The 56435-nt window shown below is 74.2% G+C and carries 51 protein-coding genes (1 of these 51 only partly in view); 25 read left to right on the plus strand and 26 right to left on the minus strand.

The features are described 5' to 3' along the window. Positions 1-58: 58 nt before the first annotated feature. The 3 genes from BJP59_RS01845 to BJP59_RS01855 form a co-directional block, all read right to left on the minus strand. Entirely contained in the window at positions 59-1399 is a 1341-nt protein-coding gene (locus BJP59_RS01845) for an ABC transporter substrate-binding protein (RefSeq protein WP_021481965.1), read from the minus strand. An 84-nt stretch (positions 1400-1483) separates the two neighbouring features. Further along, positions 1484-2440, minus strand: a complete 957-nt coding sequence (locus BJP59_RS01850; RefSeq protein WP_194522068.1) for a carbohydrate ABC transporter permease — start codon at positions 2438-2440, stop codon at positions 1484-1486. A 2-nt stretch (positions 2441-2442) separates the two neighbouring features. Then, positions 2443-3381, minus strand: coding sequence for a carbohydrate ABC transporter permease (locus BJP59_RS01855; RefSeq protein ID WP_031315702.1), 939 nt, complete (start codon positions 3379-3381; stop codon positions 2443-2445). Between the two features lie 174 nt (positions 3382-3555). Between BJP59_RS01855 and BJP59_RS01860 the strand changes: the two genes are divergently transcribed. Beyond that, the gene (locus tag BJP59_RS01860; protein WP_228485227.1) at positions 3556-4623 is read left to right on the plus strand and encodes a LacI family DNA-binding transcriptional regulator; all 1068 of its coding nucleotides are present in this window, start codon (positions 3556-3558) and stop codon (positions 4621-4623) included. Between the two features lie 99 nt (positions 4624-4722). Here the strand turns inward: BJP59_RS01860 and BJP59_RS01865 are convergent, their stop codons facing one another. Continuing rightward, positions 4723-5952, minus strand: a complete 1230-nt coding sequence (locus BJP59_RS01865) for an ROK family transcriptional regulator (RefSeq protein WP_194522069.1) — start codon at positions 5950-5952, stop codon at positions 4723-4725. A gap of 101 nt (positions 5953-6053) precedes the next feature. On the opposite strand from BJP59_RS01865, the gene xylA reads away from it, so the two are divergent. Together xylA and BJP59_RS01875 are read left to right on the plus strand one after the other, a co-directional pair. After that, entirely contained in the window at positions 6054-7244 is a 1191-nt protein-coding gene (xylA, locus tag BJP59_RS01870; RefSeq protein ID WP_186325206.1) for a xylose isomerase, read from the plus strand. A 1-nt stretch (position 7245) separates the two neighbouring features. Then, on the plus strand, positions 7246-8841 hold the full coding sequence (locus tag BJP59_RS01875; RefSeq protein ID WP_228485228.1) for a xylulokinase: 1596 nt from the start codon (positions 7246-7248) through the stop codon (positions 8839-8841). An 84-nt stretch (positions 8842-8925) separates the two neighbouring features. Here the strand turns inward: BJP59_RS01875 and BJP59_RS01880 are convergent, their stop codons facing one another. After that, complete coding sequence (locus tag BJP59_RS01880; protein WP_021483154.1) at positions 8926-9258, minus strand: hypothetical protein; 333 nt, start codon at positions 9256-9258, stop codon at positions 8926-8928. 121 nt (positions 9259-9379) lie between these two features. After that, on the minus strand, positions 9380-9841 hold the full coding sequence (locus tag BJP59_RS01885) for a tRNA (cytidine(34)-2'-O)-methyltransferase (protein ID WP_031316674.1): 462 nt from the start codon (positions 9839-9841) through the stop codon (positions 9380-9382). Between the two features lie 331 nt (positions 9842-10172). Here BJP59_RS01885 and BJP59_RS01890 point away from each other — a divergent pair, with 331 nt between their 5' ends. Then, positions 10173-10559, plus strand: a complete 387-nt coding sequence (locus tag BJP59_RS01890; RefSeq protein ID WP_021483152.1) for a YybH family protein — start codon at positions 10173-10175, stop codon at positions 10557-10559. A 16-nt stretch (positions 10560-10575) separates the two neighbouring features. Here BJP59_RS01890 and BJP59_RS01895 read toward each other — a convergent pair whose 3' ends face one another. Beyond that, positions 10576-11487 (minus strand): LysR family transcriptional regulator, encoded by a 912-nt coding sequence (locus tag BJP59_RS01895; RefSeq protein ID WP_162290333.1) that lies wholly within the window; start codon positions 11485-11487, stop codon positions 10576-10578. Between the two features lie 82 nt (positions 11488-11569). Between BJP59_RS01895 and BJP59_RS01900 the strand changes: the two genes are divergently transcribed. Next, entirely contained in the window at positions 11570-12568 is a 999-nt protein-coding gene (locus BJP59_RS01900; protein ID WP_228485229.1) for a DMT family transporter, read from the plus strand. Between the two features lie 79 nt (positions 12569-12647). Here BJP59_RS01900 and BJP59_RS01905 read toward each other — a convergent pair whose 3' ends face one another. From BJP59_RS01905 to BJP59_RS01960, 12 genes are all read right to left on the minus strand, one after another. After that, positions 12648-13712 (minus strand): hydroxyacid dehydrogenase, encoded by a 1065-nt coding sequence (locus BJP59_RS01905; RefSeq protein WP_194522070.1) that lies wholly within the window; start codon positions 13710-13712, stop codon positions 12648-12650. Continuing rightward, positions 13709-14896, minus strand: coding sequence for a dihydrodipicolinate synthase family protein (locus tag BJP59_RS01910; RefSeq protein WP_228485230.1), 1188 nt, complete (start codon positions 14894-14896; stop codon positions 13709-13711). Before BJP59_RS01910 ends, BJP59_RS01905 begins: the two co-directional genes overlap by 4 nt. Then, complete coding sequence (locus BJP59_RS01915) at positions 14896-15954, minus strand: NAD-dependent epimerase/dehydratase family protein (protein ID WP_228485231.1); 1059 nt, start codon at positions 15952-15954, stop codon at positions 14896-14898. Before BJP59_RS01915 ends, BJP59_RS01910 begins: the two co-directional genes overlap by 1 nt. Positions 15955-15962: 8 nt before the next feature. Continuing rightward, positions 15963-16883 (minus strand): carbohydrate ABC transporter permease, encoded by a 921-nt coding sequence (locus BJP59_RS01920; protein WP_228485232.1) that lies wholly within the window; start codon positions 16881-16883, stop codon positions 15963-15965. After that, on the minus strand, positions 16880-17836 hold the full coding sequence (locus tag BJP59_RS01925; protein WP_081895826.1) for a carbohydrate ABC transporter permease: 957 nt from the start codon (positions 17834-17836) through the stop codon (positions 16880-16882). The genes BJP59_RS01920 and BJP59_RS01925 overlap by 4 nt, the downstream gene beginning before the upstream one ends. A 73-nt stretch (positions 17837-17909) precedes the next feature. After that, positions 17910-19184: an ABC transporter substrate-binding protein gene (locus BJP59_RS01930; RefSeq protein WP_194522072.1), complete on the minus strand. Its 1275-nt coding sequence runs from the start codon at positions 19182-19184 to the stop codon at positions 17910-17912. Positions 19185-19287: 103 nt separating this feature from the next. After that, complete coding sequence (locus tag BJP59_RS01935) at positions 19288-20706, minus strand: Gfo/Idh/MocA family protein (protein WP_194522073.1); 1419 nt, start codon at positions 20704-20706, stop codon at positions 19288-19290. A 411-nt stretch (positions 20707-21117) separates the two neighbouring features. Then, positions 21118-23337 (minus strand): peptidase C14, encoded by a 2220-nt coding sequence (locus BJP59_RS01940; RefSeq protein ID WP_194522074.1) that lies wholly within the window; start codon positions 23335-23337, stop codon positions 21118-21120. A gap of 86 nt (positions 23338-23423) precedes the next feature. After that, positions 23424-25691 carry a peptidase C14 gene (locus BJP59_RS01945; RefSeq protein ID WP_228485233.1) on the minus strand — a complete coding sequence of 756 codons (2268 nt, stop codon included), beginning with the start codon at positions 25689-25691 and terminating at the stop codon, positions 23424-23426. A 407-nt stretch (positions 25692-26098) separates the two neighbouring features. Further along, positions 26099-27163, minus strand: a complete 1065-nt coding sequence (locus BJP59_RS01950) for a GNAT family N-acetyltransferase (RefSeq protein WP_194522075.1) — start codon at positions 27161-27163, stop codon at positions 26099-26101. Between the two features lie 164 nt (positions 27164-27327). Further along, positions 27328-27930, minus strand: a complete 603-nt coding sequence (locus tag BJP59_RS01955; RefSeq protein WP_194522076.1) for a HEAT repeat domain-containing protein — start codon at positions 27928-27930, stop codon at positions 27328-27330. A 61-nt stretch (positions 27931-27991) separates the two neighbouring features. Continuing rightward, positions 27992-28681 carry a GntR family transcriptional regulator gene (locus BJP59_RS01960; RefSeq protein ID WP_168945415.1) on the minus strand — a complete coding sequence of 230 codons (690 nt, stop codon included), beginning with the start codon at positions 28679-28681 and terminating at the stop codon, positions 27992-27994. Positions 28682-28828: 147 nt separating this feature from the next. On the opposite strand from BJP59_RS01960, the gene BJP59_RS01965 reads away from it, so the two are divergent. From BJP59_RS01965 to BJP59_RS01980, 4 genes are read left to right on the plus strand one after another with little or no spacing between them, the layout of a single operon-like run. Then, on the plus strand, positions 28829-30457 hold the full coding sequence (locus BJP59_RS01965; RefSeq protein WP_194522077.1) for a hypothetical protein: 1629 nt from the start codon (positions 28829-28831) through the stop codon (positions 30455-30457). Then, entirely contained in the window at positions 30454-31251 is a 798-nt protein-coding gene (locus tag BJP59_RS01970; protein WP_085388495.1) for an SDR family NAD(P)-dependent oxidoreductase, read from the plus strand. Before BJP59_RS01965 ends, BJP59_RS01970 begins: the two co-directional genes overlap by 4 nt. Then, a complete protein-coding gene (locus BJP59_RS01975; RefSeq protein ID WP_228485234.1) occupies positions 31248-32561 on the plus strand; it encodes an enolase C-terminal domain-like protein in 1314 nt (437 codons plus the stop codon). The genes BJP59_RS01970 and BJP59_RS01975 overlap by 4 nt, the downstream gene beginning before the upstream one ends. Next, the gene (locus tag BJP59_RS01980; protein ID WP_194522078.1) at positions 32558-33397 is read left to right on the plus strand and encodes an SDR family NAD(P)-dependent oxidoreductase; all 840 of its coding nucleotides are present in this window, start codon (positions 32558-32560) and stop codon (positions 33395-33397) included. Before BJP59_RS01975 ends, BJP59_RS01980 begins: the two co-directional genes overlap by 4 nt. A gap of 187 nt (positions 33398-33584) precedes the next feature. On the opposite strand, the gene BJP59_RS01985 is transcribed toward BJP59_RS01980, so the two are convergent. Together BJP59_RS01985 and BJP59_RS01990 are read right to left on the minus strand one after the other, a co-directional pair. Continuing rightward, complete coding sequence (locus tag BJP59_RS01985) at positions 33585-33917, minus strand: nuclear transport factor 2 family protein (RefSeq protein ID WP_021482951.1); 333 nt, start codon at positions 33915-33917, stop codon at positions 33585-33587. 49 nt (positions 33918-33966) lie between these two features. Continuing rightward, complete coding sequence (locus tag BJP59_RS01990) at positions 33967-34779, minus strand: SDR family NAD(P)-dependent oxidoreductase (protein WP_194522079.1); 813 nt, start codon at positions 34777-34779, stop codon at positions 33967-33969. A gap of 70 nt (positions 34780-34849) precedes the next feature. Here BJP59_RS01990 and BJP59_RS01995 point away from each other — a divergent pair, with 70 nt between their 5' ends. After that, entirely contained in the window at positions 34850-35854 is a 1005-nt protein-coding gene (locus tag BJP59_RS01995; RefSeq protein ID WP_194522080.1) for a C-terminal binding protein, read from the plus strand. Between the two features lie 38 nt (positions 35855-35892). Further along, positions 35893-36747: a fumarylacetoacetate hydrolase family protein gene (locus BJP59_RS02000; protein WP_194522081.1), complete on the plus strand. Its 855-nt coding sequence runs from the start codon at positions 35893-35895 to the stop codon at positions 36745-36747. Positions 36748-36762: 15 nt separating this feature from the next. Here the strand turns inward: BJP59_RS02000 and BJP59_RS02005 are convergent, their stop codons facing one another. Next, entirely contained in the window at positions 36763-37635 is an 873-nt protein-coding gene (locus BJP59_RS02005; protein WP_336244592.1) for an SMP-30/gluconolactonase/LRE family protein, read from the minus strand. A 208-nt stretch (positions 37636-37843) separates the two neighbouring features. Between BJP59_RS02005 and trpS the strand changes: the two genes are divergently transcribed. Continuing rightward, entirely contained in the window at positions 37844-38977 is a 1134-nt protein-coding gene (gene trpS, locus BJP59_RS02010) for a tryptophan--tRNA ligase (RefSeq protein WP_194522082.1), read from the plus strand. 4 nt (positions 38978-38981) lie between these two features. On the opposite strand, the gene BJP59_RS02015 is transcribed toward trpS, so the two are convergent. From BJP59_RS02015 to BJP59_RS02025, 3 genes are all read right to left on the minus strand, one after another. Further along, the gene (locus BJP59_RS02015; protein ID WP_194522083.1) at positions 38982-39653 is read right to left on the minus strand and encodes a hypothetical protein; all 672 of its coding nucleotides are present in this window, start codon (positions 39651-39653) and stop codon (positions 38982-38984) included. Further along, positions 39650-40294 carry a PRC-barrel domain-containing protein gene (locus BJP59_RS02020; RefSeq protein ID WP_194522084.1) on the minus strand — a complete coding sequence of 215 codons (645 nt, stop codon included), beginning with the start codon at positions 40292-40294 and terminating at the stop codon, positions 39650-39652. The genes BJP59_RS02015 and BJP59_RS02020 overlap by 4 nt, the downstream gene beginning before the upstream one ends. A gap of 126 nt (positions 40295-40420) precedes the next feature. Next, complete coding sequence (locus BJP59_RS02025) at positions 40421-42361, minus strand: phosphoenolpyruvate carboxykinase (GTP) (protein WP_194522085.1); 1941 nt, start codon at positions 42359-42361, stop codon at positions 40421-40423. Between the two features lie 116 nt (positions 42362-42477). Between BJP59_RS02025 and BJP59_RS02030 the strand changes: the two genes are divergently transcribed. After that, complete coding sequence (locus tag BJP59_RS02030) at positions 42478-43974, plus strand: XRE family transcriptional regulator (protein ID WP_194522086.1); 1497 nt, start codon at positions 42478-42480, stop codon at positions 43972-43974. Positions 43975-43996: 22 nt separating this feature from the next. On the opposite strand, the gene BJP59_RS02035 is transcribed toward BJP59_RS02030, so the two are convergent. Next, positions 43997-45067: a hypothetical protein gene (locus BJP59_RS02035; RefSeq protein ID WP_194522087.1), complete on the minus strand. Its 1071-nt coding sequence runs from the start codon at positions 45065-45067 to the stop codon at positions 43997-43999. 171 nt (positions 45068-45238) lie between these two features. On the opposite strand from BJP59_RS02035, the gene BJP59_RS02040 reads away from it, so the two are divergent. The 12 genes from BJP59_RS02040 to BJP59_RS02095 all read left to right on the plus strand — a co-directional run. Beyond that, positions 45239-46495 carry a hypothetical protein gene (locus tag BJP59_RS02040; protein ID WP_194522088.1) on the plus strand — a complete coding sequence of 419 codons (1257 nt, stop codon included), beginning with the start codon at positions 45239-45241 and terminating at the stop codon, positions 46493-46495. Between the two features lie 52 nt (positions 46496-46547). After that, positions 46548-46763: a hypothetical protein gene (locus BJP59_RS02045; protein ID WP_043653789.1), complete on the plus strand. Its 216-nt coding sequence runs from the start codon at positions 46548-46550 to the stop codon at positions 46761-46763. A gap of 181 nt (positions 46764-46944) precedes the next feature. Beyond that, positions 46945-49284: a chemotaxis protein CheW gene (locus BJP59_RS02050; RefSeq protein WP_228485388.1), complete on the plus strand. Its 2340-nt coding sequence runs from the start codon at positions 46945-46947 to the stop codon at positions 49282-49284. Then, on the plus strand, positions 49281-49694 hold the full coding sequence (locus tag BJP59_RS02055) for a chemotaxis protein CheW (protein ID WP_076403319.1): 414 nt from the start codon (positions 49281-49283) through the stop codon (positions 49692-49694). The genes BJP59_RS02050 and BJP59_RS02055 overlap by 4 nt, the downstream gene beginning before the upstream one ends. Before the next feature lie 55 nt (positions 49695-49749). Continuing rightward, positions 49750-51366 carry a methyl-accepting chemotaxis protein gene (locus BJP59_RS02060; protein ID WP_194522090.1) on the plus strand — a complete coding sequence of 539 codons (1617 nt, stop codon included), beginning with the start codon at positions 49750-49752 and terminating at the stop codon, positions 51364-51366. A 64-nt stretch (positions 51367-51430) separates the two neighbouring features. Beyond that, positions 51431-53038, plus strand: a complete 1608-nt coding sequence (locus tag BJP59_RS02065) for a methyl-accepting chemotaxis protein (RefSeq protein WP_194522091.1) — start codon at positions 51431-51433, stop codon at positions 53036-53038. 64 nt (positions 53039-53102) lie between these two features. Next, entirely contained in the window at positions 53103-54155 is a 1053-nt protein-coding gene (locus tag BJP59_RS02070) for a protein-glutamate methylesterase/protein-glutamine glutaminase (protein WP_163188833.1), read from the plus strand. Beyond that, a complete protein-coding gene (locus BJP59_RS02075; RefSeq protein ID WP_043658116.1) occupies positions 54152-54964 on the plus strand; it encodes a CheR family methyltransferase in 813 nt (270 codons plus the stop codon). The genes BJP59_RS02070 and BJP59_RS02075 overlap by 4 nt, the downstream gene beginning before the upstream one ends. Then, positions 54961-55344 (plus strand): response regulator, encoded by a 384-nt coding sequence (locus tag BJP59_RS02080; RefSeq protein WP_021482437.1) that lies wholly within the window; start codon positions 54961-54963, stop codon positions 55342-55344. Before BJP59_RS02075 ends, BJP59_RS02080 begins: the two co-directional genes overlap by 4 nt. After that, positions 55341-55811, plus strand: a complete 471-nt coding sequence (locus BJP59_RS02085) for a chemotaxis protein CheX (protein WP_043658113.1) — start codon at positions 55341-55343, stop codon at positions 55809-55811. Before BJP59_RS02080 ends, BJP59_RS02085 begins: the two co-directional genes overlap by 4 nt. Next, a complete protein-coding gene (locus tag BJP59_RS02090; RefSeq protein ID WP_021482435.1) occupies positions 55808-56170 on the plus strand; it encodes a response regulator in 363 nt (120 codons plus the stop codon). Before BJP59_RS02085 ends, BJP59_RS02090 begins: the two co-directional genes overlap by 4 nt. Positions 56171-56201: 31 nt before the next feature. Then, on the plus strand, positions 56202-56435 hold the start of the coding sequence (locus BJP59_RS02095; RefSeq protein WP_021482434.1) for a hypothetical protein. Its footprint extends 255 nt past the window's final position; 234 of the gene's 489 nt are visible here — the first part of the coding sequence; it begins with the start codon at positions 56202-56204; its stop codon lies off the right edge, out of view.

The raw sequence follows: 56435 nt of genomic DNA on the forward strand, positions 1-56435 counted from the left end.
GACCACGCGGCCGACGGGGCAGGGCCGGGCGCCCTGGCGGGCGGCCGGCGGGGCCGGGTCACTCGGTGACGGTGAACCCCTGCTCGGTGCCGTACTTCGCGGACGCGTCCTGCCAGGCCTTCAGGCCGTCGGCGAGGGTCGTGCCCGAGACGTAGGCCTGGCCCACGGTGTCGTTGAAGATCGAGTTCGCGTAGACCTGGAACGGCAGGTACGACCAGCCCTCGACGACGTCGGACGCCGACTGCGCGAGGACCTCGTTGATCTTCTGGCCGCCGAAGTACTCGGACTCGAAGCCCTGGAACTCGTCGGACTCCAGCTCGGCCGTCGTGGCCGGGAACGCGCCGCCGTCCACGCGCGTCTGCACGCCGTCGCCCGCGTTCGCGTACTCGAGGAACCCGTAGGCGAGCGCCTGGTTCGAGCTCGCGGCCGGGACGGACAGCGCGGAGCCGCCGTTCTCGGCGCTCGCGGACGCGCCCTCCTCCCACTGGGGGAGCGGGGCGACGCGCCACTTGCCCGCGCCGTCGGGCACGCCCGACTCGAGGTTCGCGGGCATCCACGCGCCGATCGCGAGCGTCGCGATCGTGCCGTTGCCGAGGCCCTGGTACCACTCGTCGCTCCACGAGCTGACGGGCGCGAGGAGGTCCTCGTCGATGAGCGTCTGCCAGGTCTGCGCGAACTGCGTGCTGCCCTCGTCCGCGAGGTCGATCGTCACGTCCGTGCCGTCGACCTGGAACGGCTGGCCGCCGGCCTGCCAGATGAGCGACGTCGTGAACCCGGCGTCGCCCGTGTCGTTGGTGATGTACACGTTCGGGTCGGCCGCGTGCAGGGCGCGCGCCGCCTCGACGAAGCCGTCCCACGTCGTCGGCACCTCGATGCCGTGCTGCGTGAAGACCTCCTCGTTGTAGAAGAGGGCCATGGGGCCGGAGTCCATGGGCAGGCCGTAGATGCCCTCGCCCTGCTGGACGGCGTTCCACGGCCCGGGGGTGAAGGTCCCGTCGAGCTCGTCGGCGCCGAACGACGACAGGTCGGCGACGGCGTCCGACAGCGCGAACTGCGGGAGCGCGTAGTACTCGACCTGCGCGACGTCAGGCACGCCCTTGCCGGCGGCGATCGCGTTCTGGAGGGCGGTGTACTGGTCGTTGCCGGTGCCCGCGTTGACGAGCTCGACGTCGACGTTCGGGTACTCGGCCTCGAAGTCGCTGACGACCTGCTCGAGCGTGGGCTCCCAGGCCCACACCGTGAGGCTGCCGCCCTCCTCGAGGGCCGCGGCGACGTCGTCGGCCGAGCCGGCGTCCCCGCCGGAGTCGTTGCCGCCGCCCGAGCTGCAGGCGGCCAGGGCCAGCGCGACGACGCCGGTGGCGGCGACAGCGCGCAGGGCGCGGGTGGTGCGGATGGACATGAGGGTTCCTCTCACTTCGTCGTCAGACGGATCGGGCGGGGTGGGTGCGGGGGTGGTGGGCCGGCCCGTGCGGCGGCGCGGGCGTCACTCCTTGACGGAACCGGCCGCGAGGCCGGACTGCCAGTAGCGCTGGAGCAGGAGGAAGGCCGCGACGAGCGGCAGGATCGTGAGGAGCGAGCCGGTGATCACGAGGTCGAAGATCGCCTCGCCGCCGGCGGTCGCGGCCTGCGCGTTCCACGCGTTGAGGCCGAGCGTCAGCGGGTACCAGTCGGGGTCCTTGAGCATGATCAGCGGCAGGAAGTAGTTGTTCCACGTCGCGACCATCGTGAAGAGCAGGACCGTGACGATCCCGGGCGCGAGCAGCGGCAGCGACACCTGGAAGAACGTGCGCCCCTCGCTCGACCCGTCCACGCGCGCGGCCTCGAGCAGCTCGGTCGGGATCGACTCGGCGGCGAACACCCACATGAGGTAGAGGCCGAACGGCGAGATGAGCGACGGGATGATGACGGCCCACGGGGTGTTCGTCAGCCCCATCTGGCTGAACATGAGGAACGTCGGGACGGCCAGGGCCGTGCCCGGCACCGCGACCGCGCCGATGACCGTCGCGAACACGCCGCGCTTGCCGGGGAAGTCGAACTTCGCGAGCGCGTAGCCGCCGAGCACCGCGAGGAACGTCGCGCCGCCGGCCCCGACCACCACGTACAGCAGCGTGTTCGCGAACCAGCGACCGAAGATGCCGCCGTCGTAGGCGAGCGTCCGGGCGATGTTGTCGAAGAGCGCGAAGTCGCCGCTGAACCACAGGCCGAACGAGGAGAACAGGCTCGACTGCGTCTTGGACGCGTTGACGACGAGCCAGAACAGCGGCACGAGCGCGTAGAGCAGGACGATCCCCGTGAGGACCGTCAGCAGGGCGCTGCGGCGCGGGCGCGTGACGCCGTGCGGGGCGCGCGAGCGCAGGCGCACGGGCTTGCGCGTCGTGGCGCTCGTCGTCGTGCGGGACGCGGCGGGGACCGCCGGGGTCGAGGGGGTCGTGGCGGTCATCGTCAGGCCTCCTTGCGCATGCCGCGCAGCTGGACGACGTAGGCCACGATCATCGTGAGGACGCCCATGATGATGGCGACGGTCGCCGAGTAGTTGTACTGCTGGCCGGAGAACGACAGCGAGTACGCGTACAGGTTCGGGGTGAAGTACGTCGTGATCGCGTTCGGCGCGAGGCTCTGCAGGATGCTCGGCTCGTTGAAGAGCTGGAACGAGCCGATGATCGAGAAGATCGTCGCGATGACGAGCGAGCCCCGGATCGCGGGGATCTTGATCGCCCGGACGACCTGCCACTGGGACGCGCCGTCGAGCTCGGCGGCCTCGTAGAGCGAGGTCGGCACGACGCGCAGCGCCGAGTAGAAGATGAGCATGTTGTAGCCCACGAACTCCCAGGTCACGATGTTGCCGATCGACAGCAGCACCCAGTCGGGGGAGAGCGGGTTGGGGATCGTCGTGCCGAGCGCGTCGTTGATGTTCGCGACGAGGCCGAAGCGCGTCCCGTACATGAAGCCCCACATGAGCGTCGCGACGACGGCCGGGACGGCGTAGGGGAGGAAGATCGAGATCCGGAAGAAGTTCCGCCCGTACAGGCGCCCGGAGTCGATCGCGAGCGCGACGAGCAGCGCGATGCCGAGCATGATCGGGACCTGGACCACGAGGAACAGCCCGACGCGAGACACGCCCGACCAGAACTGCGGGTCCGAGAACGCGCGGGCGTAGTTCTCGAACCCGACGAACTGCGTGCCGCCCACCATCTGGGTGCGGAACAGGCTGAGGTAGATCGAGTACGCGATCGGTGCGAGGAACACGAGCGCGAAGACCGCCATGAACGGCCCCACGAAGCCCCAGCCGGTCCACGAGCGCCGTCGGCGCCGTGCCGGGAGGGACGAAGGAGCGCCGACCGGTGGCCGGAGCGCTGCCACGGGTGGGGACGTCGTCGTCATGCTGTGGTCCTCGTCATCGGGGGACGGCGACGTCCGTCGTCGCCGTTGTTTGCGTAAACATGAGCATGGCACGAGGTTCGGTGTTTGCGCAAACATCGCCTACTGTGGGTCCTGACCGGCCACGACACCGGTCCGGCACGGGTACTGTGCCGACACCACGAGGACGAGGACGCCATGACCGACGGGCTCGACGACGAGACCCCCGCCCTGACGCGCACCGGGGGGGCTGCCGTCCGCACGGCACGGCGCGTCTCGATGGCCGACGTCGCGCGCGTCGCCGGGGTCTCCGCGCAGACCGTCTCCCGCGTCTCCAACGGGCACCCGGGCGTCGTCGAGAGCACGCGCTCGCGCGTCCTCGAGGCGATGACCGAGCTCGGCTACCGGCCCAACAGCGCGGCCCGCGCGCTGAAGAGCGGGTCGTTCCGCACGATCGGCGTCATCCTCTTCTCGCTCGCGACCACGGGCAACGTCCGCACGCTCGAGGCCATCGCGACCTCGGCCGCCGCCGAGGGCTACGCCATCACGGTCATCCCCGTCGCGGCGCCCACCCAGGACGGCGTCCACGGCGCCTTCACGCGCCTCGGCGAGCTCGCGGTCGACGCGATCATCCTGCTCATGGAGGTGCACCTCCTCGACGTCGCGCAGGTCAGCCTGCCGCCCGGCGTCCAGGTCGTCGTCGCCGACTCCGACGCGGGCGAGAGCTACGCCGTCGTCGACACGGACCAGGCCGACGGCACCCGCCAGGCCGTGCGGCACCTGCTCGACCTCGGGCACCGGACCGTGCACCACCTCGCGGGGCCCGCGCTCTCGTTCGCGGCCGAGCGCCGCACCTCCGCCTGGCGGGCGACCCTGGAAGAGGCGGGCCGCGAGGTCCCGCCGATCGAGCGGGGCGACTGGTCGCCGTCGTCCGGGTACGAGGCCGGGCTGCGCCTCGCGCGCCGCGACGACCTCACCGCCGTGTTCGTCGCCAACGACCAGATGGCCCTCGGGCTCGTCCGGGCCCTGCACGACTCCGGCCGACGGGTCCCGCAGGACGTGAGCGTCGTCGGGTTCGACGACCTGCCCGAGTCCAGCGAGTTCCTGCCCCCGCTCACGACCGTCCACCAGGACTTCGCCGAGGTCGGGCGCCGGCTCGTCGCGCAGGTGCTCCGGCAGGTCCGCGAGGGCGTCCACGAGACCGGCACCCGCCTCGTCCCGACCCGCCTCGTCGAGCGAGCGAGCACCGCCCCGCCCCCGAGCTAGACCCCGGGTTCGTGCCCGCCCGGCCGAGCAGGTGGTCCGGGCTCGTCCTGGTCGCGGGACGCGCGCGAACCACCTGCTCGGCCCGCCAGGATCACCTGGTCAGTCGTCGGCGACCCAGGCGCTCGGGTCCTCGACGACCCCGCGCAGCACCTCGCGCGCGCCGCCCGTGAGCGCGGCGTGGTCGCCGACGGGCGCGGGCAGCAGCACGACGTCGGTCCAGGGGGCGGCGAGGACGCGGGCCCGGAGCTCGGCCTCGGCGGCGGGGCGCAGGTAGGGCAGGAGCGCGGGGTAGATGCCGCCGAGCAGGACGGTGTCGATGTCGACGAGGTTGACGTAGTCGGCGAGGGCGCTGCCGAGCGCGGTCCCGGCGCGCTCGACCGCGGCGAGCGCGTCCGGCTCGCCGGCGTCGAGGGCGGCGACGAGCGCCCCGGTGGGCGCGTCGACGGGGAGGCCCGCGCCGCGCAGGAGCGCGTCCTTGCCCGCGTACTGCTCCAGGCAGCCCGTCGCTCCGCAGCGGCACCGGGGGCCGTGCGGGTCGACGACGACGTGCCCGACCTCGCCCGTCCAGCCGTGGCGGCCGTGGAACAGGCGGCGGTCGACGACGATCGCGGACCCGATGCCCACGTCGCCCGACACGTAGAGATACGTCGAGGGCGCGGGCCCGGTCGCGTCGTCGGGCACGACGCCGTGGCTCGCCTGGGCGAGCGCGGCGAGCTTGGCCTCGTTCCCGATCTCGACGGCGACGTCGGGGCTGAGCCCGAGGAGGCGGACGGGGTCGAGGTGGGACCAGCCGAGGTTGGGTGCGACCTCGAGCCGGCCGGCGCGCGGGTCGACGAGGCCGGGCAGGGCGAGGCGCGCGCCCGCGACCGTCATGCCGTCGGCGCGGACCTGGGCGAGGAGGTCGTGCGCGATGCGGCCGAGGCGGGCGAGCACCTCGGTGGGGTCGCTGTCGTGGAGGTCGTCGGGGTCGACCTGCTCGGCGACGACGGCGCCGGTGAGGTCGAGCACGCGCCCGCCGAGGTAGTCGACGTTCACCTCGAGCCCGAGGCCCACGAGGGTGCGCGGCGCGGGGGCGAGCGGCACGGCGGGCCGCCCGGCGCGCTGCGGGGTGGCGGGCGGCAGCTCGGCCACGATCCCGGCGGCGACGAGGCGGTCGACGAGTGTCGAGACGGTGGCGCGCGTGAGCCCGCTCGCGCCGGCGATGTCGGCGCGCGAGCACGGGTGCGACGCCTCGAACACGGCCCGCGCGACCAGCGCGAGGTTGTGCTCGCGCAGCGTGGCCTGGCGGGCTGCTGGGGGACCCGTCCGGGTCGCGACGCTGCGGTTCACGGTCTTGACCTTACCGACCCGGACGGATAAGTTCAGCCGTACGACATAAATAGGCCGGGGTCGACCGACGTCGCTCCGGCCCTCTCGACGAGGAGACCACCGTGGCCGACGAGACCACCCGACACGACGCAGACATCAACTTCTCCTTCGGTCTGTGGACCGTGGGCTGGACCGCGCAGGACCAGTTCGGCAGCGCGAGCCGCCCGGCGCTCGACCCGGCCGAGTCGGTGCGTCGTCTGGCCGACCTCGGCGCGTGGGGCTTCACGTTCCACGACGACGACGTCGTCCCCTTCGGCGCGGACGACGCCGAGCGCACCAAGCGCCTCGACGCGGTGCGCCAGGCCGCGGAGGACACGGGCCTCGTCATCGAGATGGTGACGACCAACCTGTTCAGCCACCCCGTCTTCAAGGACGGCGGCCTCACGTCGAACGACCGCGGCGTGCGCCGCTACGCGCTGCGCAAGGTGCTGCGCAACGTCGACCTCACCGCCGAGCTCGGCGCCAAGACGTTCGTCATGTGGGGCGGCCGCGAGGGCACCGAGTACGACGGCGCCAAGGACCTGCACTCCGCGCACGAGCGCTACGCCGAGGGCCTCGACCTCACCGCGGCGTACATCAAGGAGAAGGGCTACGACCTCAAGATCGCGCTCGAGCCGAAGCCGAACGAGCCCCGCGGCGACATCTTCCTGCCGACCATCGGCCACGCGCTCGGCCTCATCGCGAAGCTCGACAACGGCGACATCGTGGGCCTCAACCCGGAGACGGGCCACGAGCAGATGGCGGGCCTCAACTACACGCACGGCCTCGCGCAGGCGCTGTGGGCGGGCAAGCTCTTCCACATCGACCTCAACGGCCAGCGCTCGATCAAGTTCGACCAGGACCTCGTGTTCGGCCACGGCGACCTGCTCTCCGCGTTCTTCACGGTCGACCTGCTCGAGAACGGCTTCCCGAACGGCGGCCCCACGTACACGGGCCCGCGTCACTTCGACTACAAGCCGTCGCGCACCGAGAACGAGGTCGGCGTGTGGGACTCCGCGCGCGCCAACATGGAGACCTACCGCCTGCTCGCGCGCAAGGCCGCGGCGTACCGCGCCGACAGCCGCGTCCAGGAGGCGTTCGCGCACTCGGGCGTGTTCGAGCTCGGCCAGCCCACGCTGGGCGAGGGCGAGTCCGTGGCCGACCTGCTCGCGGACCGCAGCGCGTACGAGGAGTTCGACGTCGACGCCGCGGCGAACCGCGACTTCGGCTTCGTGCGCCTCAACCAGCTCGCGCTCGAGCACCTCATCGGCTGAGGTGGCCACCGACGCCAGGACGTCCGACGCCGGCGGCGAGCGCGTGCTCGTCGCCGGCGTCGACACGTCCACGCAGTCCTGCAAGGTCGTCGTGCGCGACGCCGCGACGGGCGCCCTCGTGCGCACCGGGTCGGCCAAGCACCCCGACGGTACCGAGGTCCACCCCGACGCGTGGTGGGAGGCGTTCCGCGAGGCCGCGTCCGCGGCGGGCGGGCTCGACGACGTCGCGGCGCTCGCCGTCGGCGGCCAGCAGCACGGTCTCGTCGCGCTCGACGCGGACGGGAACGTCGTGCGCGACGCGCTCCTGTGGAACGACACGCGCTCGGCGCCCGCGGCGCGCGACCTGATCCGGGAGCTCGGCGAGGCCCGCCTCGCCGAGGGCGTCCCCGACGCCCACGACCGGGTCGAGTCCGCGACCGAGGCGGGCGCCCAGGCGTGGGCCGACGCGATCGGGTCCGTGCCGGTCGCGTCGCTCACGGTGACGAAGCTGCGCTGGCTGCGCGACGCCGAGCCGGAGAACGCGGCGCGCGTCGCCGCCGTCGCGCTGCCGCACGACTGGCTCACGTGGCGCATCGCGGGGTACGGCCCCGCGGGCGACGAGTCCGCGCCGCTCGGGCCGGACCTCGACGCGCTCGTCACCGACGCGTCCGACGCGTCAGGCACGGGCTACTACGACGCGACGAGGGACGACGGCCCCGACGGCCGGGGTGCGTACCGCCTCGACCTGCTGGAGCTCGCGCTCGGACGGACCGACGTCGTGCTGCCGCGCGTCGTCGGGCCGTCGGCGACGGCGGGCGTCGCGCACCCCTCGGTCGCCGGGAGCGCGGTCGAGGGCGGCACGCTGCTCGGCCCCGGCGCGGGCGACAACGCCGGTGCGGCGCTCGGCCTCGGCATGGTCGCGGGCGACGTCGCGGTGTCGATCGGGACGTCGGGCGTCGTGTCGGCCGTGACCGACGACCGCACGGCGGACGGCTCCGGCCTCGTCAACGGGTTCTCCGACGCGACGGGCCGGTACCTGCTGCTCGCGGTGACGCTCAACGCGAGCCGGGTGCTCGACGCCGCGCGCGCGGTGCTCGGCGTCGACCACGCGGGGCTGTCGCGGCTCGCGCTCCAGGCGCCTCCCGGCGCGGACGGGCTCGTGCTCGTGCCGTACCTGGAGGGCGAGCGCATGCCGAACCGCCCTGACGCGTCCGGCACGCTGCACGGGATCCGGCTCGGCACGTCGACGCCGGAGCACCTCGCGCGCGCGTACGTCGAGGGCATGCTGTGCGGCCTCGCGGACGGGCTCGACGCGCTGCGGGCGCTCGGCGTCCGGGTCGAGCGCGTGCAGCTCATCGGCGGCGGCGCGCAGTCCGAGGCGGTCCGGCGCATCGCGCCGCAGGTCCTCGGCCTGCCCGTCACGGTCCCCGAGCCCGGCGAGTACGTGGCCGACGGCGCCGCGCGCCAGGCGGCGTGGGTCCTCGCCGCGCACGAGGCGGGCGGCTCTGGTGCGGACGTCGCCCCGCCCACGTGGGCCGCGTCGTCGGCCACGGTGGTCGAGGCCGACCCGGTCCCGGCCATCCGCGAGCAGTACGCGGCGGTCCGCGACCTCGTCTGACACGACCTCGCGACAGCAGGGAAGGGCCCGGCCCCCCGTGAGGGGTCGGGCCCTTCGTGCGCCCACGACGGTGGGCAGGAGCGGTCAGAGCACGCGGACGACAGGGCCCGTCACGCCAGCCTTGCGGCCCACCGCGGCGGCGCCGGTCACGCCCCAGACCGGTCCGGCGATCTCCACCGACGCGACCGACGTCGTCGAGACCGACCGGTTGAGGTTCGTCCCGTACGCGTTGCCGTAGACCTCGAGCAGCACCCAGTCGCACGTGCCCGCGCTCACGGTGAAGACGTTTCCGGTCCGGGTCACGTCGAACGTGCACACGCCGCCGTCGTAGGGGGCCGCGCTCGCCGAGGGGGCGATCGCGACGGCAGCGGCAACGAGGGCGGAGACGGCCAGGGCGCGCAGTCGGAGAGTTCGCATGGAGCTCCTTTGCTCAGGTGTGGGGGGCCGCGATCGGCCCGGCCACAGTTCACCGTGGCGCTGCACTGTCAGCAACTCGAGCAGTACGTAAATTTGACCCTCGCCAGGTACGTGCTTTCCCTTATGTGCCGCCCGCGAAGCCCGTCTGGCGCCACGCCTCGTAGACGGCGATCGACGCCGCGTTGGTGAGGTTGAGCGACCGGCGACCGGGCAGCATGGGGATCTTCAGCTGGTCCGTGATCCGGTCGTGGGCCAGCGCGTCGTCGGGCAGGCCCGTCGGCTCGGGGCCGAACAGCAGGACGTCGTCGGGCCGGTACGTCACGTCGGTGAACGACGTCGTCGCGCGGGTCGTGAACGCGAACACCCGGCCCGGGAGGGTCGCGAGCGCGGCGTCGAGGTCCGCGTGCACCTCGACGCTCGCGAGGTCGTGGTAGTCCAGCCCCGCGCGGCGCAGCTTGGGCTCGTCCAGGTCGAAGCCCAGCGGCTCGACCAGGTGCAGACGCGCCCCGGTCACGGCGGCGAGGCGGATCGCGTTGCCCGTGTTCCCCGGGATGCGCGGCTCGAAGAACACCACGTGCGGCAGGGTCGACGGCGGTCGGGCGGCCGGGTCGGCGACGTGCGGCCGCCAGTCGGTGCGGGGGTCGGGGGTCTCGCTCACGCCCCCGATTCTCGCAGCGCTGCGAGGGAGGTGCGCCCCCGCGGCACGGGGCGCGCCCTGCCGAGGTAGCGGGCTGGCCTTGCGGAGGTAGAGGCGTGGTAGCCAGCCAGGGCGGGACCTGGGCTCTCCCTCGGGGGACCGGGGCTCTACCTCGCGGACCTCGGCTCTACCTCGGTAGCGTCGACGGGTCGACGACGACCACCGTGGAGGTTCTCGTGCACCAGACCATCCCTGTTCGCCCCGCGGCGGGCCACCGATGACCGGCGAGCGCGGCCGCGAGGAGGTCATGGCCTGGGTCGCCGCGTACGAGGAGGCGTGGCGCGCGAGCGACGCCGACGCCGTGGAGCGGCTCTTCACCCCGGACGCGACGTACCTGCGCTCGCCCTACGACGACGAGCCCCTGCACGGCCACGACGCGATCCGGGGGTTCTGGCGCGTGGACGAGGACGCGCGCTTCACGGTGACGGCGGAGCCCGTCGCGGTGGACGGCCCGGACGCCGTCGTGCGCCTCGAGGTCCGCTACCTCGCCCCGCGCGAGCAGGAGTACCGCGACCTGTGGGTCCTGCGGTTCGCCCCCGACGGCCGCGTCGAGCACTTCGAGGAGTGGGCCTACTGGCCCGGCCGCTCCTACAGCGCCGGGTGACGGGCGGCGTCGGCGCTCAGCGCGCGGCCGGTTCGGCGGCGCCCGCGCGCGCCACCGCGCGCAGCTCGTCGAGCACCGCCCGGGCGGGCGGGGTCGAGGCGGCGGCGTCGCGCACGACGGCGTAGACCGACCGGACGGGCGCGGGCCGCACGACCGGGACGGCGACGAGGCCGGGCGGCAGGTGCACCGCGCCGAGCCGCGGCAGCACCGTGATGCCGATGCCCGCGCCGACGAACGCGACCGCCGTCGGGTAGTCGTGGGCCTCGACGTGGAACGGCGGGCTGAACCCCGCCGCGGTGCACGCCTCGACGAGGTTGCGGCGGCACCACCCGCGGGCGAAGTCGTTGTCGACCCAGCGCTCCGTCGCGAGCGCGGCGATCTCCACCTCGGGCTGCCCGGCGAGCGGGTGGTCGGCGGGGAGGACGGCGACGTAGGGGTCGTCCAGCAGGTGGTGCGCCCGGAACCCGGTGCCGGGGACGAAGGCGGGCGACGCGACGGCGACCTGCACGTCGGCGCGGGCGTCGGGATCGTCGGGGATCGCCTCGCCGAGGGCGAGGTCGAGCCGGACCCCGGGGAACTCGGTCGTGAGCCGTCGGACGACACGCGGCAGCCACGCGGAGCCGGCGGAGGCGAAGTACATGAGAGACAGGGTCCCGGTCCGCCCGGCGCGCAGGTCCGCGACGACGGCCTCGACCTCGCCGAGCCGGGCGAGCACGCGGTCGGCCTGCGCGGCGAGCTCGAGCCCGGCGGCCGTCGGCCGGACGCCCCGCCCGGCGCGCTCGAGGAGCGCGAGCCCGGTCTCGCGCTGGAGCGCGGCCACGTGCTGGCTCACCGCCGACGGCGTGTACCCGAGGTTGGCGGCGGCGGCCTGGACCGAGCCGCTCGCGACGACGGAGCGGAAGATCCGGAGACGATGCACGTCCAGCATCCCCTCACGCTACAGCCGTACTGCATCGAACGGTAGGAACACGTGCTGGTGCTGAACGGTGCGGCGGGGCGACGATCGACCCGTGACCGCACCCGAGACCTCGACGACGACACCCGTCGGCTCCGCCCGGCCCGGCCTGCCCTCCGCCCGCGGACCGGCCCGTCGCGCCGGGCTGCCCGTCGTCCTCGCGGTGGCCGTGACCGTCGTGCTGTGGGCGTCGGCGTTCATCGGCGTGCGCGCCGCCGGGCACGACTACGCGCCCGGGTCGCTCGCCCTGGGCCGCCAGCTCGCGGGCAGCCTCGGGCTCACCGCCGTCGTCGCCGTGCGGTGGCTCCGCAGCGGGCACCGGCCCGTGCTGCCCCGCGGCCGCGTGCTCGCGGGCGTCCTCGCGTGGGGCGTGGGCTGGTTCAGCCTCTACAACCTCGCGCTCAACGCGGCCGAGCAGCACCTCGACGCCGGCACGACGGCGCTCCTCGTCAACGTCGCGCCCGTCCTCGTCGCGGTGCTCGCCGGCGTCCTGCTCGGCGAGGGCTTCCCGCGGCGCCTGCTCGTCGGCATGGCCTCGGCGTTCGCCGGGGTCGCGATCATCGCGGCCGCGACCTCCTCGGGCGAGCGCGACGTCGTCGGCGTGGCGCTCGGGCTCACCGCCGCCGTCCTCTACGCCGCGGGTGCGACGTCGCAGAAGCGCCTCCTCGCGCACCTCGACGCCCTGACGATGACGTGGGTCGGGTGCCTCGCGGGCACGGTCGCGCTCCTGCCGTTCGCCCCGGCGCTCGCGGCCGACGCCGCCGCGGCGCCGCCGTCGTCGACGTGGGCGGTCGTGCTGCTCGGGCTCGGCCCGACGGCCGTCGCGTTCACGACGTGGGGCTACGCGCTCTCGCGGCTCAGCGCGGGCCGGGCCGCGGCGACGACGTATCTCGTCCCGCCGCTCGTGGTGGTGCTCTCCTGGCTCGTGCTCGCGGAGGTCCCGGCGCCGGTCACCTTCGCGGGCGGCGCGCTGTGCCTCGCCGGGGTCGCGGTCGCGACGCTCCCGCGGCGGCGGGTCGCCCCGGTGCCCCCGGTGCCGGCCGCGCGAGCCTGACCCGGTCCGGCCGTACGACCCGGCCCCGACGTAACCAGCCCGCCCGGTGCAACACGCCCCGACCCGGCCCGCCGCGGGCTCAGCCCATGCGGTCGAGGTCGGCCTCGCGCACCTCGTGGACGAGCGGCTCGCCCGCGCGGAAGCGCTCGAGCTCGTCGACGACGATCGCGCCCTGCGCGAGCCGGCCCTGCACGGTCGCGGCGGCGTGGTGCGGCGTGAGGAGCACGTTCCGCAGGCGGCGCAGCGGGTGGTCCTCGGGCAGCGGCTCGGCGTCGTACACGTCGAGCGCGGCGCTGATCCGGCCGCTCGCCAGCTCGCGGACGAGGGCGTCCTCGTCCGTGAGCCACGACCGTGCGGTGTTGACGAGCCCGGCGTGGTCGCGCAGGAGCGCGAGCTCGCGCGCGCCGAGCAGGTGGTGGGTCTCGGGCAGCACGGGCGCGTGCAGCATCGTGACGCGGCTCGTCGCGAGCAGCTCGTCGAGCCCGACGAGGGTCGCCCCGAGCGCGGCGGCGTCGGCGGGGGAGAGGGTCGGGTCGGCGACCACGACCTCCGCGCCGAGCGCGCGGAGCATCGCGATCGCCGCGCGCCCGGTGCGCGACGCTCCGACGACGCCGACGCGCGTGCCCGCGATCTCGTACCGCGGGGGTGCGGCCTCGGCGTCGGCCCACGGGACGCCGTCGTGCAGAGCGTTGTGGAACGCGGGGACCTGGTGGAGCAGCGCGAGCGCGAACGTCACCGAGACCTCGGCCACCGGGCGTGCCATCGCCTGGCCCGCCTGCGTCACGCGGACCCCGCGCTCCCACAGCGCGGGCGTGACGAACGGCTTGACGGAGGCGCCCGTGTGCGCGACGAGCCGCAGGCCGGGGAGCCGGTCCAGGAGGTCCGCGTCCAGGGGCGGCGTGCCCCAGGAGACGACGAGCGCGTCGACGCGCTCGCGCGCCGCGGGGCTCAGCCGGTCGAGCGCGGCGCCGAGCGTGCGCGGGTCGTCGACGACGTCGAACGGTCCCGCGCCCGCCAGGCGCTCCCAGACGTCGGGGGCGAACAGCTCGGTGCGCAGCCACGGCGCGACCGCGACGACCGCGCGGGCGGCCCCGGCACCCGGGCCGGGCCCCGGGGCGGTCCCCGGGTCGGGCGCGCCGGTCACCGCAGCCAGTCCTCGAGGTGCTCCGCGACCAGCGTGTCGTCCGCGGCCGCGAGCCACGGGTACGACGCCGTCACCCGCGTCAGCTCGTCGGCCTGCCCGGGGGAGAGGGTCTCCTCCGGGTCGAGGCACCAGATGCCGTCGAGCAGGCCCTGGCGGCGCAGCACCTCGTGCACGCCCGCGATGACGCCCGCGAAGTCGTGCGCCGCGTCGAAGACGGCCGCGTTCGCGTCGGTGAGGCCGGCCGCGCGCGCGGTGAGGGTCGCGAGGGCGGCGGCGTCGGGCACGGTGGCCCCGCCGTCGGGGCCGATGCCGTGCGCGGCGTGCGCGAGGGCCAGCGTCTCGACCGCGCCCCGGGTCCAGACCGCCCACTGCCCGAGCAGGCCGCCCACGAACCGCGCCGTGAAGGTCGAGGTGCGGCCCTCGGCGTCGGTCACCGGGACGTCGAGGCGCTGCGTGAGGTCGGCGACGATCGCGTCGTCGTTGCCCGTGTACAGCGCGATCTCGTCGCCGCGACCCGAGGCGGCGACGCCGCGCAGCACGTCGAGCGTCCGGTAGCGGTGGAACGGCGCGGCCTTGATCGCGACGACCGCCTCGATCGACGCGTACTCGCGCCAGAAGCCGACGGACAGGCGCGGGCCGCCGATCGCCTCCTGGAGGTAGAACCCGATGACGGGCAGCACCTCGCCGACGGCGCGGGCGCGGTCGAGCAGCACGCGCTCGACCTCCTCGCGCGAGCCGGCGAGACCGGGCACGCGCGGCGCGAGCAGCACCGCGTCGTAGCCGAGCGATGCCGCGAGCTCCGCCTCCGCGACGGCCTGCCGCACGTCGCCGGCAGCGCCGGCGACCTGGACGAGCGGGCGGGGCCCGGTGTGCAGCGAGCCCGCGGGCGCGTCGCCCGCGACCGTCGCGCGCGACACCTCGGCCGCGAGCTCGAGCACGGGCCGCAGGAGCCCGTGCTCGCGGATCTCGAACTGCGTCGTGTGGACGCCGACGGCCACGCCGCCCGCGCCCGCCGCGTGGTAGTACCGCGTGAGCGCGCGCTGGCGGCGCTCGTCGAGGCGGCGGTCCGCGTCGAGCGCGAGGGGCTGGGCCGGGATGACCGTGCCCGCCCGCAGGAGCGCGGCGACGTCGTCGGCGAGGCGCGGGGTGGCGGGCGCCGCGGCGGGGGTGGTGGGGGCCGTCATCAGAACGCCCCGTCGCGCACGGCGAACTTCGTCGGCTTGCCGCTCGTCGGCAGGCCGGCCGCGAGCCACTGCGCCTGCCAGTCCACGAGGGTGCGCAGCGGCACCTGCGGGTAGCCGAACAGCTCGTGGCAGCGCGTCGCGTCGTTGAGCAGCGCCGTCGGGGCGGGCTCGCCCGTGAACGACACCTCGCGGTCGAGGCCGCGGCCGAGGAGCTCCGCGAGGCGCTGCACCGACGCCGTCTCCGGGCCGGTGAGGTTGATCGCCGTCGCGGGCGACGACGCGAGCGCGAGCGAGCGCAGCGCGACCTCGTTCGCGTACCCCTGCCACACGACGTTGACGTGCCCGGTGGTGAGGTCGACGGGCTCGCCCGCGAGGATCGGCGACGCGACGTCGAACAGGACGCCGTAGCGCAGGTCGACGGCGTAGTTGAGGCGGATCGTCGCGACCTTGGTGCCGCGCGAGAGCGCGGCGTGCTGGAGCACGCGCTCGCGGCCGAGGCAGCTCATCGCGTACTCGCCGACCGGCCCCACGGGGTGCTCCTCGTTGCACCCGCCCGACTCGACGGGCACGAGCGGGTAGACGTTCCCGGTGGAGAACGCCGCGATGGTCGAGTCGGCGTAGCGGCGCGCGACGTCGTGCACGAGGGCCGCGTTCGCGGCCCACGCGAGCGACGGCGCGGACGACGTGCCGAACTTGGCGCCCACCATGTAGACGACGTCGGCGCCGTCGGGCAGGGCCGCGAGGTCCGCGTCCGGCGCGAGCAGGTCGGCCGCGACGACGTTCACCCCGGCGTCGCGCAGGCGGTCGGCTTGCTCGGGGTCGGACCACCGCGAGACGGCGTGCACGGCGTCGCCCGTGCGCCCGGCCGCGTCGAGCGCCCGGCGGGCGAGGACGGTGAGGCTCGGGCCCATCTTGCCGCCCGCGCCGAGGATGACGAGGTCGCCCGAGCGGGCGGCCAGGTCCTCCACGAGGGCGGGCGACGGCGTCGTGAGCAGCTCCTCGAGCTCCGCGACGGACGTCGGGGCCTTGAGGGCGGTGGTGCTGGTCTGCGTGGTCATGTGGTGAGTCATCCCTTGATGCCGGACGAGGTGACGCCCTCGACGAAGAAGCGCTGGGCCACGAGGTACGAGGCGAAGATCGGAACGAACGAGATGGTGGCGCCTGCGAGCACCATGTTGAGCGGCACGTCCTGCTGCTGGAGCGAGGCGATGCCGACGGTCAGCGTCCAGTGGTCGGTGCCCTGGCCGATGATGAGCGGCCACAGGAAGTCGTTCCAGTGCCACAGGAAGACGAACGTGCCGAGCGTCGCGAGGATCGGCTTGCACAGCGGCAGCACGATGCGCAGGAAGATGCGCCACTCCGAGGCGCCGTCGAGCTTCGCGGCCTCGAACAGCTCGTCGGGCAGGTCGAGGATGAACTGCCGCATGAGGAACACGGCCTGCGCGTTCGCGAGCGTCGGCAGGATCAGGCCCCAGTACGTGTCGAGCCCGCCCGCCTGGGCGATGAGGATGAACGTCGGGATGAGCGTCACGTGGTACGGGACCATGACCATCGCGAGGAACGACCAGAACATCGCCTCGCGCCCGGGGAACTTCTTCTTCGCGAACGCGTAGCCGGCCATCGACGCGAGCAGCAGCACCGCGACGACGGAGACGACGGAGTACACGAGCGTGTTGACGAGCCAGGTGCCGATGTTGCCCGCGCCGAGCACGCGGCCGTAGGCCTCGGTCGTGAGGTTCGTCGGCAGGAGCGACGCGGGGAAGTCGATCGCGGCGGCCGGCTTCAGCGACAGCACGACCATCGCGTAGAACGGGAAGATCGTCACGACGGCGGCGAGCGAGAGCACGGCGTAGCGCAGCACCTTGCCGCGCAGCGACAGGTCGCTCGCGCCCTTGCGGCCGCGCCGGCGGCGGGTCGCGGTGGGGCGCACGGGCATCGCGGCGCCCTCGAGCACCCGCCCGGTGGTCGTGGGGTCGACGGCGGTCACTTGTCCCTCCCGATGGCGTAGCGCTGGATCAGGGCGACGACCAGCGTGACGACGAACAGCGCGACGCCGAGCGCGCTCGCGTAGCCGAGGTCGAAGTACTTGAAGCCCTGGTCGTAGATGTAGAAGACGAGGTTGTAGCTCGCCCGGGCGGGCCCGCCCGCCGTCATCACGTAGACGAGGTCGAAGATCTGGAACGACGCCGTCGTCTCGATGACGGCGAGGAAGAACAGGGTCGGCTTGAGCTGCGGCGCGATGATGTGCCAGAACCTCTTCCACGGCCCGGCGCCGTCGATCGCGGCGGCCTCCTCGAGCTCGCGCGGCAGGTCCTGCATGCGCGCGAGGAGGATGAGCATCCCGTAGCCGAAGCGCGACCAGATCGCGACCATCGCGAGCGCGGGCAGCACGAGCAGCGTGTCGCCCAGCCAGGAGTCGGTCGAGAACCCGAGCGCCCCCATGAGCTTCGACCACGGCCCGTTCGTGGAGAACACCCACGTGAACACGGTCGCGGCGAGCACGAGGCTGGTGACCACGGGCAGGAAGAACACCGAGCGGTAGAAGCCGGAGCCGCGGAACGAGCGGCGCACCATGAGCGCCATGAACGTCGAGATCGCGAGCGACACGGGGACGATGAGCACGCTCAGCACGACCGTGACGCGCAGTGCCGACCAGAAGATCGGGTCGTCGACCATGCGCCGGAAGTTCTCGACGCCCGTCCACTCGGCACCGACGCCGATGGTGTAGTCGAAGAAGCTCAGCGCGACGCCGGCGATCGCCGGGCCGAAGCGGAACAGCAGGAACAGCAGGAACGCGGGGAGGGCGAACAGCAGGCCGATCCTCGCCTCACGGCGCTCCAGGACGCGGCGGGTCGTGCCGCGCGAGGGCCTCGACGGCGTCGGGCGCCGGTCGGGCCCGTCGGCGGTCAGCCCGTCCGAGGTGGGGGCGGTCGCGGTCATGGGTTCTCCTCTCGTACCGCGAGGTACCGCGGCGCGGGCAGCAGGGGGACGGCTGCCCGCGCCGCGGCGTCGGTCAGCCGAGCAGCGGGTTCGCCGCCGCGGCCGCGTCCTTCAGGGCCTGCTCGGACGTCTTCTCGCCGATGAGCGCGGCCTGGAGCTCCGGGGCGAGCACGCCCATGACCTCACGGGACTTCTCGTTGACCTCGCCGGCCGTCGTGTACTGGAGCGTCTCCTCGAGCGCGGACAGCACCGGGTCGTCGGCGTAGAGGCCCGACTCGCTCTCGTACGGCGAGAACCAGCCGGCGGCCTGGGCGTACTCGGCGCTCACCTCGGGCGAGGTCGCGAACGCGGCCCACTTGCCCGCGGCGTCGAGGCTGTCGGCCGTCTTGAGCACGGACAGCGAGCCGACGGTGCCGAACGCGACCGCCTCGGCCTCCTTGAGCGGCGGAAGGACGACGACGTTCTCCTCGCCCCAGAAGCCCGCGACGTCCGCCGGGCCCTGCTGCCAGGTGCACGCGATCTTGCCCTTGGCGGTGTTCGTCTGCTCGAACGCGGGGATGGTCGTCAGCAGGTCCTTCTCGATGTACCCGCCCTCGGCGAGGTCGACCGCGAACTGCAGCGCCTCGACGCCCTCGGGGGAGTCGAACGCGACCGACGAGCCGTCCTCGGAGAAGACGGACCCGCCCGCCTGCCACAGCAGCGGGTAGAAGGACTCGTTGAGCGTCGCGTCGACCGAGCCCCAGTAGTTGGTGACGTCGTAGCCGGCGGCCTGGAACGTCGGCGCGAGCGCCATGAGGTCGTCCCACGTCTCCGGGTAGTTCCCCGCCTCGCCGACGGCCTCGAACGCCGCGGCGTTGCACACGAGCGGCTTGCTGTTCATGATCAGCGGCGAGCCGAGCATCGCGCCGTCGACCGTGACGGCCTTCGACGCGTTCTCGCGCAGGTCGCCCACCTGGTCCGTGACGTAGTTGTCCACGGCGGCGAGGGACTTGCCGTACTTCGGGATCTGGTCCGGGATGAGGTAGACGACGTCGGGGCCCTTGTTGCCCGCGATCGCGGTCGCGAGCGTCTCGTCGCGGCCGGCCCACGGGTAGATCTCGACCTTGACGTCGACGTCGGGGTTCTCCTCCTGGAACGCGGCGACCTGCTCGTCCCAGAAGGCCTTGTGGGCGGCCTCGTCGGCGATGACGGGGTAGGTCCACATGGTGACGGAGCCGGACGCGGCGCCGTCCTCGGGCGTGGGGGTGGAGCTGCCGGCGCCGGCACCGCCGGCGCAGGCGCTCAGCGCGCCGAGCGTGCCGACCGCGAGCGCGGCGGTCCAGAGGCGCTTCGTCGTGCGCAGGGTCATCGACGTGTCTCCTTGGTGAGGTCCCGCCCGGGTGGGCGGGTGGGGGTGGGGGTGCTGCTGGGCGGTGTGGTGCTGTGGTGGTGCGGTCGTCGGGCCCGGCGCGTCAGCGCGCCGGGACGTCGACGACGGTGCGCCGGTGGCGCGACTCCTCGGCCGCGAACACGGCGAGGTGGCTCTGCAAGGACTCGACGGCGCCCGACCGGACGTGGCTCGGGTCCCCCGTCGCGACGGCGCGCACGAACGCGTCCATCACCCCCGAGTCGCCGCCGCCGTGGTCGTCGGCGGCGTTCGTGGCGCCGTGGTGGCCGCCGTCGTGCACGGTGACGCTGCCGTCGCGGAAGTCGGTCACACGGACCTTCTCCCCGTCGCCGTCGAGGCACCCGTGGGTGCCGAAGATCTGGGTCTTGCGGTGGTCCTGCTCGGAGAACGCGGTCATGGTGAACGTCGCCGCGCCGCCGCCCTCGAGCTCCATGGCGACGACCTGGTGGTCGACGACGTCGTTGTCCGAGGCGTAGACGCAGCGGCCGTAGTCGGTCGTGCGCAGCGCCTCGACGACGCCCGCCTCGTCGGTCGCGTCCGTGATGACGGAGACCGGCCAGATCGGGCCCTTCTCGCGCAGCGTCGACAGGTACAGGCGCGGGGCGGAGTACGGGCACGTCGGCTCGAGCGGGCAGTCCAGGCAGCGGTCCGCCGCGCCCGCGGGCCGCTCCTCGGGCCGGAAGTGCTTCAGGGAGCCGAAGCTCGCGACCGTCGCGATCCGCTTGCCCGTGACGTAGCGGATCCAGTCGAGGTCGTGGCTCGACTTCGCGAGGAGCATCGGGCTCGACGTCTTCTCCGAGCGCCACGGGCCGCGCACGTAGGAGTGGGCGTCGTGCCACCAGCCGACGGGCTCGAGGTGCTGGACGTTGACGATCTCGCCCAGGACGCCCGAGTCGACGACGGACTTCACCAGGTCCGTGTACGGCATGTAGCGCATCACGTGGCAGACACCGAAGAGCACGCCCGACGCCTCGACCGCGTCGACGACGTCCCGGCACTCCTCCGGGCTCGGCGCGAGCGGCTTCTCGACGAGGATCGCGTACCCCTGCGGCGCGAGCGCGACGACGGGGTCGCGGTGCTCCCGGTCCTGCGTCGCGACGATCACCATGTCCGCGACCCGGCCCGTGCCCCCCGCGGCCCGGTCGGCGTCGCCCGCGGCGACGAGGTCCTGCCAGCCGGCGAACTCCGCGACCTGCGGGAGCGCCGTACCCAGGGCGACGGCGGGCGCGGACGTGTCGGCGGCGAGCGCGGCGGTGGTGGCGGCGGGCGTGGCGGCCGGGTCGGCGGGGCCGCCGGTCTGGGCCGCGGCGGCCTGGGCCGCGACGGCCTGGTCGACGACGAGCCCGCGCTGGTGCGCCCGAGGGTCGGCGACGGCGACCAGGCGGGCGAGCTCCGGGTGCTCGGCGATCCAGCGCGCGTACGTCTGTCCGCGGTTCCCGGCGCCGACGAGGGCGACGGTGACAGGCTGGGGGGTGGGGGTCACGTGTGCGGTCCTTGCTCCGTTGCGATGGTCCTGCGGGGCGGGGGTCTCCCGCCCCTGGCAGGCCTCGTTTGCTATTTGCTATAGCAAGCCTGCCATGCCGATGTTACGCCAGATCGGCGCTCGTGTTAACTCGCGCACGACGCGATGCGGAGTTGTGACCTTTCGCGCCGCGGCGCGGGCTGCCGACGCGGTGGTCGTCGTGGGCCGGGGCCGGGGGTGGTGAGTGCGGGTCTACCATCCGCGCTGCTCGTTCCTCGCGGCGCTCCCGCCAGGCCCGCCACGACCCGCACTCACCACCCCCGGCCCCTTCGTCGTCTCACCTCGCGCGGGGGAGCGCCGGCCTGCTCCGCGCTCCTCGTCGTCCGGCGACGAGGAGCGCGGAGGAGAGGCTGGGTGCTGCCGACCCTCGGGTCAGACGACGAGGTTGCCCGTCGTGACGACGCGGTCGCCGTCGTCGGGGAACGCCGTGCGGGTGACGCCCTGCTCGACGTTGCCGCTGTGGAGGACGAACGAGTCGCCGCCCAGGGCGGACGGTGCGAGCGCCAGGGTCCCGCCCGCGAAGGTCGAGCCCGTGGCGGACCAGCTGTTGATACCGGCGTCGAGGTTCACGTGCCCAGTGTCGCCCGACGGCGCGGTGCTCCGGACGCCGTCGAGCGCCCAGGTGACCGGCTTGTCCGCCTTCGCCCGGCGCAGGAAGCTCCCGCCCGCGGGCTTGCCCTCGAGCCGGGCGCCGCCGTCGAGCCGGACGGTCTGCTCGGCCGCGCCCGCCGCGACGAGGGCGACGTTGCGCACGACGCCGCTGTGCACCGTGAGGTCGCCGCTCACCGTCACCGTGCCCTCGCCCTCGGCCGCCTCGAGCGTGCACGTGTCCAGCACGACGGCGCCCTTCCCGGCGAACGACGCGTTCTTCAGCCCGTTCAGGGTCGTGCGCACGAGGTGCACCGGGTTCGTGACGTTCGCCTGGGTGATCGCGGTGTCCGGCAGGACCGCGAAGCGCGACCCCTCGATGACGTTGGGCCGCTTCGACAGCGCCGACGCCTGGGAGATGATCAGGGTGTCGTCGGCCTGGCAGCCGCGGAGCTGCACGCCGTCGGCGTTGACCCACAGCATCCCCGAGCCCGCGAGGCCGTCCTTGCGGATGACCTGCACGTCCTCGAGCGTGAGGTCGGTGACCTTGACGCGTGCGACGAACCACGAGCACACGTGCCGCGTCACCGTGATGCGCTTGGCCGCGCCACCCCAGGCCGCGCCCGAGTTGGCGAACGTCATGAGCCCCGAGTTCCCCACGTACGTGAGGTCGTGCTCGTACTGGCCGTGCGTGACGAACGGGCCCTGGTCGTCGCCGTCGCCGTGGCAGTTCTCCACGAGCCCGTACGACGACGCGGTCCAGTCGTTGAGGTGCCGCGCGTTGGTCGTGTGGCAGTCCACGACGTGCCCGTAGTTGCAGTAGATCTGCTGCGTCAGGTAGCCCGCGCCGCCCCACGTGACCGACGCCGGGTTGGTGAGCGAGCAGCCCGCCGTGCGGAAGAACGTGCTCCAGCGGCGCATGACGAGCGGCCAGAACGTCGCGACGCCGTGCACGTTCTCCACGTCGCAGCGCACCGCGTACTCGTAGGCGATCGGGTGCGAGCCCGTGTACTGGTCACCGTCGGGTCGGCCGCGGAACGCGAGGTTGCGCACGTGCACCTGCTCGACGGGCTCCACCCGCGTCCACGTGAGCGTGCGGCCCTTCGCGAGCGACCAGCCCGCCTTGTAGTTGACGCGCACGTGGGTGGCGTCGACGATCTGCGTGATCTGGACGAGGCGCTGCAGCTCGCGCTCCCACCGGCCGGCGAGCGCGTTGACCTCGACCGCGTACCACTGGCCCACCTCGAACTGCGAGGAGTCCGCGACCTCGTAGTCGTCGCGCAGCTCCGGCATCGTCGCCGTGAGGGTGTTCTTCCGGACGTCGTCCGTGACCTTGCCGCGGAAGAACAGCACGGCCGCGAAGGGGTCGTCCTGCCCGGCGTCCTCGATGCCCTCGGTCGTCATGAGGTGGTTGCCGAAGTCGAGCTCGAGGTTCGAGCGCGTGAACGTGTGGCGTCGCGCGAAGTTGAGGTCCGTGTGCGCCTCGATGCGCGTGACGCTCGGGTCGTTCACGAGGGCGTCGAGCGCGTCGTCGGCGGGGTTCTCGGGGCCGAAGAGGCCGAACCAGCGGAAGTCTCCGGTGCCGGTGTGCAGGGTGTGCCAGCGGCCCTTGGCTCCTGCGTCGGTCGGGGCGAGGACGGTGCCGCCGTTGGCGGCGGCGGTGGACCTCGCGTCGTAGCGCAGGAGCCGGGCGGCGCCGTCGCCGGCGGTCGCGTGGCCGAGGAGCTGGGCGACGGTGCCGTCGTCGAGCTTCTTGGCCTTCCAGCCCGTGAGCTCGGCGACCGTGGCGGCGACGAGGACCTCGGCGTCGGGCTTGTCGTCCTTCTTCGCCGCGAGCGGCGCGCCGACGAGCGGCGCCGCGTGGGCGCTGCCGCTGCCGAGGGCGACGGCGCCCGCGGCGAGGGAGGCGATGCCGGCGACGCGCAGCAGGTTGCGCCGCGAGGGCGGCTGGGCGGCCTCGCCCGGCGCGGCCGGCGTCGGCTCGGTCGTGGTCTCGAGGGTCATGGGGGTGTCCTTTCGTCGGCCCGGCGCGACGGCGCGGGTGTCGGTGGGGAGGCGGGAGCAGGGTGCCCGGGCGTCGCCCGGGCGGGTCACACGGTGAGGTTCGCGTCGACGAGCACGCCGTCGCCCGCGGTCGGCAGGCCCGCGCGGTCGACGCCGGTCTCGACGTTGCGGGCATGGAGGACGCGCACGCCGTCGGGCAGGTCGAGGCGACCGCCCGTGAACCGCGACCCGGTCGCGGCGTAGCGGTCGCCGGGGCGCAGCGCGACGTGCGCGGTGCCGTCGGCGGCCCGCAGGTCGGCGCCGCGGAGCGTGACGTCCACGGCACCCGCGCCGGTGCCGCGCGAGACGAGGGCCCCGGCCGTCGTCGTGCCCGCGGCCCGGACGCCGTCGAGCACGAGCCGCTGGTCGCGCGCGCCGCTGAGCCGCACCCCCACGCCCTGCCACGACCCGCCCGTGACGGTGACGTCCGCCGAGCCGAGGTCGACGGGCGCGGCCGGGGCGTCGTCCGTGCCGCCGACGAGCTCGCAGTCGGTGAACGTCACGGGGCCGGCGCCGCGCAGGATCGTGCCGTCCACGCCGGTGATGCGGGTGCGCACGAAGTGCACGGGGTTCGTCACCGGCGTCTGGTGCAGCACGGACCCCGCGGGCAGCGCGAACGCGCAGTCCTCGACGACCGTCGGGCGCCGTGACAGCGACGACCGCTGCCCGACGGCGAAGAAGCCGGCCGTGCAGCCGCGCACCTGTGCGCCGTCGGCGTTGATCGTGAGCGTGGCCTGCGGGTCGAACGTCGAGCGCGCGACGACGTGCACGTCCTCGAGCGTGAGGTCCGTGATCTTGGTGCCCGCGACGAACCACGAGCACGTGTGGTGCTTGACCGTGATGCGCTTGGCCGCCGTGCCCCACTGACCGCCCGAGTTGGCGATGTCCATGAGCCCGCTGTTGCCGACGAACACGAGGTCGTGCTCGTACTGGCCGTGGGTCGTGAAGGGGTTGCCGCCCTGGTCGTCCCCGTCGCCGTGGCAGTTCTCCACGAGGCAGTACGCCGACGCCGTGAGGTCGTTGAGGTGCCGCGCGTTGTGGCTCGTGGAGTGGGAGACCCGCCCGTACAGGCAGTAGATCTGCTGCGTGAGGTAGCCGGCGCCGCCGTAGAACACCGTCGGCGGGTTGGCGACCGAGCACCGCTCCGTGACGAAGTGGGTGTTCCAGCGCCGCATGATCACCGGCCACCACGTGCGGTGGCCGTGCACGTCGGAGACGTCGCAGCGCACCGCGTACTCGAACGCGACGGGGTGCGAGCCGGTCATCTCGCGGTCGTCGGGCAGCTCGCCGTTCGCCGGGCCGTCGAAGGGCCCGGAGCCGTGGAACGTCATCGCGCGCACGTGCACCTGCTCGACGGGCTCGACGCGCGTCCAGGTGAGCACGCGCCCGGCGGGCAGCTCCCAGCCGTTCTTGTAGTCGACACGCACGTGCGTCGCGTCGAGCACCTGCGTGACCTGGACGAGGCGCTGGAGCTCGCGCTCGTCCCCGCCGCCGCCCGGGCGCTCGTCCGAGCGCAGCGTCCACCACTGCCCGACGGCGAACGCGCCTGCGTCCGCGACCTCGAAGACGTCCGTGAGGTCGGGGAGCGTCGTGGCGAGCGTGCGCTGCTGCGTCTCGTCGGTCACGCGACCCTGGAAGAACAGGACCGCGCCGAACGGGTTGTCGTGGGCGTTGCGCTCGATGCCCTCCGTCGTGACCGTGCGCCCCCCGAAGTCGAGCTCGAGGTTCGAGCGGGTGTAGGTGTGGCGGCGGGTGAAGTTGACGTCGGTGTGCGCCTCGATGCGGCTGATGCTGGGGTCGTTCACGAGGGCGTCGAGGGCGTCGTCGGCCGGGGTGTCGGGGCCGAAGAGTCCGAACCAGCGGAAGTCCGCGGTGCCGGTATGGAGGGTGTGCCAGCGGCCGGTGGCACCGGCGTCGGTGGGGGCGAGGACGGTGCCGCCGTTCGGGGTCGCGGTGGACCTCGCGTCGTAGCGGACGAGGCGGGCGGCGCCGTCGCCCGGGGTCGCGTGGCCGAGGAGCTGGGCGACGGCGCCGTCGTCGAGCTTCTTGGCCTTCCAGCCGGTGAGCTGCGCGACGGTGGCGGCGACGAGGACCTCGTCGTCGGGCGTGTCGTTCTTGCCCGCAGGGAGCGTGCCGGCGAGGGGCGCCGCGTGCGCGCTGCCGGTGCCGAGCGCGACGGCGCCCGCGGCGAGCGAGGCCATGCCGGCGACGCGCAGCAGGTGGCGGCGCGAGGGTGACACCGCCTCGGCGGTCATGGGGTCGGTCGCGCCGGAGCTGATGGGCGCGGGGCGGGTCTGGGATCGGGGAGTGGACAACGGGGGCACCCTTCGTGACGTCGGGAGGACGCCGTGCGGGCGGGCGACGCGGTGGCTCCGGCGGCCCGGGGCTGCGGGGTGTTCCGGGGGAGCGGTGCTGCGGGGGTCGTGCGGTTCCGGTGCTGGGTCGGGGGTCAGCGGGTTCGTGCGCGTCGTTGCGACGGTGAACCGGACACTCGGAGAGTAGCGGGATGCTATGGCATCGTCAAGAGCAAGTGATCGAGCATCCACGCAGGTCAGATCGCTGTACCGCCTTGAAAAATGCCATAGCAACTGCCTTCCCGCGGGAGCGCACGTGCCGACGACGCCGAGGTAGAGCCGTGGTCGCGCGAGGTAGCGCCTTGGTGGCGTGACCAGGGCTCTACCTCGGCGAACCGGGGCTCTACCTCGTGGGGTGGGTCAGCAGGTCAGAGGTAGTCGCCGGGCCAGTGGAAACCCACCCCGGCCGCGGCGGCGTCGCGGAGGTGCGCGACGACGTCGGCCGCCGCGCGGACGGGCCGGAGCATCCCCGTCGTGTCGGTCGCGACGACGGGCGCGTCGAGCACCGCGGCGGCGAAGCGGTCGGTCAGGGCGTGCGCGGGGAGGCGCACCTCGACGGCGGGGGAGCCGTGCAGGTGCGCACGCTGGAGCGTGGTGCGCGCGAGGGCGTCGACGAGGTCGTGCGCGCGGACCGACGCCGGGTCGACGCCGAGCTCGCGGACCTTCAGCACGTCCGGCTCGGGCTCGAGGACGAGGTAGCCCACGACCTCCCCGTCGGTGGCTCGTGCGGTGAACACCTCGGCGCCGGAGTACCAGAGCGGGATGCGCTGCTCCCAGTGCTCGGCGGTGCGTCGGGTCGCGAGGGGGCGCGGCCCGTCCGCCACGGTGTCGAACGCGTCGTGCAGCACGGCGAGCTGCTCCCACCGCAGCGCGACCGACCACGCGGGCCACGGGACGCCGGGCAGGCGGTCGGTGCGGGTCCGCACGGGGGCGTCGCCCACGAGGTCCGACGGCGCGGCATCCGTCGGGAGCCCGTCGTCGTCGAGGTCGTCGTGCCCGGGGTCCGCCTCGTTGACCGGGCGCGGTGCACCGCGCTGGAGTGGCACGTCGAACGTCTCGAAGCCGCTCGACCGGTAGACGTCCGGGGTGCCGGTGAACAGCAGCGCGACGTCCGCGCCGTCCCGCTCCATCTGCTCGACGGCGCGCGCGAGCAGCGCGCGGACGAGGCCCCGGCCCCGCGCCTCGGGGGCGGTCGCGACGTTCGCGACCCCGCCCGCCCGGAGGATGCCGCCGTCGGGCCCGCCGAGCTTGCGCGGGGTCCAGTACACCGAGCCCACGACGCGGCCGTCGTCCGGGTCGACGGCGACGTGCGTGCGGTCGAGCCGGCCGTCGTCCGTCTCGTAGACCGGCACCATGAGCGGCGCGTCGAACGCGTGGCCCCACAGGTCGTAGAGCGCGGGGACGTCGTCGGGCGTGGCGGTGCGCAGGTGCATGGCAGTCCAGGGTCCGGGCCGGTGTTGACGGGATGCTATAGCAAAAGTAGGGTCGCGGGACGACCGTCGGCGTGCGACGCGACGGACCGTGCGGGCCGGGCTGGGCGCGCACGAACGCCCCGGATGGCGGCGGTGCCGCCATCCGGGCTCCTGCCCGCCTGCGATCAGCCGAGCCGATGGGCCGCCTGCCGGACCGACGGGCGCGGGTCGTCCGCCGCGAGCGCCGCGTACATCGCGAACCGGGGTGAGCCCACCTCGTGCAGGACGTGCAGCGCCACGATCCGCTGGTGCTCGAGACCGGACTCCCACGCGGCGACGGCGCACCGTTCCGCGGCCGGTGCCCGGAGCGTGCCGAGCGACAGCAGCGCGCGACGCCGGACGTACTCATCGTCGTCGGCGAAGAGCGTCAGGAGCAGAGGGGTCGCGTCAGGCCCGATGGCGGGAAGACAGGCCGCGATCTGCCACCGTGCGTCGGGTTCCGTGGACTCCGGCGCGGCGCAGACGTGCTCGGCGACGCCGGCCAGCGTCGCCGGGTGCTCGGAGAGCAGGTCCGCCAGCTCCTCGACCTCGTTGTCACGCGCCAGCAGAGAGAGGAAGGAGCTCTTCTCTGCGTCGTTCCACTCCGGGAAGGGCCGGTCGTCGAGGAGGGCCCGGGCGCAGTCGTACGCCACGAGCCACTCCTCGTAGTCCGTCTCCCACTCGCCGAAGTCCTGGGGATGCGTCCGTGCCCAGGCGGCGAACGCTTCGGCGGCGCGCACGATGTCCATCCCGCGACCCTAGGCGGCCCGGGTTCGCGAGAGTCGCAGCACGGCGCGGACGCCGCGGCGGTCAGCCGTTCGCCGCGGCGGGCTCGGCGTCGTCGTCCGTGTGGCTCGCGAGGCGCGCGGCGGCCTCGCCGATGTGCTCGGCCATGACGCGCTGGGCGGTGCCCGGGTCGCCGCCCGCGATGGCGTCGACGATGAGGTCGTGGGTGCGTGCGTGCGCGACGCGCGCCTCGGGTTCGAGCGCGGCGTTCGCGGCGCGCAGGAAGCCGGTGATGCGGCTGCGGAGCTGCGCGTTGAGAGTCATGAGCATGCGATGGTCGGCCATCTCCCAGAGCTGCTCGTGGAAGCGCCGGTCGAGCTCGAAGACGCGGGCGTTGCTGCCCTTCTCCGCCGCCTGGACCATCTGCTGGACCGTCTTGCGCAGCTTCGCCTCCTTCGCCGGGTCCCAGGCGTCCTGGACCCGCACGACGGCGAACTGCTCCAGCAGGGTGCGCAGGCTCGAGATCTCCTCGAGGTCGCGGCTCGTGAGCGCGGCGACGCGCGCGCCGCGGTGAGGGAGCCGCTCGACGAGGCCTTCCTGGGTCAGTCGCGTCAGTGCCTCGCGCACCGGGATGTGGCTCGTGCCGAGGCGTTCGGCGAGCTTGCGCTCGACGAGCCGCTCGCCCGGCGCGAGGTCGCCGCTGAAGATCGCCTCGCGCAGCTCGACCGTGACGCGGTCGGCGACGTTCTGGTCCGGCACGCTCTTGAGCGCCATGGTTTCTCCGTGGTGTCGTGGGGGCGGCGGGCTCGGATCGTCGAGGTGGGGCGCCGCTGAAGGATAGCGGCCACGGTGCCGTCCCGGGGGCGTCCCGACCGGACTACATGCTATAGCATCGGCACTCCCGAGCCCAGAGGAGGTGCGATGGTCGCCCTGCACACGCGGGCCCCCGTCCCCGCGTTCGTCGGCCTGGCCGGCGTCGCCGTCCGCGACGTCACGCCCGCCCCCGGCATCCGGGCGCGCAACTGGGGCCCGGCGGACTGGGACGTCTCCGAGGGCGCCCACCGCGCGATGACGCTGACCGCCGTCGCGCTCGCGGAGGAGCGCCCCGACCCCGGGGCCTCCGAGCCCTTCGTCCTCGTGACGATCGACGGCACGTGGTGGCGCCGGGTCGACGACGAGGCGACCCTGCGCGCGACCGTCCTCGACGCGACCGGGCTGCCCGTCGAGCGCCTGCTCGTCTCGCTCTCGCACACGCACGCCGGGCCGGTCCTGTGCTCGGGCGACGCCGACCTCGCGGGCGGCGACCGCGGCGTCACCTACCTGCACGACCTCGCGCGCGCCGCGGCCGACGCCGCCGTGGAGGCGGTCGCGTCGCTCCGGCCCGCGACCCTCGAGTGGACGACCGGCCGCTGCGGCCTCGCGTCCAACCGCGAGGCGCTGCTCGACGGCTGCGCGGCCGGGGACGCGGGCACGACCGCGGGAGCCGCTGCGGCGAGCAGGCCGCCCCGGCCGCTCGTCGGCTTCAACCCCGACGCCGGCACCCCGCGCTCGCCCGGCGCCGACCCCGCGGACGACACGGTCGTCGTCGGGCGGCTCACGGCGCGCCCCGCGCCCGCCACGGACACCCGGCCCGACGGCGTGGCGCCCGCAGGCGAGGACGTCACCCTCGCGACCATCGTCAACTACGCGTGCCACCCCACGACGCTCGCCTGGCAGAACCGGCTCGTCTCGCCCGACTACGTGGGCGCGATGCGCGACCTCGTCGAGCGCGAGACGGGCGCTCCCGTCGCGTTCCTGCAGGGCGCGTCGGGCGAGCTCGCGCCTCGCGAGCAGTACACGGGCGACACCGCCGTCGCGGACCGGCACGGCACCTCCCTCGGCCATGCCGTGCTCGCGGCGCTCGCCGAGCTCCCGCCGCCGGGCACGGAGCTGGAGCTGACCCACGTCGTCGAGTCCGGCGCGCCGCTCGCGGTCTGGGAGCCCGCGCCGTCGGCCGCGCTCCGTGGCCCAGGCACCGATGCCCGGCCCGACGCACGGACGCTCGCCGCCGTGGTAGAGCCCGTCACGCTCGACCTGCGCGACCTCCCGACGTGGGACGAGCTCGAGGCCGAGTGGGCCGACATCGACCCGCGCTCGCGCGAGGAGCGCCTGCGCCGCGCCCGGAACCTGCGCGACGGCTACGTCACCGGCCCGACCGTCCAGCACCCCACGTGGGTGTGGCGCGTCGGCGAGGCGCTGCTCGTCGCGCACCCGGGCGAGGCGTACTCGCGCCTCCAGCGCACGGTGCGCGCCCACGCCGGGAGGCGGCCGGTCGTCGTCGCGAACCTCACCAACGGGCCCGGCTTCGTCTACCTGCCCACCCTCGAGGCGTACGACGTCGGCGCCTACCAGGCGTGGCAGTCGCCGCTCGCGCCGGGCTCGCTCGAACGCCTGGAGCGGCACGCGTGCGCCGTCGTCGACGACGTGCTCGCCGGCGCCGCCGCCTGGCCCCCTGGCGTCGCGGCACCCGCCGCACCCCCGACCCGTCCCGTCCCCGAGGAGGACCAGTGACCACCCCCGCCCCCGACGCCCCGCGCGTCCCGCTCGCCGTCGTCACCGGGGGAGCGGCCGGCATCGGCCGTGCCGTCGCCGAGCGCCTCGCGACCGACGGGTTCCGGGTCGTGTGCGCGGACGTCGTGCAGCACGACCTCCCCGCGCTCGACCTCGGCGCCGTCCCCGACGCGCCCGGGCTCGTGTGGGCCCCGCTCGACGTCACCGACCACGCCGCCGTGCGCGCCGCGTTCGACGACCTCGCCGCGGCGTTCGGCGGGATCGACGCGCTCGTCAACAACGCGGGCATCCAGCGCCACCGCGCGCTCGAGGACCTCACGTGGGACGAGTGGTCGGCCGTCGTGGACGTCAACCTGCACGGCGTCTTCGCGTGCCTCCAGGCCGCGGGCCGCCACATGCTCGCGGCGGGCCGGGGCGCCGTCGTCAACATCTCGTCCGTCTCGGCCCGCGGCTCCGCCGGCCGGGCCCCGTACTCCACGACCAAGGCCGCCGTCATCGGGCTCACCGCGACCGCGGGAGCCGAGTGGGCCGCGCGCGGCGTGCGGGTCAACGCCGTCGCGCCCGGGTACATCGACACGGGCGTGTTCCGCCAGGGCGTCGCGCAGGGCACGCTCTCGGAGGAGACGATCCTCGCGCGCATCCCCGCCCGCCGGCTCGCCCAGCCGGAGGAGATCGGCAACGCGGTGAGCTGGCTCGTGTCCGACCAGGCCGCGTACATGGTCGGGCAGACCGTGTACGTCGACGGCGGGTTCCTCGTCGACTACGGCGTGCCGCTCGCCAAGAAGCCGGAGTGAGCGTGGGGTCCGCCGCGCGCGTCGTCGCCGTCCGCACCGCGACGACGGTCGTCCCGCTGCCGCAGCCGCTGCGCCTCGGCGCGATGACGGTCGAGCGCCGCGAGTACGTCGGCGTGCGCGTCGTCGCCGAGACGGACGACGGCCGCACCGTCGCCGGGGAGTCGTACGCGCTCACGCGCGAGGCGCCCATGGCCGAGCTCGTGGACCGGCTCGTCACCCCGCACGTGGTGGGCCGGGAGGTCGTCGCGTCCGACGGCGTCGCCGCGCGTCAGAGCGTCGGCGCGGCCTGGGACGCGGCCCTGCGCGGGTCCGCGATCGTCGGCCGCGTGGGCCTCGTGCGTCGCGCGGTCGGCCTGGTCGACGTCGCGCTGTGGGACCTCGCGGGCCGCCTCGCCGGTCGTCCCGTGTGGTCCCTGCTCGACGACGGCCCGCACCTCGCGGGGTCCGCGAAGCCGGGTGTCGGCGGCGACAGGGACGTTCCGTCACGTGCCGTCGCCGGGAGTCCCCGCGACGTCTCATCCGGGGCGGCCGTCGCAGCGCCACGCCCCGCGATCCTCGTCGCCGCCTACCCGACGCCCGGCCGCACCGCGCGCGACGTCGCGGACGAGGTGCTCGCGCACGCGCGCGCCGGGTGGCCGCTGCTGAAGATCTCGCGCTCGCCCGACCGCGCCCTCATGCGCGACCTGCTCGCGATCCTGCGCGCCGAGCTGCCCGACGTCACCGGTCGCCCGACCGTCGCGGGGCGCAGCGGCGTCGTCGTCGACGTGGGCTTCGGCTGGCGCGACGCCGACGAGGCGCTCGCGGACCTCGACGCGTGGGGCGTCACGGGTGCGGCGGGGGAGAGCGCGCCCGCGCTCGCGTGGCTCGAGGACCCGCTGCTGCCCGAGGACGCGGCCGGCGCGGCGCGCGTCCGCGACGCGTCCGGGCTGCCGCTCTCCGTGGGCGACGAGGTCACCGACCCCGAGGTCTTCGCCCGGCTCGACGCCCTGGGCGCGCTCGACGTGCCGCGCGTCGACGTCGTCGCGATCGGCGGCATCACGGCCGCCGACCCGCTGGTGCGCGCGTGGGCCGCGAAGGGGAAGGCCGTGTCCAGCCACGTGTACCCGGAGGTGAGCGTGCACCTGGGCGGAGCGGCGGGGATCGGCGTCGAGACGTTCGACCGCTCGCCCGCAGGCAACCCCTACGACCCCGCGCCGCTGCTCGTGCGCGGCGGTCCCGTGTTCGACGGCGGCCACGCCACCCCGCCCGAGGCGCCCGGCCTGGGCTTCGCGCTCGACCCCGACCGCTTCGACCTGGAGGCGACCCTGTGACCGGACCCGCGGCTGGACCCGCGAGCAAGCACCGCAGCGTCGTGGTCACCGGCAGCGGCAAGGGCATCGGCCGCGCCGTGGCCGCGCGCCTCACCGCCGACGGGTGGACCGTCGTCGGGCTGGAACGCACCCCGGGCTCGGGGACGGTCGAGGAGGGGGTGTGCGCCGCCGTCGTGCTGGGGGACTCGCGCGACCGTGAGGCCCACCGCGAGGCCGCGCGGACCGCGCGCGACCTCGCGCCGCTCGCCGGATGGGTGAACAACGCGGGCATCACGGTCCGCACGCCGCTGCACGCGCTCGCCGACCCGGAGCGGGCGGCGCAGGTCGAGCAGGACGCGCGCGACGTCGTCGAGATCAACGGCCTCGGCTACCTGTGGGGCTGCGCCGCCGCCGTCGAGGCGTTCACCGACCAGGTGAGCGGCGGGTCGATCGTCAACATCGGCTCGATCCACGGCCGCGCGGCGTTCGCCGACCACGCCGCCTACGAGCTGACCAAGGGCGGCATCGACGCGCTCGCGCGCTCCGTCGCCGTGACGTACGGGCGGTACGGCATCCGCGCCAACACCGTCGCGCCGGGCGGGGTGCGCACCCCGCACCTCGACGCGCAGATCGCCCGCGCGGCCGACCCGGCCGCCGAGGAGCGCGCCCTCGCCGAGGGCCCGCCGCTCGGCCGCATCGCCGAGTCTGCGGAGATCGCCGCGCTCGTCGCGTTCCTGCTGTCCGACGAGGCGGGCTACGTGTCCGGCCAGTCGATCGCCGCCGACGGCGCCTGGACCGCGTCGTTCGGCAACCCGCCCCACGACCCCGACCTCGACGCGCGGTACGGCCTTACCTGACCTGGGATACAGGAACCCGACGAGCCCCCGCATCGTCGACGCGAGAAGTGAGTTGTGGCCCCTGGCAGGCTGGCGACAGGGGCCATTTCTCGCCTCTCGTCCCGTCTTCGCGGCGGCGACCGAGCGGAGGACCCACGGGGCCGCTGGGCGGCTACGCCCGTGCAACGGGGAGGACGCGGCCAGGGCGTCAGCCCTTGACCATGCTCGCGCGGGTGATGAGGCCGTCGCGGACCTCGAACGTCGCGATGGTCTCGCCGGTGCCGTTCGACGTCGTGACGAGCTCGCGCGCGACGAGCCAGCGGTCGCCGAACGTCACGGACGCGTCGATGACGCAGTGCAGCGCGGTGTCCTCGAACCGGCTCGCGTAGAAGGCGCGCAGGGCGTCGCGGCCGACGATCGGCTCGGGGGTCACGCCGCTGACGACGGCGTCGGGCGCGTAGGTCGCGCAGAAGCCGTCGAGGTCGCGGACGTTGAAGGCGTCGACCTGGGCGGTGACGACGGCGGACGGGGACGTGCTCATGGGTGCCTCCTCGGGCAGGGGGTGGGCGCGGTGTGCGGCGGGCGGGGCGTCAGTCGATCCGGACGCCGCCGTTGACGTCGTACGTCGCGCCGGTGACGAACCCGGCGCGCGGGGAGGCGAGGGACGCGACGACCCAGGCGACGTCGTCGGGCGTGCCGAAGTCCCCGAGGGGGATGGACGCGGTGAGCCCGGCGCGCGCGTCGGGGGTGAGCTGGTCGGTGATGGCGCTCGTCACGGGGCCGGGCGTCACGGCGTTCACGCGGATGCCCTCGCTCGCGAGGATGCGCGCGAACGAACGCGTGATCGCGAGGATCGCGGCCTTGCTCGCGGCGTAGTGCACGCCGGTCTTGAGCGCGCCCTGCTCGCCCGCGATGGACGAGAGGTTGACGATCGCGCGGTCGCGCGCGGTCCGCTCGTCGGGCGTGACCGTGGCCCCGGCGGGCGACGGACGGTCCGCGCGCAGCAGGGGGAGCGCGGCGCGCGACAGCACGAACGTGCCGCGCGCGTTCGTCTCCATGACGAGGTCCCACTCGTCGAGCTCGATGTCGTCGAGCGCGCGATACGGGCACACGCCGCCGTTGTTGACGAGCACGTCGAGGCGTCCCCAGGCGTCGGTGACCTCGGCGACGAGCGCCTCGACGGACGCGGTGTCGCGCAGGTCGAGGCGCGAGACGCGCGTCGCGGCGCCCTCCTCCTCGCACCGGGCGGCGGTGGCGCGCGCACCGGCCTCGCCGCCGGTGTACGTGAGCCAGACGTCGTGCCCGTCGCGCGCGAGCTGGAGGGCGGTGGCGGCGCCGATGCCGGAGCTGGCGCCGGTGACGAGGGCGAGGCGGCGGCGGGCGCCGTCCGGGGCAGGGGTCATGGGCCCACGCTATAGCATCCGACCGGCCCGAGGGTTGGTCGAGGGTGCTATTTGCTATAGCATTCCTCGCATGACAGCCGACACCGTCGTCATCACCGACTGCGACCTGCCCGGGACCGCGTGCGAGGACACCCTGACCGCCGCCGGGCTGCGGGCCGTGCGCGCCGCCGCGCGCACCGAGGACGAGGTGATCGCCGCCGTCGAGGAGGCCGCCGCGAGCGGGTCCGCGCCCTCCGCGCTCGTCGTGCAGTGGGCCCCGATCACGGCCCGCGTGCTCGACGCCGTCGCCGGCCCGGGCGGGGTGCGCATGGTCTCGCGCATGGGCATCGGCTACGACATGGTCGACGTCGCGGCCGCCACCGAGCGGGGCGTCGCCGTCGCCAACACCCCGACCTACTGCATCGAGGAGGTCGCGAGCCACACGGTCGCGATGATCCTCACGCTCGACCGCGGCCTCGTCGCCTACGACCGCGCGCTGCGCGCCGGCACGTGGGCCCCGACGGCGCAGCACGCCGCGCGCCTGTCCAGCACCGTCGTCGCCGTCATCGGGTACGGGCGGATCGGCTCCGAGGTCGCGCGCTCCGCCCGTGCGCTCGGCTACCGCGTGCTCGTGCACGACCCGTTCGTCGACGCGCAGGCCGTGGCGTCCGACGGGCACGAGGCCGTGGGGATCGACGAGGCCGTCGCGCGCGCCGACGTCATCACGCTGCACGCGCCGCTCACCGAGTCGACGCGCCACCTGCTCGACGCCCGCACGCTCGCCGCCGCCAAGCCGGGCGTGCGGGTCGTCAACACGTGCCGCGGGCCGCTCATCGACGAGGACGCGCTCGCCGGCGCGCTCGCGTCCGGCCACGTGGGCTCGGCCGCGCTCGACGTCTACGCGACCGAGCCGCTGCCCGCCGACTCGCGCCTGCGCACCCTGGACAACGTGCTGCTCACCCCGCACGCCGCGTGGTTCTCGCCCGAGGCCATGCAGGACCTCCCCGTGCACACCGCGCGCAACGCCGTCGACTTCCTCGCGGGCCGCCCCGTGCCGTCGATCGTCAACCCGGACCACGCGCGCGCCCTCGCCTGAGGACCCGCGCCACCCGCCCCGACCTAGGAGACCCACCCGTGCAGCTCGTCCGACTCGGCCCCCTCGGCCAGGAGCGTCCCGCCGTCCGCGAGGACGGGGTCGTGTACTCCCTCGACCCGCTCACCCGCGACATCGACGGCGAGTTCCTCGCAGCCGACGGCGTCGGCCGGGTCCGCGCGGCGCTCGCCGCGGGCGCGCTGCCCGTGCTCGACGGCGCGGACGAGCTGCGCGTCGGCGCCCCCGTGGCCCGCCCGACGGCCGTCGTCTGCATCGGGATGAACTACGCGGAGCACGCCGCCGAGTCCGGCTCGGCGCCGCCCGACGTCCCGATCGTCTTCTGGAAGCACTCGAACACGGTCGTCGGCCCGCACGACGACGTGCTCGTGCCGCCCGGGGCGACGACGGTCGACTGGGAGGTCGAGCTCGGCGTCGTGATCGGCCGCCGGGCGCGCTACCTGTCGTCACCGGAGGAGGCGCTCGACCACGTCGCGGGCTACGTCCTGTCGCACGACGTCTCCGAGCGCGACTACCAGATGAAGGTCTCCGGCGGTCAGTGGTCGAAGGGCAAGAGCTGCGAGACGTTCAACCCGCTCGGCCCGTGGCTCGTCCCCGCCGACGAGGTGGACGTCCAGAACCTCGGGCTCCGGTCCTGGGTCAACGGCGAGCCCCGCCAGGACTCGACGACGGCCGACATGATCTTCGACGTCGCGTACCTCGTGCACCACCTGTCGCAGTACATGGTCCTCGAGCCGGGCGACCTCATCAACACCGGCACCCCGCAGGGCGTCGCCCTGTCCGGGCGCTTCCCCTACCTGCGCGCGGGCGACGTCGTCACGCTCGAGATCGACGGCCTGGGCCGCGCCGAGCAGCGCGTGCGCGACGCCGTCCGCTGAGCCTCGCGCGGCTCCTCAGCCCGCGAACGGCAGGGCCGGCAGCCCCCGGACCCCCGGGTCCGCCACGAACAGCGACCCCGACGCGGCCTCGTCCGCGTCGGGGTCGTCCAGCCCCTGGCGCGACGTCGTGACGAACAGCCGGTCGAGGTCGTCGCCGCCGAACGTGCACGCGCTCACCTGCGACACCGGGAGCGGGACGACGGCGTCGAGCGTGCCGTCGGGGGAGTAGCGCCGGACGGCGCCGCCGCCCCACAGTGCCACCCAGACGCCGCCCTCGGCGTCGACCGTGAGGCCGTCCGGCATGCCGTCGTCGGGGTCGATCTCCACGAACGCGCGACGCCGCACGAGACCGCGCGAGTCCTCCGCGGCGGGCACGACGTCGAGCACGTCGATCCGTCGCGTCGCCGAGTCGACGTAGTAGGCCCGCGACCCGTCGGGCGAGAACCCGAGCCCGTTCGACACCTCGACGCCGTCGAGCACGACGCGCGACGACCCGTCGGCCTCCACCCGGTACAGCGCGCTCGGCCGCTCGCCCTCGGCCTGGCCGCCCACGTAGAACGCGCCGTCGGGCGCCGCCGCCCCCTCGTTGAGGCGGACCGTCGGGTCGTCGACGAGCGACGCGAGCGTGCGGACCGGGGCGTCGTCGCCGTCCGCCACCGCGACCGACCGCGCCAGCCCGACGACGAACCCGCCCCCGGTCCGCGGCCGCACCACGGCCGCGTGGTCGCCCACGTGGAGGCGGTCGACGCCGCCGTCGGGCCGCAGCGTCAGGAGGTCGCCCGCGAGCATGTCCACGTACCGCAGGCCGCCCCAGCCCGGCCACCACACCGGGCCCTCCGCGTGGTAGGCGACGGGGCCGGTGATGTTCTCGACGGAGATCTCAGGCATCCGACCATTCTCGCCGAGGGCCGTCGCCCCGCGCGGCGGGCGTAGGGTGGGCGCATGATCGCGCAGAGCTGGTGGTGGCTGCCTCCGCAGCCGTGACCAGTCCTGCCCACGTCCCGAGCTGCGCGCCGCAGCCGGGACGTCGTCATGTCCGGGCCGGTCCGGTCCTCGACCGGGCGTGGCGCGTGGCTCCCCACCGAAGGAGAGCACCATGACCACGACCCTCGACCCCGCGCCGTCGCCCCTCTCGTCCGCGACGCCGTCCGGGCTGTCGGCGTCGACCGCGTCCGTCGCGGCGGCCCGCGAGCGGTCCGCGCAGATCGAGGCCCGGCTCGCGACCGACCCGTCCGGGTTCCGCGTCCTCACGGGCGACCGCCCGACGGGCGCGCTGCACCTCGGGCACTACCTCGGCACCCTCGCGAACCGCGTCCGGCTGCAGGACGACGGCGTCGAGGTCGTGCTCGTCGTCGCCGACTACCAGGTCATCACCGACCGCGACGACGCCGGAGACCTGCGCGCCACCGTGCGCGAGGTCGTCCTCGACTACCTCGCGGCCGGGATCGACCCCGCCCGCACGACCGTCTTCGCCCACTCCGCGGTCCCGGCGCTCAACCAGCTCCTGCTGCCGTTCCTCAGCCTCGTCACGACCGCCGAGATCGAGCGGAACCCGACCGTCAAGGCCGAGGCCGTCGCGGCCGCCGCACGGCAGGGCCGTCCCATGAGCGGCCTGCTGTTCACCTACCCCGTGCACCAGGCCGCCGACATCCTGTTCTGCCACGGCAACCTCGTGCCCGGCGGGCAGGACCAGCTCCCGCACGTCGAGCTCACGCGCACCGTCGCACGACGCTTCAACCAGCGCTACGCCGCTGCGCAGCCCTACTTCCCCGAGCCCGACGTCCTGCTCGCCCCCGCGCCCACCGTGCTCGGCACCGACGGACGCAAGATGAGCAAGTCCGCGGGCAACGCGCTCGAGCTCCGCGACGACGAGGACGCCACCGCGCGCTTCGTCCGCCGCCACCGCACCGACTCCGAGCGGCACGTCACGTACGAGCCCGACCGCCGGCCCGAGGTCGCGAACCTCCTCACGCTGGGTGCGTTCGCCGCCGGGACGACGCCCGAGACGCTCGCCGACGAGGTCGGTGCCGCCGGAGCGGGCCGGCTCAAGCAGGTGGTGACCGAGGCGCTCGTCGAGCATCTGCGTCCCCTGCGGGCCCGCCGTCGTGCTCTCGCCGCGGGGGACGGGCCCGACCCGCTCGACGTGCTGCGCGAGGGCAACGCCCGCGCGAACGCGACCGCCGAGCGCACCCTCGCCGAGGTCCGCGACCTCATGGGCACGGCCTACTGAGCGGTCATCCGCCCATGCCCGCGCGGTCCACCTTGCGGTGGAACCGCATCCCCGCGATACCGCCGAGAACGGCGCCCACGAGGCTCACGACGGCGGCGGCGACGAGCGCGATGACGCCGCCGGTCGTGAGGTCGTTCGCGCTCACCGGGATCTGCGGGAACGTGTTGAGCTGCGACAGCACGTTGTACTGGCTGCCCGCCACCAGCCCCAGCAGCGCCAGCACGATCGCGATGACGACCGCCCAGAGCCACACCGCGAGGCCTTGCTTGGCGCCGTCGAAGCGCGCCATGCGGCCCGCGACGTAGCCACCGCAGTAGTAGGCGACGAACAGGACGACGACCAGCACGATGCCGCCGACGATGCCGATGGTCTCCGCGTTCTCGGTCGCCTGCTCGACGGCGTTCTGCGCGTCCGTGGTCCCGGACAGGCCGAAGGCCGCCCCCGCGGCGGCGGCCAGCGCGGTGAGCAGGACGGCCGTCCCGGTGGCGGTGAGCCACCCGAAGAAGGCGGAACCGATCTTGATGCCGCCGTACTCCTCCTTCTCCCGGGCGACGACGGCTTCCCGGTCGGGTGCGACACCGCCCGTCGCGGGGTCGGCAGCACGGTCGGCGGACCCGCCGGGCTCGCGTGCCGGAGGGTCGTTCTCGGGCCGGGTCGACCCGTAGCTGGTGCTCATGACTGACCGTCCTCTCCGGAGGTCTCGCGACGGGCGTCGTCCGGCCCCGTCTCCTCGTCCGGCGCCGTCTCCTCGACGTACTCGGTGACGACGTACCGGCGAAGCCGCATCCTCGTGGGCGCCTGCTCGCCGGTCGGGGCCGGATCCGCCGGGAAGGCAGCGAGGTCGTCCGCCGGCCCGGCGGCGTGCCTGCCGACGACGTCGCCCTCGTCGGCGGCGCCGTCGTCCGGATCGTCACCCCTGGCCCCGACGTCGTGCGCGGACCGGTCGTCCGGGCCGGGCCGCTCGCTCTCACGCTCGCCGCCCCCGCGCGCCGCGTCGGAGGTGTCGCGCCCGTAGTAGCGGTAGAGCGCGTCCTCCTCCTCGTGGGAGAGGTGGCCCCCTGCGTCGTCCACCCGCGGGGCACCCTTGACGCGATCCTTGTCGAAGGGGACGCGGATCTCGTCCCCCTGGACGTCGGCCTCGGCGAGCGGGACGAACGACTCGCCGGTGCCGAACAGGCCGGTCTTCACCGTGACCCAGTCGGGCTCGCCGGTGCGGTCGTCGACGAACACCTGGCCGACCTTGCCGATCTTCTCGCCGTCCTCCGTGACGACGGTTCCTCCGGCGAGCAGTCGCTCGATCTGGTCCGTGCTGATCATGGGGAGTCCTTCGGTCGGAGCCGCAGCAGGGAGGGGGCCCGTCTGCTGGAGCCGACCACTTCATGGTGCGAGCGAGCGCCACCGCACGCACCCGGGGACGTCGGGTGCGTGCGGCGGCGCTCGGCGTCAGGCCCCCAGCCGGTCCCGCAGCCGCGCGAGCTGTGCCCAGAGCTCGTCGGGCACGCGGTTGCCGAAGGTGTCGAAGAACTCGGCGGTCAGCTCGGCCTCGGCGAGCCACTGCTCGGGCGAGACGTCGAACAGGGCGTCGAGGTCGGCGTCGTCCAGGTCGAGGCCGCCGAGCTCGAGCGCGCCGGGCGCGGGGAGCAGGCCGACGGGGCTCTTCACGGCGCCGCTGTCGGTGCGGACGCCGCGCGAGCGGTCGACCTGTGCCGCGATCCACGCGACGACGCGCGCGTTCTCGCCGAACCCGGGCCAGAGGAACCGGCCGTCGGCGTCCTTGCGGAACCAGTTGACCTGGAAGATCTTGGGGCGCTTCTCGGGGTCGAGGGAGGCGCCGACGCGGAGCCAGTGCGCCCAGTGGTCGGCCATGTTGTAGCCGCAGAAGGGCAGCATCGCGAACGGGTCGCGGCGCAGCGCGCCGACGGTGCCCTCGGCGGCGGCGGTCTGCTCGGAGGAGATGGTGGCGCCCATGAAGACGCCGTGCTCCCAGCCGTACGCCTGCGCGACGAGCGGGACGTTGGTCGCGCGGCGCCCGCCGAACACGATGGCGTCGATCGGGACGCCGCCGGGGTCCTCCCAGGAGTCGGCGATCGTCGGGCACTGCGCCGCGGAGACGGTGAACCGCGAGTTCGGGTGCGCGGCGGGGCGGCCGGCGTCGGGCGTCCAGTCCTGGCCGGTCCAGTCGATCAGGTGCGCGGGCGGCTCGGGGGTCAGACCCTCCCACCAGACGTCGCCGTCGTCGGTGAGCGCGACGTTCGTGAAGATCGTGTCGCGCGCGAACGTCTCGACGGCGGCGGGGTTGGTCTCGACGCCGGTGCCGGGCGCGACGCCGAAGAAGCCGGCCTCGGGGTTGATGGCGCGCAGGCGGCCGTCGGGGCCGGGGCGCAGCCACGCGATGTCGTCGCCGATGGTCTCGACGGTCCAGCCGGGGATCGTCGGTCGCAGCATCGCGAGGTTGGTCTTGCCGCACGCGGACGGGAAGGCCGCGGCGAGGTGGTAGGCCCGGCCCTCGGGCGACGTCGCGCGGATGAGCAGCATGTGCTCGGCGAGCCAGCCCTCGTCGCGCGCCATCGCGGACGCGATGCGCAGCGCGAAGCACTTCTTGCCGAGGAGGGCGTTGCCGCCGTACCCGGAGCCGTACGACCAGATCTCACGCGTCTCGGGGAAGTGGACGATGTACTTCGTGTCGTTGCACGGCCACGGCACGTCCTCGGAGACCGCCCCGGTGTCGTCGACGAGGGGCGCGCCCACCGAGTGCACGGCGGGCACGAACGCGGCACCGGCGTCGATGAGGTCCATGACGGCCGTCCCGACGCGCGTCATGATCCCCATGCTGACGACGACGTACGGCGAGTCGGTGACCTGGATGCCGACCTGGGAGATGGGACCGCCCACCGGGCCCATCGAGAACGGCACGACGTACATCGTGCGGCCGCGCATCGAGCCCTCGAACACGCCGCGGAGCTCGGCGCGCATGGCGTCCGGCTCGCGCCAGTTGTTGGTCGGGCCGGCGTCGACCTCCTCGCGCGAGCAGATGAACGTGCGCGACTCGACGCGCGCGACGTCGCTCGGGTCGGAGCGCGCGAGGTAGCTCCCGGGGCGCAGCTCCGGGTCGAGGGGCAGGAGCGTCCCGGCGTCGACGAGGAGGTCGGTCAGGCGCTGCTTCTCCGCCGCGGAGCCGTCGCACCAGACGATCGCGTCCGGCTCGGTGAGGGTCGCGATCTCCCGCACCCAGGCGCGCGCGTCGCGCGGACGAGGGTCGGCCGTGCCGCCTCGCTGCCCCGGCGACCGGTCCGTCGTCAGCCCGGCGAGGTCGGTCTCGACGTCGTCGAGCAGCGCGGCCTGGCGGGTGCGGCGGGTCTGGCGGGGGCCTGCGGCGGTGGTCATGGGTTCTCCTCGCTCGGCGGGTGGACGGTGCTGTGCCTCCAGCCTCACGCCGAACCGGCGTGTATTTCGCCTCAGGACGCTGTGAAGATTTGCCGATCTTGACGTACTGTCAAGCCATGGCCAGCACGACGTCGTCCAGCCGTCCCGGGGACCGTCCCGAGGCTCAGCCCGCGGCCCAGGCGGACCTCATCACGCTCGGTCGGCGCGTGCGGCACTTCCGCACGGCGCGCGGCCTCACCCTCGACGCGCTCGGCGAGGCCGTGGGCACCGCGCCCAGCCTGCTGTCGATGATCGAGAACGGGCGCCGCGAGCCGCGGCTGTCGCTCCTCCAGCAGCTCGCCCAGGCGCTCGACGTCCCGGTCACGGACCTGCTCACGGACGAGCCGCCGTCGCGCCGCGCCGCGCTGGAGATCGCGCTCGACCGCGCCCAGCGCGGCCCGCTGTTCGCGGGCCTCGGGCTGCCCGCCGTGAAGGCGAGCCAGAAGCTGCCCCTGCCGGTGCTGGAGAACCTCGTGGGCCTGCACGCCGAGCTCCAGCGCCGCGCGACCGAGGCCGTCGCGACCCCCGAGGAGGCGCGCCGCGCCAACACCGAGCTGCGCCTCGAGCGCCAGGCGCGCGACAACTACTACCCGGAGATCGAGGCGCTCGCCGAGGAGATGACGCGCAAGGCCGGGTACACCGTCGGCGCGCTCACCCACCGCACCGTCGCGCGCATGGCCGAGCAGCTCGGCTTCACCATCTGGCACGTCGACGACCTGCCGCACTCGACGCGCACCGTCACCGACCTGGAGAACGGGCGCATCTACCTGCCGCCCGCGTCGATCCCCGGCGGCCACGGGCTGCGATCGCTCGCCCTCCAGGCCATCGCGCACCGCGTGCTCGGGCACGAGCGCCCCCGCTCGTACGCCGAGTTCCTGCGCCAGCGCGTCGAGATCACGTACTTCGCCGCGTGCTGCCTCATCCCGCAGACCGCGGCCGTCGACTTCCTGGAGCGGCGCAAGCGCGAGAAGGACCTCGCCGTGGAGGACCTGCGCGACGCGTTCGGCGTGACCCACGAGGCCGCCGCGCAGCGCTTCACGAACCTCGCGACCGTGCACCTCGGCATCCCGCTGCACTTCCTGCGCGTCGGCGACGACGGCGCGCTGTTCCGGGGCTACGAGAACGACGGCCTGCCCCTGCCCGCCGACGTCACGGGCTCGATCGAGGGCCAGATGGTGTGCCGCAAGTGGGCCGCCCGCGAGGCGTTCACGCGCCGCGACCGCGCGCAGGAGTCGTACCAGTACACCGACACGCCCGCGGGCACGTTCTGGTGCTCCACGCAGACCGGCACGACGACGTCCGGCCAGTTCTCCATCGCCGTCGGGGTGCCGTTCGCCTCGGCGAAGTGGTTCCGCGGCCGGGACACGACGGTGCGGCGGCAGTCGTCGTGCCCGGACGAGTCGTGCTGCCGCCGCCCGGCCGCGGACGCGGCCGCGCGCTGGGAGGACGCGTCGTGGCCCAGCGCGCGCATGCACCAGCACGTGCTCTCCGCGCTCCCGAGCGGCGCGTTCCCCGGCGTCGACGCGACGGAGGTCTACGCGTTCCTCGCGAAGCACGCCCCGCGGGACGCCTGACCGGGCGCCGGGCGAGCGCGCCTCAGGCGACCGGCCGGCCCGAGAGCGCCGCGACCTGCCGACGCACCTGCGCCGTCTCGATCTCCGACCGCAGCGCGACGCGGTCGAGCCCGACGGCGGCCGCCTGCGCGACCGGGCCGAGCACCATGCGCAGGTCCGCGACGGCGTCGAGCGCGGCCCGCCTCGTCGTCGCCCGCTCGGCGCTCGCGGTGACGAGCGACAGCGCGAGCCCGAGGTCCTCGGCGACGAGCTCGCGCGGGGAGAGCAGCGTCGACGCGATGCGCGCGAGCGTGCCGACCTGCCGGCCGAGCTCGCGCGCGGTCGCCCGGCCGCGCCCCAGGCGGGCGGCGCGCTCGCCGAGCTCGCGCGCCACGAGGGCCGACGACGCGTCGCGCAGGTCCTCGACGTAGGTCCGGGACTCGCCCGGCCCGGCGAGGGGCCGGTGCACCCGGTCGAGCGACCAGGCCGGGTCGCGCCCCTCGGCGTGCAGGTGCCGGTCGAGGTCCACCGCGTCGAGCGCGGCGTCGGCCCCGCCGGCGAGCCACGCCTCGACCCGGGCGACGTCCGCCCGGTCGTCGACGTCGAGCCCGACGGTCGACAGCACGTCGAGCCACGTCCCGGTCGTCGCGTCGAACAGCGGGACGAGGTCGTGGTCCTCCGGCCCGGCGGGGCGCACGAACCGGTCGTGCGCCGGGTCGTGCAGCAGGACCCACTCCTGCCCGTCGAGCGTCACCGGGCCCGCCTCGGTGAGCTCGAGCACGACGCGCAGTGCCCACTCGTCGTACGTCTCGCCCCACGTCTCGCCCGTCACCGGGTCGCGCAGGACCCGCGGCGTGCTCAGGCGCTCGGGCAGCCACAGGAGCGGGTGCCACATCGCCTCGGGGCGCACGGTGGCCCACCGCCGCCGGCCCGCGGGCACGGTCCACGGCAGGGGGAGCGGTGACGCGGACAGGGGCGAGAGCAGCACCTCGCCGTCGGCCAGGCCGGCGAACGCCTGCCAGCGGTGCAGGCGGGCCACCGTCTCGATCGCGGACGAGGGGAGCAGGAGGCCCGCTCCCGGTCCGGCGTCGAACGTCCGGCGTCTGTGCTCCACAGGGGTCCTCTCGTCGTGGTGGTCTCCACGCCTATGCGGCGGGGGCGCGCGCCAACCTGCGCGCACCACCGCGCACCACCGCGCACGAGGCGGCGACGGTGTGACAGACATCACAGCGCCGTGGGGCTGCGAGCGGCCGATTTTCGCGCGGGCGCCGCACACACCCTCGCCATGCACACCTCGACCGTCGCCACCGACGTCCCCGCCCCCCGCACCCACGACCGCGCGAGCGACGAGCTCGACCGCCTCACCACCGACCTCGCGCTGCGCGTGCGCGCCGGCGCGCTCCCCGAGCGCGAGGCCCGCATGGCGGTCTTCGAGGCCGTCTTCCGGACCGGGATCATCCCGTCCGAGACGCTGCGGTACTGCCACCGGCACGACGTCGCGCGGTTCCTGCACGACGACATGGTCGAGGCGGCCGTCGACTTCTACACCCGCAAGCTCCTCGACCTCCCGAGCGCCGACGGCGCGACCGGCGACTCGACGGGACGCAACGGCACCAAGTTCTTCGACCTCGAGGTGTTCGCCGACGGCGCGAGCGCGGCCGGCTCCATCCGCCAGGCGCTCGGCGACTACACGCTCATGCACCGCACGCTCCTGCGCACCGTGCGCAGCGCGCGCCGGGTGGGGCAGATCGTGTCGACCGACCTGCTGGAGGGCACGCTCGACGACGAGGGCCGGCTCGCGGGCCTCCTGCACGAGCTGCCGGTCGTCCCCGACCCCGCGGCCGACGTCGTCGACGCGGGGCGCTCCGCGCAGCTCGAGCAGCTCTACGAGACGCACGTGAGCGCGGCCGCGCGGCAGCGCGGCGTGCTCCGCACGCAGATCGACGCGGGCGCGATCCGCGAGGCGTTCGACCTGCCCGAGCTCGACCGCCCGCTCGACCCGGACGTGCGCGCCCGGATGCTCGGGTGGGTCGAGGAGGACGAGCACCTCGCGCTGCGGTCCGTCGTCGGGCTCCTCGCCCCGACCGACGAGCGCCGCGCGGTCCTGCTCGGCCGGCTCTGGGCCGCGTTCGACCGCGACCGGCTGCAGACCGTCGCCGACCACGAGTACGGCGCGCGGATCGCGGACCTGCTCGTCCGCGACGCGCTCGCCGACCGCGCGCGCCCCGGCCGGCCCGCCGTCTCCCGCACCCGCGTCGCCGTCAAGCAGGCCGTCGCGGGCTGCGGCGTGGACGCGGCCTGGGTCGCCGAGCTCACCGCCGTCTTCCTCGAGCACGAGCACGAGGCGCGCTCCGCGTGGGACCCCGACCGCGGGACCGGCGAGACGACGCGCGACGCGGCGCGCTACCTCGCCGCCCTGACGACGGCCGCGGCGCTGCCCGGCGCCCCGCTGGGCGCGACGCCGCTCGCCGTGCGCCGCGCGCTGGCGGACCTGGTGGCCGCGGCCCGCACGGGTGGCCAGAAGCGCTCGCTCGTCGCATAGGACCTCACGACCACCGACGCGCCTCGCCCGCGAGGCACCGAGAGGAGACCCCATGGCCGCCGTCCCGGCACGCCCGCGCACGACCATCGCCGAACGCTGCGCCCCGCTGAACAAGGAGCTCGCCCGGCGCCGGTCCGGCTCGCCGCTCAACCCGCGCGACGTCCACGAGCTCATCGCCTCGCTGGTCGAGGAGCTCGTCCTGCAGGGCATGACGCGCCCGGAGGCCGCGGGACTGGTGAACCGCGCCGCGCAGAAGGCCACCGCCTGACACGACCCCGGACGACCCGCACCCCACGAGGCGGCAGCGCGTACCGAGAGTACGCCGTGACCGCCCGTGCCGAACGGGTCGGCCACCCGGGCACCCGCGGGGGTACCCGGGCCGCACGCCGGACACCGGCGACGAGACAGACACACGCCAGACATGGCGGGGAGGTACGGACGTGGACGAGATGGACGAGATCGTCCACGAGTTCCTGGTCGAGTCCTACGAGAACCTCGACCAGCTCGACCAGGACCTCGTGGCGCTCGAGAGCGACCCGTCGTCGCGCGCGCTGCTGAGCAGCATCTTCCGCACCGTGCACACCATCAAGGGCACGAGCGGCTTCCTCGGGTTCGGCAACCTCGAGCGCGTGTCCCACGTGGGCGAGTCGCTCCTGTCGGAGCTGCGCGACGGCGAGCGGGCGATGGACCAGCCGACGGCGGACGTGCTGCTCGCGCTCGTCGACACGCTGCGCGCCATCCTCGCCAAGGTCGAGTCCGGTGCCGGGGACGACCTGGACGTCGACCCGATGGTCGCGCGCATCGTCGCGGTCCAGGACGGCACGGCGGCGCCGGAGCCGGACGTCGCGCCCGCTGTCGCGAACGGCACCTCGCCCGACGCCGCGGCCGGCACCGCGCCTGAGACCGACCTCGAGACCGACCCCGAGCCGGAGCCGGAGCCCACGCCCGCGGCGGCTCCCGCACCCGAGCCGGCTCCCGCACCCGAGCCGGCTCCCACGGCCCGGACCGCCCCGGTGCTCGCTGCCGAGCCGGCGCCCGCACCCGCCGTCGGACCGGCGCCCGCGCCCGAGCCGGCACCCGAGCCCGAGCCGCACACCCGCAACGCCGCGGACGGCTCGATCCGGGTGGACGTCGACCTCCTCGACACGCTCATGCGGCAGGTCGGTGAGCTCGTACTGGTGCGCAACCAGATCGACCGGATCGCCGGCGCGGGCGAGGACCAGGAGACCAAGCGGTCCGCGCAGCGCCTCAGCCTCATCGCGTCCGAGCTGCAGGAGGGCGTCATGAAGACGCGCATGCAGCCGATCGAGCACGTGTGGTCCAAGATGCCGCGTGTCGTGCGCGATCTCGCGAAGATGCTGGGTCGTGACGTCCGGATCGAGATGACGGGCGGTGACACCGAGCTCGACCGCTCCCTGCTCGAGGCGGTCAAGGACCCGCTGACGCACCTGGTGCGCAACGCCGTCGACCACGGGATCGAGGCGCCCGAGGACCGGCGCCGCGCCGGCAAGCGGCCCCAGGGGCTCGTGACGCTGCGCGCGTACCACTCGAACGGCCAGGTCGTCGTGGAGATCACGGACGACGGCGCGGGCATCGACCCCGAGAAGGTCGGCCGCACCGCCGTGGCCAAGGGGCTGCGGACGGCGGGCGACGTCGCCGCGATGGCCCCGTCCGAGCTGCTCGACCTGCTGTTCCTGCCCGGCTTCTCGACGGCGGCGAAGGTCACGAACGTGTCCGGGCGCGGCGTCGGGATGGACGTCGTCCGCACGAACATCGAGGCCATCGGCGGCTCGGTCGACGTCGAGTCGACGGTCGGGACCGGGACGACGTGGCGCATGCGGATCCCGCTGACGCTCGCGATCATGCCCGCCCTCACGGTGATGTGCTGCGGCGCGGTCTACGCGATCCCGCAGGTCAGCCTCCTCGAGCTCGTCGCCCTCGGCGACCAGCACGGCGAGATCGAGCACGTCGGCACCGCCCCCGTCTTCCGCCTGCGGGGCACGCTGCTCCCGCTGCTGTCGCTCTCCGAGGTGCTCGGGCTCGACCCGGAGTCCGAGGGCCGCGTCATCGCGGTCGTCGAGGCCGACGACCAGCGCTTCGGCGTGATCGTCGACCGCGTCCTCAACATGGAGGAGATCGTCGTCAAGGCGCTCGCGAACCGCCTCAAGCAGATCGGCATGTACTCCGGGGCGACGGTGCTCGGCGACGGCGGGGTGGCGCTCATCCTCGACCTCCAGGCGATCGCCCGCAAGGTGCTCACGTCCGACGCCGCGGACATGGCCCGCGCGTACGCGCAGGACACGAAGGAGAGCGCCACGACCGTCGAGCAGATGCTCGTCGTCGGGGCGGGCGACCGCCGCGTGGCGATCCCGCTCTCCGCGGTGACGCGGCTCGAACGGATCCGCGCCGCCACGATCGAGCAGGTCGGCTCGCGCGAGGTGCTCCAGTACCGCGGCGCGCTGCTGCCGCTCGTCCGGCTCGACCAGCTCCTGGGCGCGGCGGGCGGCCCGCCCGCGGACGAGCTCGACATCGTCGTGTACACCCGCGCGGGGCGCAGCATCGCGATGGCGGTCACGGAGATCTTCGACATCGTCGAGGACGACGCGCGCCGGCGCAGCGACATCGACGGCCACGGGCTCACCGGGTCGACCGTCCTCAAGGACCGCGTGACGGAGCTGCTCGACGTCCGCAGCGCCGTCCAGGCGGCGGACCCCGGCTTCTACGACGACCTCGACCCCTTCGACGACGCGACGGCCGAGAACGACCTGTCGCTGGCAGGTGCCCGATGACCACGCAGCAGCTCGTGACGTTCACGCTGGCCGACCGGCTCTGCGGGATCCCCGTCGACCGCGTCCAGGAGGTCCTGCCAGGCCGCGCCCGGACACGCGTGCCGCTCGCGCCCGACGACGTCGGGGGCCTCGTCAACCTCCGTGGCCAGGTGGTGCTGTCGGTCGACCTGCGGCGACGCCTCGGCATGGTGGCCCACGAGGGCGACCAGATGATGGTCGTCGTCTTCGTCGGCGACGAGACCGTGAGCCTGCTCGTCGACACGATCGGCGACGTGCTCGAGGTCGACGCCGACCAGTTCGAGACGCCGCCCCAGACGCTCCCCGAGGAGCTGCGCGCCGTGATCCGCGGCGCGTACAAGCTCTCCGACCGGCTGCTGCTCGCGCTCGACGTCGACGCCGCGGCGTCCTGAGCCCGACCGGCTCGCCCCCTTCCTCTTCTCGTCCCCACGTCCCCAGGAGCTCCTCATGTCCACGCTCGAGACCCCGCGGCCCGCCGCGCGCCGGCGTCGCTTCGCCGACTTCTCCGTCCGCACGAAGATCCTCACCGCGCTCGGCGTGCTCGCCGTCGTGCTCGTCCTCGTCGTGGGGTTCGCCCTGCAGAGCCTGCGGTCGACGTCCGACGACACGGCGTCGGTCGCGAGCGTCGCGAGCTCGCTCCTGCGCAGCAACGCGGAGGTGGACCACGGTGCCCAGGAGGCGTGGCGGCTCACCTACCAGTACGACATCGTCCAGGGCGAGGCCCGCGAGCAGACCGTGGAGCAGATGGCCGCGACGGACGCCCTCGTCGAGGAGCAGATCGGCGTGATCGACGCGGTGCTGGCCGCCGACGGGGTGGACGAGCCGAACTGGAACGCGTTCAAGGCGAGCTGGGCCGAGTGGCTCGCCTTCCGCGACGCGACGCTCATGCCGGCCGTGGAGGCCAAGGCGGTGACGCCCGAGATCCAGGCGGCCAACGACGAGATCATCGAGTCCTACCGGACCTCGCTGGCGGCGTCCGGCGACGCGGTGTACGCCTACCTCGACACCGTCGCGGACGACGCCGCGGCGAAGGCCACGCGGGCCTTCCTCCTCATGATCGTCGTCGCCGCTGTCGGGCTGCTGATCGCGGTCGTCGTGGGCGTGCGCGTCGCGAACGGCATCCGGCGCTCCGCCGGCACGGTCCAGCACGCGCTCGGCGCGCTCGCCTCGGGCGACCTCACGGTGCGGGCGCAGGTGGAGGCCCGTGACGAGCTGGGGCAGATGGCTGCGGCGTTGACGAGTGCGCAGGAGAACTTGCGGGGGATCATCGCGGAGGTGGCGGGGACGTCGGAGGCGGTGGCTGCGGCGACGGAGCAGCTGTCTGCGGCGGGTGCGCAGTTCTCGGCGTCGTCGGACGAGACGGCGGCGCAGTCGGGTGTGGTGGCGTCGGCGGCGGAGCAGGTGTCGCAGAACGTGCAGACGGTGGCTGCGGGTGCGGAGGAGATGGGGGCTTCGATCCGGGAGATCGCGCAGAACTCGAACGAGGCGGCGAAGGTGGCGAACAAGGCCACGGAGCGTGCTGCGGCGACGAACGAGACGGTGCAGAAGCTGGGGACGTCGTCGCAGGAGATCGGTGACGTGATCAAGGTGATCACGTCGATCGCGGAGCAGACGAACTTGTTGGCGTTGAACGCGACGATCGAGGCGGCTCGTGCGGGTGAGGCGGGCAAGGGGTTCGCGGTGGTGGCCAGCGAGGTGAAGGAGCTGGCGCAGGAGACGGCGAAGGCGACGGAGGACATCGCGCGTCGGGTGGAGGCGATCCAGGGGGACACGGTGGGTGCGGTGGAGGCGATCGGGGAGATCGCGGACATCATCGGGCGGATCAACGACTACCAGCTGACGATCGCGTCGGCGGTGGAGGAGCAGACGGCGACGACGAACGAGATGTCGCGGGGGGTGCAGGAGGCGGCGACGGGGTCGAGCGAGATCGCGGGCAACATCACCGGCATCGCCGCCGGCGCCTCGTCGACGGCCCAGGCCGTCGAGCAGATGAACGGGTCGATCGCCGAGCTCGCGCGCATGGCCGCCGAGCTGCGCGGCCGCGCCTCCCGGTTCACCTACTGACCTGCTGACCCCCCGACACCCACGCACCCACGCACCCACGCACCCACGCAGAGAGACGACCACGATGACCACGAACCAGCAGCAGGACGCGCCCCGACGCCTGTGGGGGGACCGCCCCGTCCTCGTCAAGATCCTCACGTCGGTCCTCGTGATGGTGGTGGTGACGGCCGTCATCACGGCCGTCGCGCTCGTCTCGATGCGCCAGCTGCGCTCGGACGCCGACGAGATGTACCGCGGCAACGTCACGCCGCTGCAGCAGCTCACGGAGATCCAGCGCGCCTTCCAGGGTGACCGCGCCCGCGTGGTCCAGTACGGGATCGCGGACGCGGAGACCCGGGCGAGCCTCCTCGACGAGCTGGTGGAGCGCAAGGTCGACCTGGAGGCCCAGATCGAGGCGTACCGTCCGAACGCGGTGAGCCAGACCGACGTCGACGCGCTCGTCGCCGCCCTGGACGCGTACTACGCGGCGGCCGAGGGCGAGCTGTTCCCGCTGGCGGACGCGGGTGACACCGCAGGCTTCGCCGCGTACTTCGACGACACCGTCCGCCCCCTGACGACGGGGGTCCTGGACGCGATGCAGGTCGAGACGGCGTCCCAGGGCGAGCAGGCGGCGGAGCTCGCCGAGGAGACGGACACGCTCGCGGCACGGGCGCTGCTCGCCACGATCCTCGTCGCGGTGCTCGGCGCCCTCGCGGCGACCGCGCTGTCCTACGTCGTGGCGCGCGGGATCGCCCTGCGGATCCGGGCCGTGTCGAGGAGCCTGACCGCGCTGGGCGACGGCGACCTCACGGTGCGGGCCGAGGTGGTGGGTCGTGACGAGCTGGGGCAGATGGCTGCGGCGTTGACGAGTGCGCAGGAGAACTTGCGGGGGATCATCGCGGAGGTGGCGGGGACGTCGGAGGCGGTGGCTGCGGCGACGGAGCAGCTGTCTGCGGCGGGTGCGCAGTTCTCGGCGTCGTCGGACGAGACGGCGGCGCAGTCGGGTGTGGTGGCGTCGGCGGCGGAGCAGGTGTCGCAGAACGTGCAGACGGTGGCTGCGGGTGCGGAGGAGATGGGGGCTTCGATCCGGGAGATCGCGCAGAACTCGAACGAGGCGGCGAAGGTGGCGAACAAGGCCACGGAGCGTGCTGCGGCGACGAACGAGACGGTGCAGAAGCTGGGGACGTCGTCGCAGGAGATCGGTGACGTGATCAAGGTGATCACGTCGATCGCGGAGCAGACGAACTTGTTGGCGTTGAACGCGACGATCGAGGCGGCTCGTGCGGGTGAGGCGGGCAAGGGGTTCGCGGTGGTGGCCAGCGAGGTGAAGGAGCTGGCGCAGGAGACGGCGAAGGCGACGGAGGACATCGCGCGTCGGGTGGAGGCGATCCAGGGGGACACGGTGGGTGCGGTGGAGGCGATCGGGGAGATCGCGGACATCATCGGGCGGATCAACGACTACCAGCTGACGATCGCGTCGGCGGTGGAGGAGCAGACGGCGACGACGAACGAGATGTCGCGGGGGGTGCAGGAGGCGGCGACGGGGTCGAGCGAGATCGCGGGCAACATCACCGGCATCGCCGCCGGCGCGCAGGAGAGCGCGCGGTCGATGGAGCAGCTCAACGTCGCCGTCGGCGAGCTCGCCCACGTCTCCGAGCTGCTCGACGCCCAGGTCTCCCGGTTCCGGCTCTGAGACCGCCGGCCATGACGCTCGCACCCCGCTCAGCCGGCGCGCGCCGCGCCCGAGGAGGTCGACGATGATCCGCGTGCTCGTCGTCGACGACTCCGTCGTGATCCGTCGCCTCGTCGCGCAGACGCTCGACCGGGACCCCGAGATCACCGTCGTCGGCACGGCGGCCGACGGCCGCCTCGCCCTCGCGAAGGTCGAGCAGCTCGATCCCGACGTCGTCACGCTCGACATCGAGATGCCCGTCATGGACGGCATCGAGACGGTCCGGGCGCTCCGCGCGGCCGGCCGGCGCATGCCCGTCGTGATGTTCTCGACGCTCACCGAGCGCGGGGCGGCCGCGACGCTCGACGCCCTCACGGCCGGAGCCACGGACTACGTCACCAAGCCGAGCGGGAGCGGGTCGGTCCAGACCGCGCTCGAGCGCGTCGGCCTGGAACTGACGCCGAAGATCAAGGCGCTCGTCCCGCGCGCGCCCGCCGCCCCGACGGCGCGGTCCGGCGGGACGACGACCGCCGTCCGGCGTCCCGCCCCGGCCCGACCGGTGCGCGCGGTCGTCGTCGGCTCCTCCACGGGCGGGCCGGAGGCGTTGCGGACCGTGCTGTCGTCCCTGACCACGCCGCTGCCCGTCCCGATGCTCGTGGTCCAGCACATGCCGCCGGTGTTCACGCGGCAGCTCGCCGAGCGCCTGGACCGCGCGGGTCCCACGACGGTGGTCGAGGCCGCCGGCGGCGAGGTGCTCCGTCCCGGTCACGCCTACCTGGCGCCCGGCGGCCGGCACCTCGAGCTCGGCCGCCAGGGCACGGGCCTGACGACGCTCGTCACGGACGGGCCGCCCGTCAACTTCACGCGCCCCGCCGTCGACGTCCTGTTCCGCTCCGCGGTCCGCACGCTCGGCGGCGACCTGCTCGCCGTCGTCCTCACGGGGATGGGCTCCGACGGCCGCGACGGCGCGGGGGAGATCGCCCGCGCCGGCGGCCACGTGCTCGCCCAGGACGAGCAGAGCTCGGTCGTCTGGGGCATGCCGGGTGCCGTCACGACCGCGGGGCACGCCCACGCGGTCCTTCCCCTCGACCAGGTCGCCCGCGCCATCGTCGGTGCGGCCGAAGGAGCGCACGCATGACCGTCTCGACCCAGTCGTTCGCCTACGTGAGCGACCTGGTCCGCAAGCACAGCGCGATCCAGCTCGCGCCGGGCAAGGAGTACCTCGTCGAGGCCCGGCTCGGGCCGCTCGCGCGCGAGAAGGGCCTGCAGGGTCCCGACGCCGTCGACAGCTACGTCCGCCGCTACCTGCGGGGCGGCTCCCCGACGGAGACCGTGCGCGTCGTCGAGGCCATGACGACCAACGAGACGTCCTGGTTCCGCGACACCTCGCCGTTCACCGCCCTGCGCCGGGCGATCCTGCCGGAGCTCGCGGGCGCGGACCTCAGCATCTGGTCCGCGGCGTGCTCGACCGGCCAGGAGCCGTACAGCATCGCGATGGTCCTGCGCGAGGAGCGGGTGCGGAGCTACCGGATCCTCGCGACGGACATCAACGCGCAGGTCGTCGAGCGGGCCCGGACGGGCCGCTACAGCCAGCTCGAGATCAACCGCGGCCTGCCCGCGCCCATGCTCGTGCGCAACTTCCGGCGCGTGGGCGCCGAGTGGGAGGTCGACCCGGCGCTGCGGGAGAACCTCACGTTCCAGCAGCACAACTTGCTCACGGCACCGCCCGGGCCGCGGATGTTCGACATCGTCTTCCTGCGCAACGTGCTCATCTACTTCGACATGCCGACCAAGCAGTCGATCCTCGCCCGGCTCCGCAGCCGGGTGCGGCCGGGCGGCTTCCTCCTGCTGGGGGCCGCCGAGACCACCGTCGGCGTCGATCCCGCGTGGGAACGGGTCGACGTCACGCAGGGCTCCATCTACCGACTCCGAGGAGGCAGCGCATGAGAGCGCTGATCATCGACGACGCCCGCGTGATGCGCCGCATCGTCGCCACGACGCTGAGGGATCTCGGCTTCGAGACCGCCGAGGCGGGTGACGGACGCCAGGCGCTCGACCTGCTCGAGGCGGGCGAGCGCTTCGACCTCGCGTGCGTCGACTGGAACATGCCGGTGATGGACGGGCTGCAGTTCGTGCAGGCCGTCCGCGCGCGCCGCGAGTGGCGCGACCTCACGCTCATGATGATCACCACGGAGTCCGAGCAGTCGCGCATCGTGCGCGCGCTCGCCGCCGGTGCCCACGAGTACCTCATCAAGCCGTTCACGCCGGACGCACTCATGGGCAAGCTCGACATGCTCGGGCTCCTGCCGACCAAGGAGCTCGCATGATCGACACCCGGGACACGCTCACCCGGAGCGTCCTGCCCATCGCCCAGGACCTCTTCGCCGCCATGGTCGACGGCGAGCCGGGCCTGCTCGAGCCCGTCGACGCCCTCGGGGCGCCGATCCCCGACCCCGTGCACGCGTGGGTCGACATCGTCGGCCCGACCTCGTGGCGCACGCTCGTCGTGACCGCCCGCCCGACCGCGGACCGCATCGCGCGCGCGCTCCTCCAGCTGGACGACGACGAGACCGTGGGCCTCGACGACGTGCGCGACGCGCTCGGCGAGGTCGCCAACGTCGTCGGCGGGAACCTCAAGGGCATGCTCGACGGCGGCTCCTCTCTCACCCTGCCCGTGGTCGACACCACGGGCCCGGCGGTCGCGCGGGCGGCCGACCACGCGCAGGCGCTGCTGTGGCGCGGCGAACCCCTCGTCATCTCGTTGTGGACCTCGAAGGACGGAGAACAGCTGTGAGAGTCGTCGTCGCGGACGACAGCCGCGTGATGCGGCAGATCGTCGTCCGGACCCTGCGCCAGGCGGGGTTCAAGGACTGGGAGATCCTGCAGGCCGGGGACGGCGCCGAGGCGCTCGCCCTCACCCAGGCGGAGCAGCCGGACCTCGTGCTGTCCGACTGGAACATGCCGGAGATGAACGGCATCGACGTCCTGCGCGCGCTGCGCGCCGCGGGGTCGACCGTGCCGTTCGGCTTCGTCACGTCCGAGGGCTCGCCGCAGATGCGCGAGCTCGCGGACGCCGAGGGCGCCCTGTTCCTCATCGCCAAGCCGTTCGATGCGGACACGTTCGAGGACGTCCTGCGTCCCCACGTCCGTTGACCCGACGCACGTCCCCCCGGAGGAGCCCCCTGTGACCACGACCCCCCTGCCCGAGCTCAAGGAGATCCGCGACCTGTACGCGGGACTGGTCGGCCGCGGGTGCACGGCCGTGCGCGCGAGCGCGCTCCTGACGCCTGAGACGCGGCCGGGCGTCATCGCCGCGACCTACGTCAGCCACCGGGCGCAGGTCGAGGCGGTCGTCGCCGTCGACGTCCCGCTCGGCGCCCACCTCGGCGCCTCGATCGGCCTCGTGCCGCCCGGCCCC

It is taken from the genome of Cellulosimicrobium sp. JZ28 (assembly GCF_015327065.1).
Lineage (GTDB): Bacteria > Actinomycetota > Actinomycetes > Actinomycetales > Cellulomonadaceae > Cellulosimicrobium > Cellulosimicrobium funkei.

Bases quoted from the DNA above. Each gene is read 5' to 3' on its own strand.
- BJP59_RS01850 (WP_194522068.1), bottom strand. From the start codon at position 2,440: ATGACCGCCACGACCCCCTCGACCCCGGCGGTCCCCGCCGCGTCCCGC.
- BJP59_RS02030 (WP_194522086.1), top strand. From the start codon at position 42,478: ATGGCCAGCACGACGTCGTCCAGCCGTCCCGGGGACCGTCCCGAGGCT.
- BJP59_RS01990 (WP_194522079.1), bottom strand. From the start codon at position 34,779: ATGACCCCTGCCCCGGACGGCGCCCGCCGCCGCCTCGCCCTCGTCACC.
- BJP59_RS01895 (WP_162290333.1), bottom strand. From the start codon at position 11,487: ATGCTGGACGTGCATCGTCTCCGGATCTTCCGCTCCGTCGTCGCGAGC.
- BJP59_RS02045 (WP_043653789.1), top strand. From the start codon at position 46,548: ATGGCCGCCGTCCCGGCACGCCCGCGCACGACCATCGCCGAACGCTGC.
- BJP59_RS01915 (WP_228485231.1), bottom strand. From the start codon at position 15,954: ATGACCACGCAGACCAGCACCACCGCCCTCAAGGCCCCGACGTCCGTC.
- BJP59_RS02060 (WP_194522090.1), top strand. From the start codon at position 49,750: ATGTCCACGCTCGAGACCCCGCGGCCCGCCGCGCGCCGGCGTCGCTTC.
- BJP59_RS02075 (WP_043658116.1), top strand. From the start codon at position 54,152: ATGACCGTCTCGACCCAGTCGTTCGCCTACGTGAGCGACCTGGTCCGC.
- BJP59_RS02015 (WP_194522083.1), bottom strand. From the start codon at position 39,653: ATGAGCACCAGCTACGGGTCGACCCGGCCCGAGAACGACCCTCCGGCA.
- BJP59_RS02055 (WP_076403319.1), top strand. From the start codon at position 49,281: ATGACCACGCAGCAGCTCGTGACGTTCACGCTGGCCGACCGGCTCTGC.
- BJP59_RS02020 (WP_194522084.1), bottom strand. From the start codon at position 40,294: ATGATCAGCACGGACCAGATCGAGCGACTGCTCGCCGGAGGAACCGTC.
- trpS (WP_194522082.1), top strand. From the start codon at position 37,844: ATGACCACGACCCTCGACCCCGCGCCGTCGCCCCTCTCGTCCGCGACG.
- BJP59_RS02065 (WP_194522091.1), top strand. From the start codon at position 51,431: ATGACCACGAACCAGCAGCAGGACGCGCCCCGACGCCTGTGGGGGGAC.
- BJP59_RS01910 (WP_228485230.1), bottom strand. From the start codon at position 14,896: ATGACGGCCCCCACCACCCCCGCCGCGGCGCCCGCCACCCCGCGCCTC.
- BJP59_RS02040 (WP_194522088.1), top strand. From the start codon at position 45,239: ATGCACACCTCGACCGTCGCCACCGACGTCCCCGCCCCCCGCACCCAC.
- BJP59_RS02085 (WP_043658113.1), top strand. From the start codon at position 55,341: ATGATCGACACCCGGGACACGCTCACCCGGAGCGTCCTGCCCATCGCC.
- BJP59_RS01950 (WP_194522075.1), bottom strand. From the start codon at position 27,163: ATGCACCTGCGCACCGCCACGCCCGACGACGTCCCCGCGCTCTACGAC.
- BJP59_RS02005 (WP_336244592.1), bottom strand. From the start codon at position 37,635: ATGCCTGAGATCTCCGTCGAGAACATCACCGGCCCCGTCGCCTACCAC.
- BJP59_RS01995 (WP_194522080.1), top strand. From the start codon at position 34,850: ATGACAGCCGACACCGTCGTCATCACCGACTGCGACCTGCCCGGGACC.
- BJP59_RS02080 (WP_021482437.1), top strand. From the start codon at position 54,961: ATGAGAGCGCTGATCATCGACGACGCCCGCGTGATGCGCCGCATCGTC.
- BJP59_RS01960 (WP_168945415.1), bottom strand. From the start codon at position 28,681: ATGGCGCTCAAGAGCGTGCCGGACCAGAACGTCGCCGACCGCGTCACG.
- BJP59_RS01845 (WP_021481965.1), bottom strand. From the start codon at position 1,399: ATGTCCATCCGCACCACCCGCGCCCTGCGCGCTGTCGCCGCCACCGGC.
- BJP59_RS01855 (WP_031315702.1), bottom strand. From the start codon at position 3,381: ATGACGACGACGTCCCCACCCGTGGCAGCGCTCCGGCCACCGGTCGGC.
- BJP59_RS01955 (WP_194522076.1), bottom strand. From the start codon at position 27,930: ATGGACATCGTGCGCGCCGCCGAAGCGTTCGCCGCCTGGGCACGGACG.
- BJP59_RS02070 (WP_163188833.1), top strand. From the start codon at position 53,103: ATGATCCGCGTGCTCGTCGTCGACGACTCCGTCGTGATCCGTCGCCTC.
- BJP59_RS01985 (WP_021482951.1), bottom strand. From the start codon at position 33,917: ATGAGCACGTCCCCGTCCGCCGTCGTCACCGCCCAGGTCGACGCCTTC.
- BJP59_RS01925 (WP_081895826.1), bottom strand. From the start codon at position 17,836: ATGACCGCGACCGCCCCCACCTCGGACGGGCTGACCGCCGACGGGCCC.
- BJP59_RS02025 (WP_194522085.1), bottom strand. From the start codon at position 42,361: ATGACCACCGCCGCAGGCCCCCGCCAGACCCGCCGCACCCGCCAGGCC.
- BJP59_RS01880 (WP_021483154.1), bottom strand. From the start codon at position 9,258: ATGCGAACTCTCCGACTGCGCGCCCTGGCCGTCTCCGCCCTCGTTGCC.
- BJP59_RS01930 (WP_194522072.1), bottom strand. From the start codon at position 19,184: ATGACCCTGCGCACGACGAAGCGCCTCTGGACCGCCGCGCTCGCGGTC.
- BJP59_RS01890 (WP_021483152.1), top strand. From the start codon at position 10,173: ATGACCGGCGAGCGCGGCCGCGAGGAGGTCATGGCCTGGGTCGCCGCG.
- BJP59_RS01965 (WP_194522077.1), top strand. From the start codon at position 28,829: ATGGTCGCCCTGCACACGCGGGCCCCCGTCCCCGCGTTCGTCGGCCTG.
- BJP59_RS01860 (WP_228485227.1), top strand. From the start codon at position 3,556: ATGACCGACGGGCTCGACGACGAGACCCCCGCCCTGACGCGCACCGGG.
- BJP59_RS01940 (WP_194522074.1), bottom strand. From the start codon at position 23,337: ATGACCCTCGAGACCACGACCGAGCCGACGCCGGCCGCGCCGGGCGAG.
- BJP59_RS02050 (WP_228485388.1), top strand. From the start codon at position 46,945: ATGGACGAGATCGTCCACGAGTTCCTGGTCGAGTCCTACGAGAACCTC.